This window comes from Nonomuraea sp. NPDC050556, from assembly GCF_044457355.1.
Lineage (GTDB): Bacteria > Actinomycetota > Actinomycetes > Streptosporangiales > Streptosporangiaceae > Nonomuraea.
The window spans coordinates 1129827-1184167 of the sequence record NZ_JBITGU010000002.1; the positions used below are offsets into that span (position 1 = coordinate 1129827).

Below are 54341 nucleotides of genomic sequence, written 5' to 3' on the forward strand. Positions count from 1 at the left end.
GCGTCACCCTGCCCACCCCGTGTTGACGGATCGTCGACGTCGCATAACCACTCGATATTTGACGCCACGTCGAAACCACGTCGATCCCACGTCAAAAGCGCCCTGCTGTAATCCCCTCGACTTTCCATCCGACGAGGGAGCTCCTATACGCACGGAAGCGTCAATAAAGGGATAGCAACGGCACGCCTCTGAACCATTGTCAGAGGCGTGCCATTGCGCATTTCCAAAACAAATCCCCAGACGCACGAGAAGCTAATTCGGTGCCGTGATCTGCGTCACATCAAAAATCGCGACACCTGTAACTACCTGCGCAAACATCACAGCAGACCAAAAACAGCCTCTTGCTGTCAGAAAAATGCTGTGTAAGTTCATGGCCATTCCGTTTCTGACGCATGGGACGCAAATGGCGTTCCACGACAGACCCCAGGGAGTATCGAAGTGAAGCGCATCCTCATCCCGGCCGGCGGCATCATCATGGCCACCGGTCTTCTGGCCGCTGGACTGACCGGCACCGCGAATGCGGCTGGCGACATCGATTCCGATGTGCTCGCCAAGGACGCGGCAGCCGTACAGCGAGTCCTTGAGTTCTGGACCAAGTCCGACTACAAGGCACTCAAGGACGCAGACGCCTACTACTACGACCACAAGGCCAGCACCACCGGCCTGTTCCAGGGCGGCGGCTACAACCCGGACGGCAAGCCGGGCATCGTGGCGCCGATCGGCGAAGAGAAGAAGGTCGCCGCCAAGTCGCAGAACGTCAACCTGCCGAAGACCATCGGCAAGGTCTTCTTCCTGGACGCCAAGGGCGACCCGCGCTGGTGCTCGGCCACGTCGATCCAGTCGAAGTACCGCAACCTGGTCTCCACGGCCGGCCACTGCGTCTACGACGAGGCCGGCAACGACGACGTGCTCGACTACTGGGTCTTCGTCCCGATGTACTACCAGGGCAAGGCTCCGGCCGGCATCTACGTCGGTAAGACCGCTTTCACCCACTACGACTACTCCACCTACGAGGACAGCGACCGCGACTACGCGTTCGTGACGGTCTACAACGGCCTGAAGTTCGTCGATGGCAAGGTCGTGCAGGTCAACGCGGACGAGTACGACAAGTTCGTCGGTGAGAAGTGGGTCGAAGAGAAGGCCATCACCGAGCAGGAGTACAAGGACGGTGTCTCCAAGTACGGCCACAACGGCCCGTACAAGGAGAAGGTCAGCGACCCCAACATCGAGACCGTCGCCCCGCCCAAGGCCACCTTCACCGATGAGGAGATCACCGGTAAGGGCGGTTACGCCGAGGGCAAGGACGGCTACAAGGTCTTCGGCGTCGAGGTCACCAAGGCCGAGTACGACCGCGCCGCCGCCGGCACCACCGCGTGGAAGAACGGCGAGAAGTGCAAGCCGGAGTTCTGCAAGAACGACGGCCAGCGCGTCGCCATCTCCAAGGAGGAGTCCGACCGCCTGATGGCCGAGAAGGCCAAGGGCAACTTCCTCGGCTACCTCGAGGTCGAGAAGGACGCCAACGGCAAGGAAATCGCCTGGTTCAAGACCCAGTACTGGGTCGTGAAGTGGACCAAGGGCACCGTCAAGGTCTCCTGGTACCTGGAGAAGTACTTCGTCCGTGACGGCGGGCTCGTCGACGTCGGCGCGCTCGGCAACAACGTCGGCGGTCAGGGCTTCGCCTACAACCAGCCGACCGGCAAGTACGTGCGCGTGTTCGGCTACCCGTACGAGCCGCACCCCGACGGCAACAAGCCCTACACCGGTGTCACGCCGAAGTGGTGCTACGGCAAGACCGGCGCCAAGGCCGTCAAGGTGCCCGCGTACAAGGTCGAGGAGCAGATCGCGCTCAAGTGCGCCATGACCGGTGGCGCCAACGGCGGACCTTGGCTGCTCAAGTACAGCAACGCCAAGCGCCTCGGTTACGTCAACGGTGTCACGAGCATCTTCCTTGACACCGACGGCAACAAGCGCCTCGACGCGATCACCTCGCCGTACTTCGACGGCGAGACGGCGAGCGTCTACAACGCGGCCGCCAACTCGTGGTCGGGCAACATCCTGCCCGTCGTGAAGAAGTAGCACGCGCGTGGGGAGGGGCCTGACCAGGCCTCTCCCCACTTGCAAGATTCTTCGGAAAGCAGCATGCAACCGCCGATTCAGTCAGCGATCGCACACTCCACTCATACGACAACGATGAGGTGGAAGCGATGCACAGATCACGGCGACGCGTGCTGGCAGCGGCGGCCCTGGCCGCTGCCGCACTCACCGTTTCACAGGCGCCCGCGATGGCCAGTACGCCCAAGGATGTGGCGACCGGCACCAGACTCGCGGCCAGGACGAACCCGGCAGTCCAGCTGATCCAGCAGTTGTACGGTGCCAAAGTCGTCGTGCCGAAGCCCAAGGTCAACAAGGCCTTCAAGGCGCTGATGCTCAAGGCGCAGCAGAACGCCAAGGCGGGGCGCATTCCGGCTGACCACCAGAGCCAGCTCAAGTGGGCGCTCGGCCAGGCCGTACTCGACGCCGACCGCTACCTCGACCCGGCGGCCGGCCAGAAGCGCACCAAGGCCGAGGTCACCAACACCTTGTGCACCGGCTGGTGGATGACGCCCAACGGCTACATGGTGACCGGCGCGCACTGCGTCGAGATGGCCAAGCCGATGATCAGGACGAGCCTCGGCCAGAAGGTGCTGCCCAAGCTCAACGAGGCGGACGCGCTGGCGATGCTCGCGCAGTACGGCAGGAACGCCGAGCCGACGCCCGAGATCGGCCAGCTCGCGATGAAGTTGTTCGGCGCCTTCAACACCAAGCACATGCAGCTCGTCGGGCTCAAGCACGGGATGTTCGTCATCAGCGTCAAGAACACCGCCACCCCGCTGACGCTGGTGGCCAAGGGCGCCGCGTGGCCGGGTGAGGACTTCGCGCTGCTCAAGATGAAGGGCGCCAAGAACCTGCCGACCGTGTCGCTCGGCCTGGACACCGACGTGCGGGTGGGCGACTCGCTCTACATCAACGGCTTCCCCGGGCCGATCACCTTCGACGAGAACCTCGACCTGCGCTCGCGGTTGTACCCGACGCTGACCGAGGGCGCGTACAACGCCAAGCGGCTCAGCGTGAAGGGCGTGCCGTACATCCAGTCACAGGCGCCGTCGTATCACGGCAACTCGGGCGGGCCGGTGTTCAGCAAGGACGGCAAGGTCATCGGCATCCTGATCGCGGGCACGGTGGATCAGGACGGCACGCAGCCGGAAAACCACAGTTTCATCCTTCCGGTGAGCATCGTGCAGAAGCACCTCGCCAAGGCCGGGGTCAAGCCGGTGGAGTCGGCGACGACGCGGGTGTACAACTCGGCGCTGGACGACTTCTTCGCCGGTCGTTACCGCGCGGCGCTGCCGAAGTTCCGCCAGGTCAAGGCGCTCTACCCGCAGCACCCTTACGTCGGCGCGTTCATCACCGACACCCAGAAGGCGATCGCGGCGGGCAAGTCGCGCTAGCGGGCAGGACGGACCAGGCCGGAGTCGTAGGCGTGGACTACGGCCTGGGCTCGGCTGGAGAGGCCGAGCTTGGCGAGCAGGTGGTTGAGGTGGGTCTTCACCGTAGCCTCGGCCACCGACAGTTCCGCGGCGATCTCCCTGTTGGACAAACCCCGCCCGACCAGGCGCAATACGTCGGTCTCGCGGCTGGTGAGGTCGCCGACGTCCGCTACGGGCGGAAGGGTGAACGCCTCGACCAGGCGGCGGGTCGCGGACGGGGCCAGCAGGATGTCACCGGACGCCACCGTACGGATGGCGGCGAGCAGCCGCTCGGGCGGCGTGTCCTTCAGCAGGAACCCGGACGCTCCCAGACGTAACGCCCGGTAGACGTACTCGTCGACGTCGAAGGTCGTCAGGATCAGCACCTTGGACGCGCCGCGGGCCAGGATGCGTTCCGTGGCCGTGATCCCATCCATTCCGGGCATCCTGACGTCCATGAGGATCACGTCCGGCGCGAACTGTTCGGCCAGCCGTACCGCCTCGGAGCCGTCGGCGGCCTCGCCGACCACGTCGAGGTCGGGGGCGGTACGCACCAGAGCGGCCAGCCCGGCCCGGATCAGGACCTGGTCGTCGACCACCAGCACCGTGATCACTCAGCCACCTCCCGAGGGAAGGTCACGACCACCTCGAAGCCGCCCTGCGGCCGCCGCCCGGTGGTGATCGTTCCGCGGAAGAGTCTGACGCGTTCCGCCATCCCCATCAACCCGTGCCCGCCAGGCTGCGGTACGGCGGTGCCGTCGTCGGTCACCCGGATGACGAGTTCGGCCGTGCCGTACAGCAGCGAGATGTCGGCTTTCGCATGACCCGCGTGTTTGAGGACGTTGGTGAGCGCCTCCTGGACGATGCGGTAGGCGCACAGGTCCAGCCCGGGCGACAGACGGTACGGCACGCCTTCGACGGAGACGCCGATCGTCAGCCCGGCCATACGCATGCGTTCGGCGAGCGCGTCGAGGGAGCCGAGGCCGACCGCGGCCGAGTAGAGGTCCTCGTCCTCGTCGTCGGGGTTGATCCGGAGCACCGACAACAATCGCCGCATCTCGGTCAGCGCCTCGCTGCTGGTGTCGGCGATGATCTGCAACGTCTTGTGCGCGGTCAGGGAGTCGGTGAGCACGACGTACCGCCCCAGTCCCGCCTGGACGGAGATGACGGACATGTGGTGAGCGACGATGTCGTGCAACTCCCGGGCGATGCGCACCCGTTCCTGGATGATCGCGCGTTGTGCCCGTTCTTCCTGCTCCTCGTGGAGCTGCGCGGCCAGCTCGGCCAGCTGCGCCGTACGCTCGCCAAGGAGCCGTACGCTCGCGCCCGTGCCGATCGCACACGCGGACACCATCACCGCCGCCCCGGCCGCCGACCACAGCGCGATGCCCGGAATGAGGTCGGACGCGTGCGTCCACTCCCCCACGACCAGCACCGCACCGACCGCCACCTGCGCCGCGCCCCGATGCGCGGCCACCGTGTAGAGCGCGAGCAGCGGCGCCATGTTGTTCAGCCCGTAGTGATATCCGAGGGCGTGGAAGGCGAACGCGGCAGCGCACGAGGCCACAAGTACGGCGAGTGGCGCCCTTCTGCGTAAAGCGAAAGGCAGGTTCACCGCGGCGGTCAGCAGGAGGGCGCGCGCGTCGACCGGATATGAGCCGCGGTCGGGCTCCTGGACCAGCCACAGCAGGCTGCCGACGCACAACACCACGGCCGACGCGCTGTCGACCAGGTAGGGGTTGAGCCCGAACAACCACCGCCGCATCAGCGCATGTTAGGGCGAACCGCCTGGAATCGCTTGCAACTGGGGGTGGAGATCCGGATCGACCCCTCGGTTGACGACACCCTTCGGGTGCCCTTCTTAGGGTTCGACTCGTTCGCCTACTTCGCCTAGTTCGAGGAGAAGATCATGCTCCATCTGATCACCGCGGTCACGATGGCCGTGAGCTCGCTCACCATGCCGTCGTCGGCCCGCATCGTGTACCTCGTCAACGCGGAGACCCAGATGTGCCTGGCCATCGGGAAGGGCGAGGCGCGGCGCGGCAAGAACGCCATCCAGTGGCCGTGCATCGGCACTCCGGCGCAGCGGTGGCTGAGGGAAGGTCCGCTGCTGGTCAACGAGGCGACCGGCATGTGCCTCGCGGTCGGCAGCGGGGAGGTGCGCAAGGGCAAGCGGCTCATCCAGTGGCCCTGCAACGGCTACGACGACCAGAAGTGGGACAGCGAAGGACAGAACCCGACACGCTTCAAGAACTACGCGACGGGGATGTGCATGGCGATCGGCAGCGGAGCGAGGGTGAAGGGCAAGGCCGCGATCCAGTGGCCCTGCAACAACGGCAAGGAACAGTTCTGGGACCAGCAGTCGTGACGCGTTTCCTTTTGGAACATTGATGTTCCATAATGGATTTATGACGATTCTCATCACCGGCGCGACCGGAAACGTCGGCAGGCATGTGGTCGCGCGGCTGGCCGAAGGCGGCCACGCCGTCCGCACCCTCGCCCGCAGGGGCGCCGACGTCACGGGCGACCTGCTCCAGCCGGAGACGCTCGCCGGCGTTTTCGACGGGGTCGAGCGGATGATGCTCTTCCCGATCCCGTACACGGCTCGGGAGGTCGTCGGGCGTGCCGTACAGGCTGGGGTTCGTCACATCGTGGTGCTCTCCTCCTCGGGGGTGGCGGACGGCGAAGGCCTCGGATACGACTTCCACCGTCCTGTCGAGCAGGCCGTCGAGGAGTCCGGCGCCTCCTGGACCCATGTCCGTGCCGGCGAGTTCATGACCAACCGGCTGGACTTCTGGCCCGACAGCATCCGGCGCGACTCCCTCGTCCGCGACGTCGGCGGCGACCAGGCGACCGCGCCCGTCCACCCGGCCGACGTTGCGGACATCATCGCGGCGGCACTGACGGAGGACGGGCGCACCAAGCGCATCCACGTGGTCCACGGCCCGGAGGCACTGACGAAACGGGAGCAGGTACGCATCATCGCCGAGGCTATTGGGCGATCTGTGAACTATGTCGAGCTGGCCCGCGCCGAGGCACGCGCGATCTGGGCAGCCCAGGGCATGCCGGAGGAGGTGGCCGACTACATGCTCACGCCGTGGGAGGGGTCGCCCGAGACGATGTCGCCGGAGATCAAGCAGATCCTCGGCCACGGGGGGCGGACGTTCGCGCAGTGGGCCGCACAGGAGGACTGGTCCTGAGCAGAACCCGATCCAACCACAGGGGCAGGATCGGGTTCGCGCAGGTCAAGGGCTACTTGAGGAGCTGCCTGGCCATCACCATGCGCTGGATCTGGTTGGTGCCCTCGTAGATTTGGGTGATCTTGGCGTCGCGCATCATGCGTTCCACCGGGAAGTCCTGCGTGTAGCCGTATCCACCCAGCAGCTGCACCGCGTCCGTGGTGATCTCCATGGCCGCGTCCGAGGCGGCGCACTTCGCGGCACTAGAGAGGAAGGTGAGGTCCTTCTGGGGCTGACCGTGCATGGCCAGTTCCGACTTCGCCGCCGCATGGTAAGTCAGCTGCCGCGCCGCCTCCAGCTTCATCGCCATGTCGGCGATCATGAACTGCACGCCCTGGAAGTCGCCGATCGCCTTGCCGAACTGCTTGCGTTCCTTTACATAACCGATCGCGTAGTCCAGCGCCCCCTGGGCGATACCCAACGCCTGGGCGGCGATGGTGATGCGGGTGTGGTCCAGCGTCGCCAGGGCGGTCTTGAAGCCGGTTCCCGGGTCGCCGATCATGCGGGAGGCCGGGATGCGGACGTTCTCCATGATGACCTGCCGGGTCGGGCTGCCCTTGATGCCTAGCTTGCGTTCCTTGGGGCCGAAGGAGACGCCCTCGTCGGCTTTTTCTACGACGAAGGCGGAGATGCCGCGTGCGCCTTCACCCGGTGACGTCACGGCCATGACGGTGTAGTACTCGGACACGCCGGCGTTGGTGATCCACATTTTGGTGCCGTTGAGCACATAGTGGTCGCCGTCGAGGACGGCGCGGGTCTTCATGGCGGCCGCGTCCGAGCCAGCCTCGGCTTCCGACAGGGCGTAGGAGAACATGGCCTCACCACGCGCCACCGGGGCCAGGTACTGGGCCTTCAACTCGGACGACGCCGACAACAGCAGGGGTACGGTGCCCAGCTTGTTGACGGCGGGGATCAACGAGGAGGACGCGCAGGCGCGCGCCACCTCCTCGATCACGATCACCGTGGCGAGCGCGTCGGCTCCGGCGCCGCCGTACTCCTCAGGAATGTGAACGGCGTGCAGGTCGGCGGAGACGAGAGCCTTGTAGGAGTCCTCAGGGAACTCCCCCTTCTCGTCAGCCTCGGCGGCGCGCGGGGCGATCTTCTCGTCGGCGATGGCGCGGACCGTCTCGCGGAGCATGTCGTGCTCCTCGGCTGGCGCGTAGAGAGGGAAGCTCATACAGAGATAGTAGGACGTCCATGCATCTTGTTACCAGCCGGTACGGTTTGCAGGAGTTTGCAGGTGGCACAGAGGCGGTAGCGAGGGCCGGTAGCATGCCTGGGCGATCGAAAGGAGCTCACTCGTGCCATATCGCCTGACGGTGATCGGGACCGGATACCTAGGGATCACCCACGCGGCATGCATGGCTGACCTCGGATACGACGTTCTCGGGCTGGACATCGACGCAGACAAGATCAACCGTCTGCGCGACGGCGAGCTGCCGATCCACGAGCCGGGCCTCGAACCCGTCCTGCGCCGCGGGCTGGAATCGGGACGCCTGCGCTTCACGACCTCCTACGAGGAGGCGGCCGCCTTCGGCGACGTGCACTTCCTGTGCCTGGGCACCCCGCAGAAGGCGGGCGAGTTCGCCGCAGACGTGTCGTATCTGGACTCCGCCGTCGAATCGCTGGCCCCCCACCTGACGCGCGAATGCCTCATCGTGGGCAAGTCGACCGTGCCGGTCGGCACCGCCTCTCGCCTCGCCGACAAGCTTGCCAGACTCGCCCCCGTCGGCGACGAGGCTGAGCTGGCCTGGAACCCCGAGTTCCTTCGCGAGGGCTTCGCCGTACAGGACACGATGAACCCCGATCGCATCGTCGTCGGCGTGCGCTCCGAGCAGGCGGAGAAGATCCTCAGGGAGATCTACCAGCCGCTGGGCGACATCCCGATGGTCGTGACCGACTTCGCGACGTCCGAGCTGGTCAAGACGGCTGCCAACGCCTTCCTCGCCACCAAGATCTCGTTCATCAACGCGATGGCCGAGGTCTGCGAGGCGGCGCACGCGGACGTGAACCAGCTGTCCAAGGCGCTGTCGTACGACGACCGCATCGGCGGCAAGTTCCTCAACGCCGGGCTCGGGTTCGGCGGCGGCTGCCTGCCCAAGGACATCCGCGCGTTCATGGCGCGCGCGGGCGAGCTGGGCGCCGACCAGGCGCTGACGTTCCTGCGTGAGGTCGACGCGATCAACCTGCGGCGGCGGGCGCGCATGGTGGACCTGGCGCGCGAGCTGGCCGGCGGGTCGTTCCACGGGTGCACGGTGGGCGTGCTGGGCGCGGCGTTCAAGCCGAACTCCGATGACATCCGCGACTCGCCCGCCTTGGATGTGGCGGTGCAGATCGGGCAGCAGGGCGGGCTCGTGTCGGTGTATGACCCGATCGCGCTGGACAACGCGCGCAAGGCGCACCCGGAGCTGAACTACGCGACGTCGGCGATCGAGGCGGCGCGCGGCGCGCACGTGGTGTTGCTGCTGACGGAGTGGCAGGAGTTCGTCGACCTGGACCCGGAGGAGCTGGGCTCGGTCGTCGCCACCCGCAAGATCGTCGACGGCCGTAATGCCCTCGACGTCCCCGCCTGGCGCGCGGCGGGCTGGCACTACAAGGCGCTGGGAAGACCATAAGGTACGGCAGAGCCGTGGAACGGCCACCCGCCGACGTGGGCGGGCGGCCTCTCCCATTGGCACTCGCCGTAGACGGTTGCCCGCCGTTACATCGGGGCGAGATGCCTTCCCCACTGCGTGTAAACCGGGCGATACCCCTGCCGAGCCCAGAACGGCGACGACAGGGGATTCGGGATCGAATGGTGCAGCAGGGTAAGCGCCACACCCGCCGCATCCAGGTGCTTGTGCGCCGTAGCGGCCAGTGCCGCGCCGACGCCCCTGCCCCTGATGGACGGATCCGCGTACATCACGCCCAGATAGGCCACCGGTGCCGCGTTGACCAGGGGTGAGATCCATCGCGTCTGGGCGGGCGGCTCGACGGTCAGGATGCCGACCACCTCGCCGGACAGCTCCGCGACCCAGCACCAGCTGTCGCGGTACCCCAGCAGCTCGGCCAGATGCTCGCGCGTCCTGACCGGCGTGTTGGGACGCGCCGTGAGCCAGGTGAACTGCCCGTCGTAGGCGATCAACCCCTGGTAGAGCTCGTTCATGGCATCGAGGTCGGACGGCTTGGCCCGCCTGATGCGGCAGCCGCCAGGATCGTGCGGCGGGATCGGCGTGCCCGCCCTGCGCGCGGCGATCGCGACGACCGGGGTGTAGGCGTGCCGGATCAACGCACCCACCGCGGCGGTGTCGCGGCTCGGCCAGGTCACCGAGAGCGCCTTGTCCTTGCCGCGCTCGGTGACCGTCTCCTCCCAGCGATCGAGCAACGCACCCAGCGCCCCTGCGGGATCGTCGCCACACACGCGGGCGCGCAGCGTGTGGGTGACGAGCGGCCCCCAGGTCGCGGCGAGCGAATCGGGGGCGTTGCGGGTCACCGAGGCCAGCCCGACGCTGCGCCAGGCCTCCACCAGCCGCTCGTTGCCGTTGGGCTCGGGCAGCCAGCTCTGCCCGGCGACCAGCGGATCGGCGGCGGCCACCCGCGTCCCATGCTCCTCAACCACCGCATTAAGGTCCATAGGCACCTATTCTGCGAGTTTGGCCGCCTCCGCGCGCAGCTTCTCGCCCTTGGCGTACGCCTGCTCCTTCAGCTCCTCCTGGAACCGCTCCATGAGCGCGCGCAGCTCGGGGTCGGACGCGGCCAGGATGCGTACGGCCAGCAGCCCCGCGTTGCGCGCGCCGCCGATCGCGACCGTCGCCACCGGCACGCCGGCCGGCATCTGGACGATCGACATCAGCGAGTCCATGCCGTCGAGGTATTTCAGCGGCACCGGGACGCCGATGACCGGCAGCGGCGTGACCGAGGCGAGCATGCCGGGAAGGTGCGCGGCGCCGCCGGCCCCCGCGATGATCACTTTGAGCCCGCGCGAGGCGGCCTGCCTGCCGTACTCGATCATCTCGGTCGGCATGCGGTGCGCGGACACCACGTCGGCCTCGAACTCCACGCCGAACTCCGCCAGCGCCTCGGCCGCCAGCCGCATCACCGGCCAGTCGGAGTCGCTCCCCATCACGATGCCTACGTCAGTCATGTGTACTCCCCCGTGGTCAGGTAGACGGCCGCGTGCTTGGCGCGGGCGCGGACGGTGTCGAGGTCGGCGCCGGTCGCGGTCACGTGGCCGATCTTGCGGCCAGGCCGTACGTCCTTGCCGTAGAAGTGCACCTTGACGCCGGGATCGTGCGCCATCACGTGCTCGTAGCGCTTGAAGATGTCGGGGTCGTCACCGCCGAGCAGGTTGGCCATCACGACGTAGGGAGCGGTCATCGCGGGCGAGCCCAGCGGCAGGTCGAGCACCGCGCGCAGGTGCTGCTCGAACTGCGAGGTGGTCGCGCCCTCGATCGTCCAGTGGCCGCTGTTGTGCGGGCGCATGGCCAGCTCGTTGACGACCAGCCCGTCGGCGGTCTCGAACATCTCCACCGCCAGCAGCCCGGTCACCCCGAGATCCTCGGCGATCTTCAGCGCGATGCGCTGTGCCTGAGCGGCATCCTCAGGGTCGAGCCCCGGCGCGGGCGCGAGCACCTCGACGCAGATGCCGTCCTCCTGAACCGTTTCCACGACCGGGTAGCTGACGCCCTGCCCGTGCGGCGAGCGGGCGACCAGCACGGCCAGCTCGCGCTGGAACGGCACGAACGCCTCGGCCAGCAGCTCGCCGCCGGGGAACTCCTCCGGCGTACGGACCACCCACACCCCGCGCCCGTCGTAACCGCCGCGGATCGCCTTGAGCACCACCGGCCAGCCGTGTTCCTCGGCGAACGCCGACACCTCGTCGGCCGACGACACGACCCGCCACGCCGGGCAAGGCGCGCCGATCGCGGTGAGCCGCTCGCGCATGACCGCTTTGTCCTGGGCGTGCACCAGGGCGTCGGCCCCGGGGTGTACGGCGACGCCGTCGGCTGCCAGCGCCCAGATGTGCTCGGTCGGGACGTGCTCGTGGTCGAAGGTCACCGCATCGCAACCCCGGGCGAACTCCCGCAGGTCGGCCAGGTCGCGATAGTCGCCTATCCGCGTGTCGACGATCACCCGCGCGGCGCTCTCGTCAGGGGAGTTGGCCAGCACGCGCAGCTCGACGCCCAGCGCGATGGCCGGTTGCTGCGTCATCCTGGCCAGCTGGCCTGCGCCGACCATGCCGACGACGGGCCCGATGGGGCTTGGGGAAGAGTGACCGCTCACGGCGAGTGAGCCTACCGAATCCCTCCGACGATATCGGCGAGCGCCCTACGCAGGCCGACGGTCTGGAGCTTGTTCCCCGCGCTGACCTTCGTCGCGAGGATGACGAGCTCGGTCACCGTGACGGTCGTCGTGCCGTCCTGTACGCCGAAGGACTTGAGCACGGCCTTCGGGTAGAGCGAGCTCTTCTGCGTGGAGGTGATGCGCAACGCGTGGAAGACGAGCATCGACCCGTCCGCCATGGCCAGGGCGTGCACGGGGTCGCCGAGCAGCTCCACGTCGGCCTTGGCCTTGCGCGTGGTGAGCTCGCGCATGAGCTTGGCGACCGGGTCGTTCGCCGGGAACGTGACGCCCGCGACCCCTGCCGGGTCGGTGAGGAAGGTCAGGTGCCGCTGGGGCACCAACCTGGCCCGTACGGCTGCAGCCGGTGCGGGCGACGCCGTCCCCTCGGTCGGGGGCGCCGCGCCGACCAGCGGGATGGGACCCGCGGCGAGCCGCCAGCGGCCGCCGTCCTGGGCGAACACGTAATAGGCCTTGTCCGCCAGGGCAGCGAACCAGCCGCCCTCCGAGGGCAGCAGGAGCTCCGGGTCGCCGGTGGGGGCTGGGCGGCCGTTCCGGGTCGCCTCGCAGGCACGACCGCCCAGCGCGTGCTCCGCCCCTGCCGTGAGCTCGCCGACGGTCGCGCAGTCCTGCTTCTTCCAGGCCTGGTCGAGCTGGGTGAGCAGGTCGAACGCCTGCTGCGCTGTCGCGGGGTCGACGGGGTGGGCGGATGCGGGTGAGGCCGGTTCTTCTTCGGGCAACGCGGAACCGCCACTGGCCGTGCCACCACAGCCGGCCGCCATGATGGACAGGCCGACTAACAGAGCGAACAGTCGACGCGGCAAGGGTTGACCCCCGGGGTCATGGCCGACACTGCGCGTCAGCGTAGTGGTCGTCTATCGGATTTGCCGCTCATAAGACGATATTTCGTAGCAGCATCTTTGTCCTAGGCTTCGCACAGAGCTCGGGCTGCGCCCGGTAGCCTAGGTGGGTATGGCCTGATCGTGGCCATGCTGTGGACCCTGGAAAGGACCGTGCAGGAGACGTGCAGTTCCTTAGACGCGCCTACCAGCAGTTCGCCCATCTGGTTCACGAGCTGGCGAAGTTCGGCACCATCGGGGCTTTTGCCTTTGTGATCGACTTCGGGTTTCTCAACCTGTTCAAGGGCGCTGTTGGTCTGGGGCCGCTGACGTCCAAGGTGTTCGCCACGATCATCTCGGCGACGTTCGCCTATCTGGGCAACCGTTACTGGACGTTCCGGGATCGCGAGCAGAGCGGGCTGGGGCGGGAGTACTTCCTGTTCTTCCTGCTGAACGGCATCGGGCTGCTGATCGGGCTGCTGGTCATCGGGTTCACGACGTACACGCTGGGGTTGCACGACCTGGTCAGCTACAACATCGCGAACGTGATCGGCGTGGGGCTGGGCACGTTGTTCCGCTACTGGTCGTACAAGCGGTGGGTCTTCCTCGCGGCCACGGAACCCATCCCCCGCGAACTCCCCGACCAGGAAATCAACGCCTCCTCCCGCCCCCACCAGTAACAACCCGGCGAACCTCCGACGAGAGTAAAACCCTCAAAGAGGGGAACCGCTCGGGGCAAGACCCCCTCACGAGGCAAGACCCCCTCACGGGGTGAACTGCCAGCCTGGAGGGAGGGGGCTCCTGGGGGTACGGCTGGGCTTACGGGTTAGGCGGGGCCGCTTACTACGCGGTTTCTGCCGTTGTCATCAGCTGGGCGTAGGAACAGGGCGAAAGCCGCCGGGCGCCGCCGTACCAGCTCAAGTCTTCCACCGTCCGCAGCGGCCAGGGCGCGGGCCAGCGTCAGGCCCAGACCTGTGCCGCCACCACCGCTGACGTTGCGCTCGAAGACCTTCGGCGCGATGTCGTCGGCGATGCCGGGCCCCTGGTCCTCGACCTCTATGACGATGTAGTTGTCACTACTGCTGGTGGTGACGGTCACCGGCCCGCCGCCGTGCTGCAGTGAGTTCTCCAGCAACGACGCGATCACCTGGCCGAAGCCGCCGGTCGTGGCCAGCGCCTTGAGTCCGCGCGTGCCGTCCCGGACGATCGTCCTGCCATGACTGCGGAAGACAGGCTCCCACTCGGTGATCTGCTGGATGAGGATCTCGTCCACCGACATCGGCTCGGCCTGCGCGTGCCGCTGACGACGAGCGGCGGCGAGCAGTTCGTCGATCACCGCGGTCAGCCGCTCCGCCTGCACGATCGCCGCCTCGCCCTCCTCGCGGACGATGGCGGGCTGGTCGGAGGCCGCGACGATCTCCTCCAGCCGCATCGTGAGCCCGGTGAGGGGGGTACGCAACTGGTGCGAGGCGTCGGTGGCGAACTCGCGTTCGCGGGTCAGCAGGTCGGAGATGCGGGTCGCGCTGCGGTCGAGCACCTCTGCCACGCGGTCGAGCTCGGGGATGCCGTACCGGTGCTTGGACGGCCTGGCGTCACCGGAGCCGAGCCGTTCAGCGATCTTGGCGAGATCCTGGAGGGGCAGGGTCAGCCGCCGGGACTGGACGAGCGCGAGCCCCACAGCCACCGAGAGAGCCGCGACGGCCAGGGCCACAATGAGTAGCAGGCGGGCGCGAACGTCCTGCTCAACCTGGTCCTTGTCACGGCTCACCCGGACATAGATGCCGCTGTCCGACGTAGCCGGCTCGGTCATCGAATGGCCCGACGGCGGAGGGGTGCCGACGATCGTGGCCTTGGGTGGGGTGCCGTTCTCGTAGATCTGGATGTACCTGTCGGGGTACTTCTGCTCCAGCTGCTGCGGGTCGAGCGGCACCTCCTGGATGCGGGAGTATTCCACCTCCTGAACCAGGCGGCTTGCCTCCCCTTGCAGCTCCTGGGCCGCCTCGTCGACGATCAGGCGGCTGACCACGATGCCCAGAGGCACCCCGAGCAGCAACACCGCGATGACCGCGACGACCAGGGTGGAGGAGAGTAGGCGGCGGCGCACTGCCTACTCTCGCTCGAACCGGAAGCCGACTCCCCGGACCGTAGTGATGTAGCGCGGCTTGGCGGCGTCGTCACCGAGCTTGCGGCGCAGCCACGAGATGTGCATGTCGAGGGTCTTGGTCGAACCCCACCAGTTGGTGTCCCACACCTCGCGCATGATCTGCTCGCGGGTGACGACCTTGCCGGCGTCGCGCACGAGCACGCGCAGCAGGTCGAACTCCTTGGTGGTCAGGTGCAGCTCCTTCTCGCCCATCCAGGCGCGGCGGGAGTCGGCGTCGATGCGCACGCCCTGGACGACGGGCGTCTCCGACGTACCCCTCCTGAGCAGTGCGCGCACGCGGGCGAGCAGTTCAGCGAGGCGGAACGGCTTGGTGACGTAGTCGTCGGCGCCGGCGTCGAGGCCGACGACGGTGTCGACCTCGTCGACGCGGGCGGTCAGGATCAGCACCGGGGTGCCGTGGCCTTCGGCCCTGATGCGACGGGCGACCTCGAGGCCGTCCATCTCAGGTAGGCCCAGGTCGAGAACGATGAGGTCGATGCCACCCGACAGAGCCCGTTCGAGGGCCTGCGGGCCGTCGGGGCTCACCTCAACCTGGTAGCCCTCGCGGCGCAGGGCGCGCGCGAGTGGCTCGGAAATCGAGGTGTCATCCTCGGCGAGAAGTACGCAGGTCATGGAGCGATCGTAGGACCTTAGGCGATCGTTTCCCGGGTGCAGCGCGCAGTTTGACTCGTCGTTGACCTATCCATTGACCTGGGCAAACGCTGATAAATGTCGGTTAGTCGGGGTTAAATAACCGCCCTGCCCGGCCAACACGGGGAAACTCTTTCGAGAGTAAATCCGACACCGCCGCGAGAAAGTCATCCTGCAGGCGTGTCGCCTGACCATCGCTTCCTGAGGGGTTTGCCCAGACACCAACCCATCGATGCCGACGGGTGGCCGTCGGGACCCCGGTCGCCCCCTTAGAGGGCCCCATGTACGGACGGGCACTGCCAGAGGTGGCCGGCCCGAGCGGGGCCAAGGGCGGGTGGGCGGGCGGAGGGTGGGCGGGTCACGGTGTGCGGAAGGAAGTAGGAGGCGAATGTGGAAGGGAGGTGCGTGGGGGTGGGATGCGCGACGCCCGCCGCGACACGGAGTCGGGCGGGCGTCCAAAGCTGAAAAACGCTAGTCCGCCGAAGGTGGCTCGGCGTAGCGGGCGAGGTAGAGCTGCTCCCCCAAGCTCTCGATCAACGAGAGCTCCGTCTCCAGGTAGTCGATGTGGTGCTCCTCGTCCTCCAGGATGTCCTCGAAGAGCCGCGCCGACGTCGTGTCGCCCTTCTCCCGCATCAGCTGGATGCCCGGCTTGAGCCGCTGCACCACGCTCAGCTCGACCTCCAGGTCGGCCTTGAGCTGCTCCTCCACCGTCTGCCCGATGTGCAGCGTGCCAAGCCGCTGGTAGTTGGGCAGCCCCTCCAGGAAAAGGATCCGGTCGGTCAGCTTCTCGGCGTGCCGCATCTCGTCGATCGACTCGTCGCGAGTGTGCTTGGCCAGCCTCGTGTAGCCCCAGTTCTCCTGCATCTTGGCGTGGAGGAAGTACTGGTTGATCGCGGTGAGCTCCGCGGTCAACTGCTCGTTGAGCAGCTCGATGATCTGCTTGTCGCCCTGCATATGGACGGGCCCCTCGTGCTATGCGGTCGGAATCAGGTCCTCAGACCGCTTCAGGATCGCACAGATCTTCCGCACGCAAGAGGCACAGTCGCCACCGGCACCGGTGGTGTCGCGGATCTGCCGCGCGCTCTTGGCGCCCGCCGCGATGCAGTCGTGGACCTCGTTCTCGGTCACAGCACGACAGACACACACGTACATCCGGGGGAAGCCTCTCGCGCAGAAGTAGGTTAGGCACACCTAAGATAACCCACTTTGGTAAGGCTTGCCTATGTTAGATAGGCCACAAGAAGCTTCCCCGCATAAAACCAGGTCAGAAGGCCTCCGCGCCAATGGTGGTGGAGTCTCCGTGTCCGGTGTGCACCACCGTCTCCGGCGGCAGGACGAGCAACCGCCCCTTGATGGACTCGACGATCGTGTCGTAGGAGGAGTACGAGCGCCCGGTCGCGCCGGGCCCGCCCTTGAAGAGCGTGTCCCCGGTGAACACCACGCCGAGGTCGGGCGCGTAGAGGCACACCGCGCCGGGCGAATGTCCCGGCGTGTGTAGAACCTCCAGAGTGATCCCGCCGACCTCGATCTTCTCGCCGTCGCTCAACGGCTCGTACGGCACGGCGTCGCCGTACTGCTGCTCCCAGAGAACCTGGTCGGCAGGGTGCAGCCGGATCGGCGCGTCCAGCGAGGAGGCGGCGTTGATGTGATCGTTGTGCGCGTGCGTGCACACCACGGCCTTGATCGTGCGCCCGTGCACGCGGTCGAGGATCGCCGAGGCGGAGTGCGCCGCGTCGATGACGACGACCTCGCGCGCGTCGCCGACGATCCAGACGTTGTTGTCGACCTCCCAGGTGCCGCCGTCGAGGGAGAAGGTGCCGGAAGTAACGACGCGATCGATCACAGGAGCACCACCGAACGCAGCACCTCGCCGCGGTGCATCTTGGCGAAGGCCTCCTCGACCTGGTCGAGCGCGATCGTCTCTGACACGAACTTGTCCAGCGGCAGCCGGTTCTGCAGGAACAGGTCGATGAGCATGGGGAAGTCGCGCGACGGCAGGCAGTCGCCGTACCAGGAGGACTTCAGCGACCCGCCGCGCCCGAACACGTCCAGCAGCGGCAGCTCCAGCTGCATCTCCGGCGTCGGCACGCCGACCAGCACCACGGTCCCGGCCAGGTCACGGGCGTAGAAGGCCTGCTTGTAGGTCTCGGGACGGCCGACCGCCTCGATCACGACATCTGCCCCGTTGCCGCCTGTCAGGCCACGAATGGCCTCGACAGCATCTTCTTCGCGAGAATTCACGACGTGGGTGGCGCCAAACTCCTGGGCCCAGGAGAGCTTCCGCGCGTCCACGTCGACGGCGATGATCCGAGAGGCCCCGGCGAGCGAGGCGCCCAGGATCGCCGCGTTGCCGACCCCGCCGCACCCGATGACCGCGACGGTGTCCCCCCGCGTCACCCCGCCGGTGTTGATCGCCGCGCCCAGCCCGGCCATCACGCCGCACCCGAGCAGCCCGGCCACCTGCGCCGGCGCCTCAGCCGAGACCTTCGTGCACTGCCCGGCCGCGACCAGCGTCTTCTCGATGAACGCGCCGATCCCCAGCGCGGGAGACAGCTCGGTGCCGTCCTTGAGCGTCATCTTCTGCTTGGCGTTGTGCGTGGCGAAGCAGTACTGCGGCCGCCCGCGCAGGCAGGAGCGGCACTGCCCGCACACCGCCCGCCAGTTGAGGATCACGTAGTCGCCGGGCTCCAGCCCGGTCACCCCGGACCCCACCGCCTCGACCACCCCGGCCGCCTCGTGGCCCAGCAGGAAGGGGAAGTCGTCGTTGATCCCGCCCTCCCGATAGTGGAGGTCGGTGTGGCAGACCCCGCAGGCCTGCACGTTCACCACCGCCTCGCCGGGACCCGGGTCGGGCACGAGCACGGTCTCGACGGACACTTCCTGGCCCTTACCGCGGGCGATGACACCTTGGACTTCGTACGGCATGCAGGTCATCTTGCTTTCAAGACGAAGATCTCCGCAAGACGTACGGCTGGACCATCCCGAGGCCGCGCACCGGCCGCCGCCTGATGCGTACGACCTCGAAGGCGTCCAGAGCCTCGGCCAGAGCGGCGTCCACGACGATCGTGCCCGGCCTGGCGAGCGCGGTGAGCCTGGCGGCCAGGTTGACCGTGGTGCCGAAGACGTCGCCCATCATCGGCAGCACGGGACCGTACGCCATGCCGACCCGCATCTCCTCCCCCACCAGCTCCAGCGCGATCGCGGCCGCCTGCTCCGGCGTCGGCGCGGTGAACAGCACCTCGTCGCCGAGCGTCTTGACCAGCCTGGCCCCGTGCGCGGCCACGACGTCGGCGGCGCGCGACTCGAACCCCTCGACCAGGTCGGCGAGCTCGCGCTCGTCGAGCTCCCTGGCCCGCCTGGTGAAGGAGACCAGGTCGGCGAAGCCGACGGCCATCGTGGCGCGGGTCGGCGCGACCTCCTCGTTGATGTCGGCGATCGTCAGCAGCCTGGTGCCCGCTGCGGCGAGCTGGGAGCGCCAGACGTGGACGAGCACCTGCTCGAACCCGGGCAGCAGCCGCTCGGACACCTCGAGGACCTTGCCGATCTGCTCGTCCGTCGGCGACCCGTCCGGCGGCAGCATGGCGCCGATCATGATCTCCGCCTGCCACTGCGCCAGCCTGGCCGTGGTCTGCCCGAGCGCCCTGGCCATGCGGATCGCGGTGTCGTCGTCGATGAGGCCGGTGCCGAGCATCGTGGACACCTGGCGCATGGCGGCGACGTCCGCGTCGGTGAAGGCCACGGCGTCGTCGGCGAGGGTGGCGAAGCCGAGCGCCCGCCACAGGCGTTCGGCCAGCTCGGGCGACACGCCGGAGTGGGCCGCGACCTCGGCCCGGGTGTAGCGCGCGCCCGGCCCGACGAAGAGCCGCTCGATGTCCTCAGCGGTCGGCCTGGTCATGGTCTGAGGCTATCGGCCGTCGACGTCGCCGTCCGAGGCGTCCTCGACGAGCCTGAACAGCTCGGCCCTGACCTCCTGGATCTTGGGGATGTCCTTCTCGACGATCTGCCCCTTCTCACCGGCGGACTCGACGGTGAGCGTGCCGCAGCCGAGCATGCGCTCGACGAAGGTCTGGTCGGAGCTGACCGTGTTGACCTTGGTCATCGGGATCTCGTCCGTCGACTTGTTGAGCACGCCGGTGCTGATCGTGAAGCGGTGCGTGGTCAGCACGTAGCCGGTGTTCTTCCACTTCAGGTAGGGGACGAACGACCAGATCGTCAGCAGGATCACCGTGATCACGAGTACGGCGACGCGGCCCCAGAACGCGTACTGCCAGTCACCCGGGATGAAGAAGAGCGCCGCGCCACACGCGACGACGAGCAGCACGAGGGCGAAGAACGGCCCGATGAGCCGTTTCCAGTGCGGGTGGAACGAGCGGATGCGCCGTTCGCCCTGCGTGAGATGGTGGTCGGGGAGAGTCATGTCGCAAATCGTGCCACTTCGGATGCTGGTCGGCTATGCCGTTGGACGAACGTGCACCACGTCTCCCGCACTGAGCGAGTGATCTCCGTCCTGCGCTCTCACCTGCAGCTGGCCGGACTGGTCGATTCCGGTCGCCAGCCCGGTCATGACCCGCTCCCCCGGCAGCTCGATCCGCACCTCGCTGCCGATGGTCGCGCTGATCGCCTGGTAGGCGGCGCGCAGCCCGCAGGCGTCCGCGTCGCCACGCGCCTCGACCCAGTCGCGGTAGTGCGTGTCGATCTCCCGCAGGATCGCCCTGAGCAGCGGGTCGCGGTCCGTGGAGTGCGCCTTCTCGACGGCCAGGGACGTGGCGGTGTCGACGGGGAGCTCGTCCTCGCGCAGGGAGACGTTGAGGCCCATCCCGACCACGACGGCGGCGCCGTCGACCCGTTCTGCCAGCACCCCGGCCAGCTTGCGCTCGCCGACCAGCAGGTCGTTGGGCCACTTCAGAACCGCGTCCACCTCGGCCACGTTGCGCACCGCCGACGCGGCCGCGACGCCGACCAGCAGCGGCAGCCAGCCCTGCTTCATCACCGGCACGTCGGGGCGCAGCAGTACGGAGAACGTCAGGCCGGAGCGCGGCGGCGCGTTCCACACCCGGCCCAGCCGTCCGCGCCCGGCGAACTGGGCCTCCGCGATCAGCACCTCACCCTCCGGCGCTCCGGCCTTGGCGGACTGGGCCAGGTCGGCGTTGGTGGAGCCGGTCCTGTCGACGACGGTGACCGACGTCCACAGCGCGCCGGGGCGGACGAGGGCGCGCTGGAGGGCCGCCTGGCTGAGCGGCGGCCTGGACAGATCGGTGTAGGGCGAGTCGGGCATCTCTCCATCTTTCCAGTACTTCTATGGTCCGTATCGAGGAACGTCGCGGTGACTCGGGGAGCCGTCGGGGGGAAGATGGGGGGATGAGCAAGCGACTTGACCCGCGCAACTGGGCTTCGTGGCGACCGTTCGGCCTCGGGCTCCGCAAGCCGAACAACTACCTGGAGTTGTGGAAGGCGTTCAAGTCGGTCAAGGGAAACAGGCGTTTCGCATGGCGGATCCTGAACCAAGGGACCTGCGACGGGTGCGCTCTGGGCACCCAGGGGATGCGCGACTGGACGATGCCGGAGATCCACCTGTGCAACATCAGGCTCCGGCTGCTGCCGTTGAACACGATGCCCGCCCTCGACATCGCGCTTCTCGAAGATGTCGAGGGGCTCAGCGGCAAGAAGTCCGCCGAGCTGCGCGATCTCGGCCGCCTGCCGTACCCCATGCTGCGCAGGAACGGCGAGCCCGGCTTCACCCGCATCTCCTGGGACGAGGCGCTCGACCTCGCGGCCGAGCAGGTGCGCGAGGCCCGGGTCGGCGCCTATCTGACCAGCCGCGGCGTGCCCAACGAGAACTACTTCGCCGCCCAGAAGGCCATGCGCGCGCTCGGCACCAACAACGTCGACAACGCGGCGCGCATCTGCCACTCGCCCTCGACCGTCGCGCTCAAGCAGACGATCGGCGCGGCGGCGACGACCTGCTCCTACACCGACTGGATCGGCTCCGACCTGATCGTCTTCATCGGGTCCAACCCGTCGAACAACCAGCCGGTCGCGATGAAATACCTCTATCACGCGAAGAAGGCGGGCACCCGGATCGCGATGGTGAACGCCTACCGCGAGCCCGGCATGGACAAGTACTGGGTGCCGTCGAACGCGGAGTCCGCGCTGTTCGGCACGAAGATCACCGACGAGTTCTTCGGCGTCAACGTCGGCGGCGACATCGGCTTCCTCAACGGCGTGCTCAAGCACCTGATCGAGAACGACTGGATCGACAAATCATTCATCGATTCGGCCACGAAGGACTTCGAGGCCGCGCGTCAGGTCGTGGCCGCGCAGTCGTGGGAGTCGCTGGAGGCGCTGTCCGGTTCCACCCGGCAGGAGATGCTCAAGCTCGCCCAGCTTCTCGGCGAGGCGAAGTCGGCGGTGCTCGTCTGGTCGATGGGCATCACGCAGCACACCTACGGCGAGGAGAACGTCAGGGCGATCGTGAACCTGGCGCTGGCGCGCGGGTTCCTGGGGCGCGACCACTGCGGGTTGATGCCGATCCGCGGGCACAGCGGCGTGCAGGGCGGGGCCGAGATGGGCGCTTATGCGACTGGCCTGCCCGGTGGCCTGCCGATCACGCCAGAGAATGCCGCGAAATTTACGGACATGTGGGGCTTCGAGGTCCCGGCGACGCCCGGCCTCACCGCGACCGACATGATCGACGCGGCTCACCGGCGTGAGCTGGACGTGCTCATCTCGAGTGGCGGCAACTTCCTCGAAGTGCTCCCCGACCCCGCCTACTGCCGCGAAGCGCTCGAACGGCTCAAGCTGCGCGTGCACATCGACATCGTGCTGTCCTCGCAGATGCTCGTGCCGTCCGCAGGCGACGTGCTGCTGCTGCCCGCCCAGACGCGCTACGAGATGGTCGGCGGCGTCACCGAGACCTCCACGGAGCGGCGCATCATCTTCTCCCCCGAGGTCGAGGGGCGCAGGATCGGCGAGGCGTGGCCGGAGTGGAAGATCTTCACCGAGCTGGTGTCGCGCGCGACGTCCATCGACGTGCGTTACACCGGCACCCCGGCCATTCGCGAGGATATCGAGCGAGCCGTGCCGTTCTACGAGGGCATCGCGGGTCTCCGGAAGTTCGGGGACAACGTGCAGTACGGCGGGCGCCACCTGTTCGCCGACGGCCGCTTCCAGACCCCGGACGGGCTCGCCAGGTTCTCCGCGGTCGAGCTGCCCCGGCTGGAGCGGCCCGACGGGTCGTTCATGGTCGCGACCAGGCGCGGCAAGCAGTTCAACAGCATGGTCCACGAGCGGCGGGACGGCTTCAACGGCGCGATGCGCGAGGCGGTGCTGATGAGCGCCTACGACGCCGACCGCCTGGGGCTGGCCGACGGGGCCGCGGTACGGCTCAGCTCCGGCGAGCGCACCTACACCGGCAAGGTGCTGCGCGCCCCGGTGATGCCGGGCAACCTGCAGATCCACTGGCCGGAGGGCAACGTGTTGCTGGACGAGTCGCGTCGCTCTCCGGACGCCAGGATCCCCGACTACAACGCCGTCGTCACCCTCCAGCCGCTGTGACCGTGACCCGACCGGGCCCGACCACCCGCGCCCGAATCCATCAAATTTCCGGAAATGTCGCCCGGGACCGTCGTGACGACCTCGCCACCGAGGAGCCCCTGGAGATCAGGCTCTCGGACGGCGAGACCCGCAGGACGGTCGCCATCACCATGCGCACCCCCGGGCACGACTTCGAGCTCGCCGCCGGATTCCTGCACGCGGAGGGTCTCGCCGACGGCATCGCCACGATCGCGTACTGCACCGATGACGACGTCCCACCCGAGGCGCGCTACAACACGGTGACCGTACGGCTGCGCGGCCCGATCCCCGACCTGCCGTCGCTGGACCGGCATTTCCTGACGTCCAGCGCCTGCGGCGTCTGCGGCTCGGCAAGCCTCGACGCGTTGCACGACCGCTGCTCACCGGTCCGTTCGACGTTCACCGTCGAGCCCGCCACCCTCTACGCCCTGCCCGACCGCCTGAGGGCGGCCCAGGGCGTCTTCGGAAAGACCGGCGGCCTCCACGCCGCCGGCCTCTTCACAGCCGAGGGCGACCTGGTCATCGCCAGGGAGGACGTCGGCAGGCACAACGCGGTGGACAAGCTCGTCGGCTGGTCAAGCATGCAGGGCCTCCTCCCGCTGACCGACCACGTCCTCATGGTCAGCGGCAGGACCAGCTACGAGATCATGCAGAAGGCCCTGGCCGCCGGCCTTTCCATGGTCTGCGCCGTCTCCGCCCCCTCCTCCCTGGCCGTCGACCTGGCCAGGGAGTTCGGCATGACCCTGGTCGGTTTCCTCCGCGACGAGCGCTGCAACGTCTACGCGGGAGAGGAGCGCATCGTCACCGCACGTTGACGTAGTCGCCGGCGGAGACGGCGGAGGCGTACGCGGACGTGCCCGTGTAGACCGCCCGCCACCGGCCGTCGTCCTTCGCCTTGAGCACGCGATCGAACCCGCCGAGAGCCGTCATGGTGACGGTCGCCATTGTGCGGTACGTGGAGGAGCCGCTCCTCGCGAACTGGATCTTGACCTGCCGCCCGGCCAGGTCCACGTAGCCCGCCCTGAGGGTGCCACGGGCGTGGAGCTTCCCGCCCTTGCGCACGGGCTCCGGGCTCGCGTCGAAGGTCAGCTTGGTCGCCAGCTGCACTTCCAGCCGTCGGGGATCCGTGGTCGCCACGCGCCCGTCCACGTCCCTGGCCTCGATGACGGCCTTCATGGTCTGCCTGGCCACGAACTCGCCCCGGTAGAGGCCGTTTCTGGCGTCGCCCGCCACGCGGCGCATCGGGATGCCCAGCTGCGTGCCCCCGCCCAGGACCCTGACGGACTCCACGCCCTTGAACGCGGTGGCGCGCGCCTCGACGACCACCTTCTGCCCCTGCTTGACCCACGTGGGGAGCTTGACGCCGGAGATCACGGGCTGGTGGTCCGGGTCCACGACGACGACGCCGTTGACCGAGGCGGTCCCGCCATTGCGGTCGGTCGCCGTGACCGTCAGCGGCTCAGTGCCTGGGCGGGTCCCGTGCGGCACCGCTCGCCCTCGGTCACGGTGGCCGGTGCGACCGTGGCGCTCTGGTCTTGCTGGTCCACCACCGTCACGTGCCCCGCCAGGGCGAGCGAGCCGGTGCGCGGCGCGGTCGTGCGCACACCCGCTTTGCTCTTCACCGTGATCGTGCCCCCCCCACCGGCGAGGCGGTCGTGCTCGTGATGACGGGCTGTTTGAAGTGCGCTTTGAATGCGGAAAGAAGTCTTCCGCATGCCGTTCTAGCGTGAGCACATGACCGAGATCCGACCGTTTCACATCGACATCCCGCAGGCCGAGCTGGACGATCTCCACGAGCGGCTGGGCCGTACGCGCTGGCCTGGGGAGATTCCCGGGCAAGGCTGGGCGCGTGGCGTGCCGCTCGACTATCTCCAGGGGCTCGCCGGCTACTGGGTCGACGGGTTCGACTGGCGGGCGCAGGAGGCCTGGCTCAACACCTACCCGCAGTTCACCACCGAGGTCGACGGGCAGCGGATCCACTTCTTCCACGTGCGCTCCGCCAACCCCGACGCCCTGCCGCTGATCCTCACGCACGGCTGGCCCAGTTCCAACGTCGAGTTCGTCAAGCTCATCGACCCGCTCAAGGACGATTTCCACCTCGTCATCCCGTCCCTGCCTGGCTACGGGTTCTCCAACCCGGTCACCCAGGAGGGCTGGGGCAACATCTTCCGTGTCGCGCAGGCCTGGGCGGCGCTCATGGACGGGCTCGGTTACGACCGCTTCGCCGTACAGGGGACCGATGTCGGCTCCGGGGTGTCCGGGCTGCTGCCGATGGTGGCGCCGGGCCGGGTGGTCGGGGTGCACATCAACGGGCCCGTCCCGTTCGTCTTCGGGCCGCCGGTGGAGCTCGACGGGCTCTCGGACGCGGACAAGGTGCGGGCCGAGCGGTTCAACGACTTCCAGTCCGACGGGATCGGCTACCTGCAGCTCCAGTCGACCAGGCCGCAGACGCTGGGCTACCTGCTCAACGACTCGCCGGTCGGCCAGCTCGCCTGGGTGGCGGAGAAGTTCAAGGAGTGGACGGACCCGGCGGCCGAGACGCCGGACGCGGCCGTCGGCCGCGATCTGCTGCTCACGCACGTCAGCGTCACGTGGTTCACCGGCTCAGGCGCGGCGTCGGCCAACTGCGTCTACGAGGGCATGCGGGCCTGGCGGGCCTTCGCCGGGCAGGAGCCCCCGGCCGTGCAGGGGCCGCCGATGGGGGTGGCGGTGTTCGCGGGTGACAACTCGATCAGGTCCGAGGTCGGCCCGGCGGGCGCGGCCGAGCACTGGCGGGAGTACGACCGGGGCGGCCACTTCCCCGCGATGGAGGTGCCCGAGCTGCTGGCCGAGGACATCAGAGCGTTCTTCCTCCCCAAAAGATCTTGACGAAACTATGGAATGAACCATTCCGTTCTGTTAAAGTTGGAACAGAACAAGCCGTTCCGATATATGGAGGCAACGATGACCGCCCTCGACACCCGCCCCGTGGAGGCCGCAGTGGAGACCCCCACAGCCTACAAGTGGCGCTGGCCCGCCCTGGGAGTGATCCTCGCCGGCTCCGTGATGGAGCTGCTCGACGCGACCGTCACCAACATCGCAGGCCCGACGATGCGCACCGACCTCGGCGGCGGCACCTCGCTCATCCAGTGGCTCGGCGCGGCCTACACCCTGGCCATGACCGCGGGCCTCCTGACCGGCGGCCGCCTCGGTGACATCGTGGGACGCAAGCGGATGTTCCTCATCGGCGTCGCCGGCTTCACGATCGGCTCGCTGCTCTGCGCGATCTCCACCGGGCCCGAGGCCATCATCGCCGCCCGGGTCATCCAGGGCCTGTTCGGCGCGGCGATGATCCCGCAGGGAATGGGGCTGATGAAGGAGATGTTCCCGCCCAAGGAGCTGCAGGCGGCGTTCGGCATGTTCGGCCCGGTCATGGGCATCTCGGCCATCGGCGGCCCGATCCTGGCCGGCTGGCTGGTCGACGCGGACCTGTTCGGCACCGGCTGGAGGATGATCTTCCTGGTCAACCTGCCGCTGGGCATCGGCGCGGTGCTCGCCGCGCTGCGCTTCCTGCCCGCCACCCGGCCCACCGGAGGCGTCAAGCTGGACATCCCGGGCGCGCTGCTGGCCTCGCTGGGGACCGTACTCATCGTCTTCCCGCTGGTCCAGGGCGGCGAGCACGGCTGGCCGTGGTGGGCGTTCGCGATGATGGCCGCCTCGGTCGTGACGTTCGCGGTCTTCGTCGCCTACGAGCGGCGCAAGGGTGAGGCGGCGCTGGTGGTCCCGTCGCTCCTCAGGAAGCCAGCCTTCGTCTCGGGTCTCGCGGTCGGCGCCATCTACTTCGCGGCCTTCGGCGGGGTGTTCCTGGTCCTCGGTCTCTACACGCAGCTCGGCCTGGGCTACTCCCCGCTCAAGGCGGCTCTGACCAGCGTTCCCTCGTCGGTCGGCATGATCGTCGGAATGGGCATCGCCTCGGCGACCGTCAGGTTCGGCCGCAAGGTGCTGCTCGGCGGGGCCGTGGTCATGTTCTTCGCGGTGATCGCGCTGGCGCTGATCGCGGGTCCCGGGGTCACGCCGTGGCAGCTCGCTCCGGCGCTGGTCTTCGTGGGGCTGGGCAGCGGCCTGATCATGGGCCCCTACTTCAACATCGTCATGGCGGCGGTCGACCCCAAGGAGACGGGTTCCGCCTCGGGTTCGCTGACGGCGATCCAGCAGGTGGGCGGGGCGCTGGGGCTGGCGATCCTGGGCACGGTCTTCTTCGGCACCGGCAGCGCGATCATCACCTTCGGGGTGGCGGCGGGCATGATCGCCCTCACCTTCGTCATCGGCCTGATGCTCCCCAAGGCTGAATAGGACCATCTGGTACGGCCAAGCAGCCCCGAGCGCCACCCGGCGTTCGGGGCTGGCGGCATTCCAGGGCAACGCTCACCGGCCGCGCAGACGAGCCGCCGCGACGGACGGCGGGAAGCCTCAGACGTGGGCTGCGCCGTACCTCTCCAGGTCTGCCCCCTCGGCGGACCTCACGTCGTAGGCGGTGCGGGCGGTGGCGATCTCCCGCTGGTGTTCCTCCGTCCACGTGACCAGCGCCTTGATGGTCGCGTGCAGGCTCCTCCCGAGCGGCGTCAGCTCGTAGTCCACCCTCGGCGGCACCGTCGGGTAGACGGTCCGCGCCACCAGCCCGTCGCGTTCGAGCTGGCGCAGGGTGCGGGTGAGCATCCGCTGGCTGACCCCGTCGATCGTGCGGCGCAGCTCGCTGAACCGCAGCGTCCGCTGGTCCAGCAGCGCGATCACCAGGAGCGACCACTTGTCGGCCACGCGGTCGAGGATCTGCCTGACCTCGCAGTCCTCGCGCGTGTCCCAGTGGAGAACGTCGAAGTCAGCGCCGGTATCCGCGCAGTAACCGGGGGACAGAGAAGTGCCGTCTTCCATGGTTCCCAAAAGTAACGCATGATTCCCCTGGTTACAAAAGGGAACTAAGGAGCTAGCTGTGAATACACGGACGTGGGGTGTGTTGTTCGTCCTCTGCGGCGCGATCTTCCTGGAGGGCATCGACGTCGCCATGCTGAACGTGGCGTTGCCGTCCATCAGGGCGGATCTGGGGCTGTCGACCGGAATGCTGAGCGGGGTGGTGTCGGCCTACGTCCTGGGATACGGCGGTTTCATGCTGCTCGGCGGCCGGGCCGCCGACCTGCTGGGCCGCCGCCGGATGTTCCTGCTCTGGCTGGCGGTCTTCCTCGCCTTCTCCGGCCTGGGCGGGATCGCCACGGAAGGGTGGATGTTGCTGCTGGCCCGGTTCGTGACCGGGGTGGCCGCGGCCTTCATGGCGCCGGCCGGACTGTCGCTGATCACCACGAACTTCCCCGACGGGCCGCAGCGCAACAGGGCGCTGCTGGTCTACGCGGGGACGGCGGCGGGCGGCTTCTCGCTCGGCCTGGTCGCGGGCGGGTTGCTGACCGCGCTCGGCTGGCGCTGGGTGTTCTTCGCGCCGGTGATCCTGTCCGCGGTCATCCTGGGCGCCGCGCTCGTCCTGCTCAAGGACACCGCTCCGCAGGAACGTTCCAAGGAGGGCTTCGACCTGCTCGGCACGTTCAGCGTGACCGGTTCGATGTTGCTGCTGGTCTACGGGGTGGTACGGCTGGAGCACCCGTCGGACGGGCCGCTGCTGACGGCCGCTGTCTTCGTGGCGGGGCTGGCGCTGCTCGGGTTGTTCGTCGCCGTGGAGCGGCGCGCGGCCAGCCCGCTGGTACGGCTCGGCATCCTGCGGTCCGGAGCGCTGGTGCGGACCAACCTGGCGGCGCTGCTGTTCATCGGCTCGTTCGCCGGGTTCCAGTTCCTGGCCACGCTCTACCTGCAGGAGTTGCGCGGGTGGAGCACGATCCAGACCGGGCTGGCCATGCTGCTGGTCGGCGTGGACACCGTCCTCGCGCCCACGCTGACGCCGCGCCTGGTCGCGCGGTACGGCAACGTCAAGGTCATCGCGGGCGGGCTGGTGCTGGCCGCCGCCGGGTACGCGCTGTTCCTCCAGGCGGGCACCGACTGGTCGTACGCGCTGATGGTCCCGACGATGCTCCTGCTCGGCCTGGCCTTCGCCCTGGTGTACGGCCCGCTCACGATCGCGGGCACCGAGGGCATTGAGGAGAAGGAGCACGGGCTCGCCGGTGGCCTCCTCTACACGGCCATCCAGTTCGGCACGGCGCTCGGCATCTCCATCGTCACCGCGGTGAACGTCGGTGCGGGTTCCGGGATCGACGGCCTGCGCACCGCGCTGATGGTGCCGCTGGCGGCAGCCGTACTCGCCCTGCTCGTCACCCTTCCCGGACTGCGCACCCGCCGGTCCGCCGACCCCGTATTGGCAGGTTGATCATGACGCACGACTTCTCCGACATCCAGCAGCAGTTCGAGTCCTACGTGAACGACATCGTCTACGCGACCATGACCACGGTCGACGCCAAGGGCCGCCCGCGCGCCCGGGTGCTGATCCCGGTCTGGGAGATCGTGGGCGGCGCCCCGCTGGGCTGGCTGGTCACCTACAAGACGCCGGTCAAAGCCGCACACCTGGCGGGAAACCCGCACACCACCTTCTCCTACTGGGACCGGCGGCAGAACGCGGTGGCCGTCGACACCGTCGCCCGCTGGGTCGACGACCCGGCGGAGAAGGCACGGATCTGGGACCTCTACCGCAGGGACAGCTACGACCCTGGGCGCTTCTGGACCGGGCCGGACGACCCGAAGTACCACCTGCTGCGCCTGGAGCCCTGGCGCATCCAGGTCATCAGGGGCAGCGACCTGAAGAGCACGATCTGGCGCGCGACTTTGGTCGGTGCGGACAGCGCCTGAGGTTCGATGTGGGCGACGCCCCCTGATCCCTAGCGTCGACGGCATGACACGCATCCACGAGGTCGACGCCGTCAGGGGGTTCGCGCTCGCCGGGATCCTGGTGGCCAACATCGGCTTCTTCGCCGACCCCCGATACGCGGTGTCCCTGGGCACGATGCCCATCTCGGAGGGCCCGGTCGCCCTCCTCGTCAGCACCCTCGTGCTGTCGAAGTTCTACGTCATCTTCTCCTTCCTGTTCGGCTACTCCTTCACCCTCCAGATGCGCTCGGACACCTGGAAACCCGCGCAGACGATACGCAGGTGCCTGGGCCTGTTCGTGCTGGGCGTCGCGCAGGGCCTCCTGCTCTGGATCGGCGACATCCTCACCCTCTACGCGGCCCTCGGCCTGATCCTGCTGGCCCTGCGCAACATCAGGCCGAGGACCGCGGTGATCATCGGGTGCTCGATCATCGGTGTCTGGACGCTGCTGTGGCTGGGCCTGGCCGCGCTGACGCTCCTCGAACCGGCCGCTGCCGCCCCCGCGGCCGACGTGGCCGCCGGGCTCAGGGCCGAGCAGCTGTTCACCGACGGGCCGCTGGGCGTCCTGAGGTTCCAGGCGGAGACGTACCCAATGCTGGCCGCGTTCGTCTGGATAGGCCAGGGGCCGATGGCGCTGGCGCTGTTCCTGTTCGGCCTGGCGGCGGGCAAGTCGGGGCTGTTCGAGCGGCCCCTGCCGTCCTGGATCATGTGGGCCGGCTACGGCGTCGGCCTCCCGGCCGCCGTCTTCGTCACCTGGTCGTCACAGCAGGGAGAGGCGCTGGAGCTGGTCGGCGCTGCGGTGAACAACGTGACCTCGCTGCCGCTGGCCGCCGCCTACGTGGTCACGCTGCTGCGGCTCCGCTCGATCCACGGGGTGCTCGCCCCGGCCGGACGGATGGCCGCCTCCAACTACATCGGCCAGTCCGTGCTGGCCTGTCTGGTCTTCAGCGGGTACGGCCTGGCCCTGGCGGGCAAGCTCGCACCCGTCGCGGTCATGGGCGTGGCCGCGCTGATCTACACGGTCCTGCTGGTGTTCAGCGCCTGGTGGATGCGCGGCCACGCCAACGGCCCGATCGAGGCGGGCCTGCGCGCCTTCACCCGGTATTCTGCAGCCCCGCTGCAACGCCGTTGACCGACAGCAGCAGCAACGTCGACAGCCGCTCGCGCTCCTCCTCGCTCACGTCCGAGGTGCGCAGCTTGGTCAGGGCGCGCAGCTGCAGGTGCGACAGCGCGTCCACGTAGGGGTCGCGGAGCTGGACGGCGCGCGAGAGCACCCGCCGGTTCTCCAGCAGCCTGGTGTGCCCGGTGACCAGCAGCACCAGCGTGCGCGTCCTGTCGTACTCCTCCAGCACCTGCTCGGCGAAGTCGGCCCGGCCGCCGAGCGCCAGGTAGCGCTGGGCGATCGAGCGGTCGGTCTTGGCCAGCGACATCTCGGCGTTGTCGAGCATCGCGTTGAACAGCGGCCACTGCGCGTAGGCCGCCTTGAGGTCGTCGAGGCCGACGGAGGCCAGACCGGTGCCCAGGCCGTACCAGCCGGGGAGGTTGACCCTGGTCTGCGCCCAGGCGAACACCCACGGGATGGCGCGCAGGTCGTCGAGCGAGCGCGGCGCGCCCAGCCCGCGCCTGGAGGGGCGCGAGCCCAGGCGCAGCGTGCCGATCTCCTCCAGCGGGCTGACCAGCGCGAACCACTCGGGGAACCCGGGCGCCTCGGTCAGCGCGCGGTAGGCCTTCTCGGAGGAGGCGGCCACCCGCTCCGCCACGCCGCGGAACCGCGCGGCGGCGGCAGCCGTACTGGCTCCGACGGTCGGGGAGGACGCCATGAGCACCGCGTTGGCGACCTGCTCCATGTGGCGCCTGGCGATGGCCATGTGGCCGTAGCGGGCGAAGATGACCTCGCCCTGCTCGGTCACCTTGAACCGGCCGGCCACCGACCCCGGCGCCTGGGCGAGCACGGCACGGTTGGCCGGGCCGCCGCCGCGGCCGAGCGCGCCGCCGCGGCCGTGGAACATGCGCAGCTTGACGTCGTGCTCGGCGGCCCAGGAGGTCAGCCGCTCCTGGGTCTCGTAGAGCTTGAGCGTCGCGGCGGCCGGGCCGAGCTCCTTGGCTGAGTCGGAGTAGCCGAGCATGACCTCCATGCGGCGGTCGTTGTCCCTGAGCCGCTTCTGCACCTGCGGCAGCTCCAGCATGCCGGTCAGCACGTCGCCGGAGTTGTCGAGGTCCTGGCCCGACTCGAAGAGCGGCACCACGTCGAGCACCGGGGCCCGGTCGCCGAGCGCGTGCGCGGCCAGCTCGTAGACGGCGGCGATGTCGGCCGCGCCGCGGGTGAAGGAGACGACGTAGCGGGAGCAGGCGGTGACGCCGAACCGCTCCTGGATGCCGGCGATGGCCCTGATCGTGGCCAGCACCTCCTCCGTGCGCTCCGACAGCTCGCCGCCCGCGCGTACCTCCTCCAGCGCTGCCGCGTGCACCTGCGAGTGCTGGCGCACCTCCAGCTCGGCCAGGTGGAAGCCGAACGTCTCGACCTGCCAGATGAGGTGCTGCACCTCGCCGTACGCCTGGCGGGAGGCGCCGCCGCGGGCCAGCGAGTCCTGGGCCAGGCGCAGGTCGGCCAGCAGGTCGCCGGGCGAGCGGTAGGCGAGGTCCATGTCGCGGCGGCGGGTCGCGGCCAGCTTCGCCGCGACGAACATCAGCCACTGCCGGTGCGGCTCCTGCGGCGAGCGGGTCGCCATCTCGGAGACCAGGTCGGGGTTGTCGTCCTCGGCCAGCTCCAGCGCCGCCTTCAGCGCGGCGGAGGGCGGCGTGTACTGGGCGGCCACGGTGAGCGTGCGCGCGATGCGGGTGGCGGCCGTCTCCAGCGCGGCCAGCACGTGCTCGGCCTGGATCTGGATCGCCTCGCGGGTGACGCGGGCGGTGACGTTGGGGTTGCCGTCGCGGTCGCCGCCGATCCAGCTTCCGTAGCGGATGAACGGCCTGGCCAGCGGGACGCGGGTGCCGGTGCCCTCGGCGAGCGCGGCGTCGAGCGAGCGGTAGACCTGGGGCACGACGCGGAACAACGTCTCGTCGAAGGCGGCCATGGCCGTGCGCACCTCGTCGAGCGGGTCGAGCTTGGTGTCGCGCAGCTGGGCCGTACGCCAGAGCAGGTCGATCTCCTCCAGGAGGCGACGCCTGCTCTCCTCGCGCTCGGTCGCGCCGCGGCCCGGGGTGCTGTACTCGGTCAGCTGGTTGCTGACCCGCTGGATCGCGGTGACGACCGCGCGCCTGCGCGCCTCCGTCGGGTGCGCGGTCAGCACGGGGTGCAGCTCCAGGTCCTGGACCAGCTCGGTCACCCGGTCGGCGCCGAGCTCCTGCACGGCCTGCGCCAGCGACTCCGGCGTGACGGTCTCGCCGGTGTCGCGCTCGCGCAGGGTGCGGATGCGGTAGTGCTCCTCGGCCAGGTTGGCCAGGTGGAAGTAGCAGGTGAACGCGCGGGCGATCTGCACCGCCCGGTCGATCTCCCACTCGGCGACCATGGCCGCGATCTCGTCGCCGGCCACCTCGCCCCTGCGCGCGGCGATGACCGCCTTGCGCAGCCGTTCGACATCCTCGAGGAGGTCGGCGCCGCCCTGTTCGGCGATCACCTCGCCCAGCAGCTTGCCCAGCAGCCGCACGTCGTGCCGGAGCTCTTCTGGCATGCCGGTGACGGCATCGTGGCGCGCACTCATGTCTCGAAGAGTATCGAGTCCGTCTTAACAGGCGGAGACCGGTCTCATCAGGTGGGCTTCGAGACCGCCACCAGCAGCTCGGGAAGGCGCGGGTAGCCGATGACCCCACCCAGGCGGCGGCCCAGCGCGGAGATCAGCAGGCCGTACGGCACAGCCAGGAAGGCCACCCACGTGACGCCGAACAGCACGGGAACGAGCGGCAGCACCAGGAAACCGGTGCCGAGCATCGAGCCGAACGAGCCGAGGAAGGCCAGCCCGCCCTGCCCCGGCGCGGCGCCGCTGAAGGCGTTGAGCCGGTCGGGCGTCGTGTAGGGGACGATCACGCTGGTGACGGCGCCGACGCCGAGCCCCACGCCGAGCACGCCCCACGCGGTCAGCATCGCGGGAACCACCCCGGACAGCTCCCCGGTGAACAGCCCGACGGCCAGGGCCAGGATGGCCAGCAGCGGCGTGGCGAGCAGCCCGACGGCGATGTGCCGCCCGGCCAGGTCGGTGCGCAGGTCGCGGGGCGAGCTGTAGACCATGGAGTTCATCCACAGCGAGCGGCCGTCGATGCCGAAGACGTTGGCCGTCTGCATACCCAGCATCAGCGCACCCAGGCAGGCCGGGCCGACCACCATGATCGCCCCGGACGGTCCCGACTTCCCGCTCAGGGAGAAGGCGATGATCGCGGTGACCACCACGGAGGAGAACCAGCCGACGCGGAACCTCGGGTCGCGCCTGATGTAACGCAGCTCCTTGTCCACCACCGCGGCGAGCTGGCCGTCCGGCAGGAACCTGTCGACGAACCCGCTCGACCTGCGTACGGACGCCCCCTGCGTGGACGCATCCGTGGTCACCAGCGCCCGGCCGAGCGACCTGATCCACAGCCAGCCGATCAACCCGGCCAGCAGCGCGACCACGACCAGCTCGCCGATCCCGAGCAATCCGCCGTCGGCGATCGCGTGCGCCGCCATGCCGGACGGCACCCAGCGCAGCGCGTTGGCCAGGCCGTGCACCATCGCGCCCATGTCGCCGCCGAGGCCGCGGTTGATGATCAGGTTGGGCAGCTGGGCCAGCACCACGACGAAGATCGCCGCGACGGCCAGGACGTCGCGCCCGCGCCTGGTGCGCAGCGCGCCGGACAGCGCCGTGGTGATGAGCCTGGAGGTGACCAGGCAGAGCGCGAACTCCAGGAGTACGGCCAGCACGCCGATGAGCGCGCCGCCGACGCTGCGCGACAGGCCGACCACCCCGCCCGCGAGCACGATCAGGCTGGCCGCCGGCCAGACGCCGGTCGCCGAGGCGGAGAACATGCCGACCGCCAGGTCCTGGGTGCGCAGCGGGAACAGCGTCAGCCTGGACGGGTCGAGGGTGTCGTCGAGGCCGAAGGCCAGAAGCGGCACGATCGCCCAGCCGATGAGGAAGACGGTGAAGGCGACGACGCCGATGTCGGTGGCCAGGTCCGCGTCGGCGAACCTGATGGCCGACATGCCGAGGAACCCGAAACCGGCCACGCAGAGCGCGCCGATGAGGGTGAAGACGAAGCCGATCTTGCGGGTGGCGTCACCGCGCAGGTTGCCCGAGATCAGGCGGAGCTTGAGCTGGACGAAGAGCTTGACCGTCGGCCAGAACCCGAGCGTCAGTGCGAGCCTAGCCACGACAGGCCCTCCTCTCCGTTCTCCCGCGAACCGCCAACGAGCTGGAGGAAGGTGTCGTTGAGGCTGCGCTCGCCGCGCACCTCGGCCAGCGGACCCTGCGCGACGATGTAGCCGCCGTTCATGACCGACACCCAGTCGCAGAGCCGCTCGACCAGGTCCATGACGTGGCTGGAGAAGATGACGGTGGAGCCTGAGGCGGTGTAGCGCTGCAGCACCTCGGTCAGGGTGTTGGCGCTGACCGGGTCGACGCCCTCGAACGGCTCGTCGAGGAAGAGCACCGACGGGTTGTGCAGCAGCGCGGCGGCCAGGCCGATCTTCTTGCGCATGCCGGTGGAGTAGTCGACGACCAGCTTGTCGGCGGAGTCCGTCAGGTCCATGACCCGCAGGAGCTCCTCTGCGCGCTTCTCGACCTCGGCCTTGGGGATGTTGCGCAGCCGTCCGTTGTACATGAGCAGCTCGCGGCCGGACAGGCGCTCGAACAGCCGCAGCCCCTCGGGCAGCACGCCGATGCGCGCCTTGACCTCGGCGGGGTCGCGCCAGACGTTGAACCCGCCGATCTCGGCGAGCCCGCCGTCCGGCCTGAGCAGGCCGGTGACCATGCTGAGGGTGGTGGTCTTTCCCGCGCCGTTGGGTCCGACGAGCCCGGCGAAGCTGCCTGCGGGCACGACGAGATCGACCCCTGCAACTGCCACCTGCTGGCCGAACCTCTTGAAGAGCGCCTGCGTGCGTACCGCTTCCGTCATGTTTGCAGCCTAGTGACTACTCTTACGCCATGACCGCCGCGGATATTCACACTACGGCAGGCAAGATCGCCGACCTGGAGCGAAGGCTCGACGAAGCCGCGCACGCAGGATCGGCTGCGGCCGTGGAGAAGCAGCACGCCAGGGGCAAGATGACGGCGCGCGAGCGGGTGCTCGCGCTGCTCGACAAGGACTCGTTCGTGGAGTTCGACGAGTTCGCCAGGCACCGCTCCACGATGTTCGGCCTGTCCGAGAGGCGCCCCTATTCGGACGGCGTCATCACCGGTTATGGGACCGTCGACGGCCGCCAGGTGTGCGTCTTCTCACAGGACGTGACCATCTTCGGCGGCTCGCTCGGCGAGGTGTACGGCGAGAAGATCGTGAAGATCCTCGACATGGCGGTGAAGACCGGCTGCCCGATCATCGGGATCAACGAGGGCGGCGGGGCGCGCATCCAGGAGGGCGTGGTGGCGCTCGGCCTCTACGCGGAGATCTTCAAGCGCAACGTGCACGCGTCCGGGGTGATCCCGCAGATCTCGCTGATCATGGGTGCCGCGGCGGGCGGTCACGTGTACTCCCCCGCGCTGACGGACTTCGTGGTGATGGTCGACCAGACCTCGCACATGTTCATCACCGGGCCGGACGTCATCAAGACGGTCACCGGCGAGGAGGTGACGTTCGAGGAGCTCGGCGGGGCGCACACGCACAACACCAAGTCGGGCGTCGCGCACTACCTGGCCTCGGACGAGGCGGACGCGCTGGAGTACGTCAAGACGCTGCTGTCGTACCTGCCGTCCAACAACCTGGACGAGGCCCCCTCCTTCGCGACATCCGAGGATTTTTCCCCCGATCTCGACCTGGACACCCTCATCCCCGACTCGGCCAACCAGCCCTACGACATGCACACGGTCATCGAGCACGTGCTCGACGACGGGGAGTTCTGCGAGGTCCAGGCGTTGTTCGCGCCGAATATCGTGGTCGGCTTCGGCCGGATCGACGGGCACTCGGTGGGCGTGGTGGCCAACCAGCCGATGCATTTCGCAGGTTGCTTGGATATTAACGCCTCAGAGAAGGCCGCCCGCTTTATCCGAACATGTGATGCTTTCAATATTCCGGTCGTTACATTTGTCGATGTTCCGGGTTTCCTTCCCGGGACCGACCAGGAATGGAACGGAATCATCCGGCGCGGCGCCAAGCTCCTCTACGCCTACGCCGAGGCCACCGTCCCGCTGGTCACCGTCATCACCCGCAAGGCGTACGGCGGGGCCTACGACGTCATGGGGTCCAAGCACCTCGGCGCCGACATCAACCTGGCCTGGCCCACTGCGCAGATCGCGGTCATGGGCGCGCAGGGCGCGGTCAACATCCTCTACCGGCGCGAACTGGCCGCCTCGGACGACCAGGACGCCGAGCGGGCCAGGCTCGTCACCGAGTACGAGGACACGCTCGCCAATCCCTACATCGCGGCCGAGCGGGGCTACGTGGACGCGGTGATCAAGCCGTCGGAGACCCGGGCGCAGATCGTCAGGGCGCTGCGGGCGCTGCGCAACAAGAGAGCCAGCCTGCCGCCGAAGAAACATGGGAACATCCCACTATGAGCGGCTTTTTGCGAATTGTTCGCGGCAACGCCACGGCTGAGGAGATCGCCGCCCTGGTAGCGGTCCTGACCGCACGCCCTCAGGCGACTCCCGCCCCTCCAGCCCCGCAAACATGGCGAAACCCGGCCCGAGCGATGCGTAAGCCGCTCGTACCTGGGAAGTCGGCTTGGCGTAACAGCGCTCTACCGTAGAGAGATCCCAAGAAACGGGTGTCAACTTCCCCGGGAGTTGGGACTATCTAGAAAAGTAGGCGTATATAGTCAGCCGATCAACTAACGCCGCGGCCTGGAGGACGACATGGCCATCCCAGACCTCACGCCGCATCCTGTGGCAGCGAAGTACGCCGTCCTGGTGGACGTCGGTTATCTCTATGCTGCCGCAGGTGAAGTGCTCCTTGGCGCGAAGGAACGCAAGGAATATCGAGTGGCCGCCGATGAGCTCATCCAGGGGCTCCAGAAACATGCAGAAGCACGTATTTCTGGGGAACTCCTGCGGATCTATTGGTATGACGCAGCTCGTGACCGTGTGCCGACCGTCGACCAGCGGGTCATCGCCCAGCTGCCCTGGGTCAAGGTCCGTCTTGGCAACTTGAACGCGCGCGGCCAGCAGAAGGGCGTCGACGCCCAGATCAGGAGCGACCTGGAGGCGCTGGCCAGGCATCACGCGGTGACCGACACCATCCTGCTGGCCGGGGACGAGGACATGGTGCCCGCCGTCGAGGCCGCGCAGGCCTACGGCGTCCGGATCCACCTTTGGGGGGTCGAACCGCCCTACGGCACCAACCAGGCGGAACGCCTCGTTTGGGAGTCGGACACTGTTGAGGTCATCTCCGCTGATTTCCTGAGGCCCTATTTCAGCCGCGCACCGCAACCCGTGACCGTCGTGCCGCCCGCTGCCGCGGCCACCGCGCCGTCGCCTGCGCAGGTCTTCGCCGGCCGTACGGCTGCGCCCAAGCCCCACGCCAAGCCCGGCCAGGTCGCCAAGCTCGGGCCGTCGCGGCCTCGGGTGGAGGACGTCGGGGAGCACGTGGCGCAGAAGTGGATCCTGACGCGCGGACGGGACAACATCCGCGACCTGCTGCCTGGGCCGATCCTGCCGACGGTCATCGACACGGAGCTGCTGATCGAGGCGGAGAAGGAGCTGGGCCATTCGCTGCGGCCGTACCCGGAGGCGAGGGTGTGGTTGCGTGACGGCTTCTGGGCCCGCGTCTACCGCGAGTTCGACCTCGGCGTCGGCGTCTCCTCCAAGTAGCCCCGCCAGGGCCTCACCTTTCGCGGTCTCGCCGTAAGGCCTTTCGCGTTGCGTTGTGGGGGTCAGAGGGCGTGCAGGTCGTCGGGGTGCGTGGGCTGGGCTTGGGGGTCAGATCATGCTCGAAGGAAGCGACCCCCGAGATCACGAAGGTAGGCGCGGAACTCCTCCGGCTGCAGCACCTCGAAGTCGGCCCCCACAGCGGCCAGGACCAGCGTGGGCCAGTCGAAGTCGTCCACATCCAGGTGCAGGTCACAGGTCTCCGCGTCGACCGGGGCCACCCGCCCGCCGGTCACCGCGACCACCCGCTCCACGGAGGGAGCCGGTGCCCGCATGCGGAGAATGATGGACCATCGCGTGGCGCGGGACCCGAAGCGCGACTCCACGAAGGCCGCGGCGTCGGGCAGGTCGCGGGGCCGGAAGCGGGTTCCGGTCGTGGACGGCCCGGTGAGGCGGTCGAGGCGGAAGATGCGCCAGTCTGCCCGGTCCAGATCCCAGCCGACCAGGTACCAGCGCCGCTTCAGCGAGACCAGCCGATGCGGTTCGACGGTCCGGGGCCGCTCCGAGTAGGTGAAGGTGAGGCGCTCCGCGTCCCGGCACGCCTGGGCGATCGTGGTCAGCGTGCTCGCGTCGACCGATGCGGTCTGAGGGGCGGACGTCGAGGTGGCGAGGCGCAACGCGTCCACCCGCCGGCGCAGGCGGGGCGGCATCACCTGGACGACCTTGGTCAGCGCTCCCAGCGACGTCTCCTCGACCGTGCTCAGCAGGCTCGCCGCGATCGCCACCGCCTCGTCGTCGTCCAGCAGCAGGGGCGGCATCGCCGTACCCGATCGGAGCTGGTACCCACCGGCGACGCCGCGATGGGCGTCGACCGGGTAGCCGAGCTCGCGCAGCCGGTCGATGTCGCGGCGGAGCGTGCGCTCGCTGACGCCGAGCCGTTCGCACAGCTCGGCGCCCGGCCAGTGCCGGTGGTTCTGCAGCAGGGACAGCAGCCGCAGCATCCGCCCGCTCGTGTTCGCCATGACCCAAGGCTATTCCGGCCGGAAAGTGACCGGAATCGCTCCTAGCGTGGACGGCATGAAGATTCTGGTGACAGGAGCGACGGGGATCGTCGGACGCCACGTGGTGGACCAGCTCGTCCGGGCGGGGGTGAGCGTGCGGGCGCTGACCCGAGACCCCGGCGCGGCGCGGCTGCCCGAGGGCGTGGAGGTGGTCAGGGGCGACCTCACCGACGTGGCGAGCGTGGCGTCCGCGATGGAGGGGATCGACCGGATGTACCTCTTCCCGGTCGACGAGACCGCCGCAGCCGTGGTCGAGGCGGCGGAGAAGGCAGGTGTACGGCGGGCCGTGGTCCTTTCCGCCGCCTCGGTGACGGTCGGGCTGCACGCCAGCGCCACCGAGCAGGCGGTCGAGGCGTCGGGCCTGGAGTGGACGCACGTCCGGCCGTGCGGGTTCATGACGAACCTCCTCCAGGTCTGGGCCCCGGGCATCAGGTCGGAGCGCGTGGTGCGGTACCCGTTCGCCGACGAGCCGATGAACCTGATCCACGAGGCGGACATCGCCGCGGTCGCCGTGGCCGCGCTGCTGGAGGACGGGCATCACGGCAGGGCGTACACGCTGACGGGTCCCGGGCTGGTGACCGTACGCGAGCAGGTCGCGGCCATCGAGGCGGCGCTCGGCGAGGAGGTCCGCTACGAGGAGGTCAGCAGGGAGCGGGCGCGCGAGCTGATGAAGGCCCAGGGCGGGTTCGCCGCCGCCTCGGCCGACCTGCTGCTCGGCTTCGTCGAGTACGGCGGAGCCGAGGCACAGGGCGGTTACGCCGACCAGGACTGGTCGGCGTTGATGCGCGTCTGGCCCGACGTGGAGCTGGTCACCGGGCGGCCGCCGCACAGTTACGCCACCTGGGCACGCGACCACGTCGCCGACTTCCGGTAGACGCTGGCGCTCCAGGTTCAGCGGGGTAGTGCCAAGCCGTGCACAAGAGGATAGAACTTGTTCTAATTCCATCCGAGAGTGAGGTAACTCACATGCACACAGGCGTATCACGCCGCGGATTCATCGCAGGAACAGGTTCCATCTTCGGGCTCGCCATGCTCCCCGGAAGAGCGCAGGCGAGCCCACCGGCCCACGTCCAGGCCCTCGTCGTCGGCACCGGTTACGGCGGAGCCGTGGCCGCGCTGCGTCTCGCCCAGGCGGGCGTGGACGTGCACATGGTGGAGATGGGCATGGCCTGGGACATCCCGGGCCCCGACGGCAAGATCTTCTGCAACACCCTCCAGCCCGACCACCGCTCCTACTGGCTGCGGACCAGGACCAAGGCGCCGCTCAACTACTTCCTCGGCTTCCCCATCGACAGGGACATCTCCCGCTACACCGGCGTCCTCGACGCGGAGGACTTCGGCGGCATCACGGTCTACCAGGGCCGCGGCGTCGGCGGCGGCTCGCTGGTCAACGGCGGCATGGCCGTCACCCCCAAGCGCGAGAACTTCAGCGCCGTGCTCCCGACGGTGAACGCCGACGAGATGTACAACGTCTACTACCCGCGCGCCAACGCCGGGCTCGGCGTGGGCCTCATCGACCCCGCCTGGTTCGACACGACCGCCTGCTACCAGTTCGCCAGGGTGGGGCGGAAACACGCCCAGCGCTCCGGCTTCCCGTGGACGTTCGTGCCCGACGTCTACGACTGGGACTACATGAAGCAGGAGGCAGCGGGCACCGTACCCAAGTCCGCCCTGGCCGGAGAGATCCTCTACGGCAACAACGCGGGCAAGAAGTCGCTGCAGAAGACCTACCTCGCGCAGGCCAAGGCCACGGGCAGGGTCACCATCTCGGCCCTGCACAAGGTCACCTCGGTCAGCCCGGCAGGAGGCGGCGGCTACGCGGTCGTCATCGACCAGCTCAACACCAGCGGCGACACCACCGGCACCATCACCGTCACCGCCGACCGCGTCTTCTTCGCCGCGGGCAGCGTCGGGACGAGCAAGCTGCTGGTCAAGCTCAAGGCCACCGGCGCGCTGCCCAACCTCAACGGCGAGGTCGGCAGGGGCTGGGGCGACAACGGCAACGTCATGTGCGGCCGCGCCAACCACCTGTGGGACCCGACGGGCAAGCTGCAGTCGACCATCCCCTGCTCGGGCATCGACAACTGGGCGGCGGGCGGCGCGTTCGCCGAGGTCGCGCCGCTGCCGACGGGGATCGAGACGTACGCGTCGTTCTACCTGTCGATCACCAAGAACCCGAACCGCGCCCAGTTCACCTACAACCCCTCGACCGGGCAGGTGGAGCTGAACTGGCAGACGGCGTGGAAGCAGCCCTCGATCGACATGGCGAAGACCATCTTCGACAAGATCAACTCCAAGGAGGGGACGATCTACCGGACCGACCTCTTCGGCGTCTACAAGATCTGGGGCGACCACCTCACCTACCACCCGCTCGGCGGCGCCGTCCTCGGCAAGGCCACCGACAACTACGGCCGCCTGGCCGGATACCCGGGGCTGTACGTCATCGACGGCTCCCTCATCCCGGGCAACACCAGCGTGAATCCGTTCGTCACCATCACGGCGCTCGCCGAACGGAACATCGAGAAGATCATCTCCACTGATCTGTGACTCGAGGTCGGCCACGGGCGCGTGTGGCCGACATAGTTTGATGCCTAATAGTTTGACTGCTTACTATCTTGCGGTATGCGCACTCTCATCACCGGTGTCCGCGTCTTCGACGGCGAGCGGACCGTGCCCAGCGCCGACGTCCTCATCGATGGCCGCTTCATCGCAGAGCCCGATGACTCCCCCGTGGACGTACGGGTCGACGGCACAGGAAAGACCCTTCTCCCCGGGCTGATCGACGCCCACACGCACGTCTTCGACGGCGACCTGGCTCGTGCCCTGACGTTCGGGGTGACGACCGAGCTGGACATGTTCTGCCTGCCCGGGAACCTGGCCAGGCAGCGGCGACTGGCCATCGGTGACGACGTCGCCGATCTGCGGAGTGCGGGGGTGCTCGCCACTGCGCCTGGGGGGCATCCGAGCCAGTTGATGGCGTCGGCGGGCTCGTACGGCGACGCGGCCGGGCCGTTCGACACCATCGACGATCCGGCCAGGGCTGAGGCCTTCGTGCAGGCGCGGCTTTCTGAGGGCGCCGACTATCTCAAGATCGTCGTGGACAGTAGCCATGGGTTGCCCGTGCTTGCCCCTGCGGTGGTCGTGGCGCTCGTGGAGGCGGGGCACGCGGCGGGGCTGCGGGTGGTCGCGCACGCGGTGACGGTCGGGGACGCTCAGGTCGTGCTCGACGCGGGGGTGGACGGGCTGGCGCATGTGGTTCCTGGGATGGGGGCTTCGCTCGCCTCCAGGGTCGCGTCACAGGGCGTCTTCGTGGTCACCACGCTGGCCTACTTCGAGTCCAGCGCCGTCCCCGGCCTTGACCGGGCGGCGGAGCGGTCGGTGGACGCTGCTCGGGCGTTGCTGGAGGCGGGGGTCCCGCTGCTCGCTGGGACGGACGCCAACCCGTGGGCACCGCGACACGGCTCCAGCCTGCACAGGGAGCTCTTTCTGCTCACCTCAGCGGGCCTCACCCCGTCGCAGGCACTGACCTCAGCCACCAGCGTCACGGCACACCACTTCGGCCTGACCGACAGAGGCAGGATCGCGCCGGGCCTGCGTGCCGACCTTCTGCTCGTGGACGGCGATCCGACCACCGACATCGACGCCACCACCGCCATCACCACCCTCTGGCGCAACGGCATCTACAAAGACGTATGACTAACCACTAAGGATCTTTGAGACCCAAAGGGGGTCTTGGGGTTACCCCAGGGAGGTGAGCATGGTGCGGGTGATGCGGTCGAGGGTGGCTGCGTCGTCGGCGCTCAGATGCTTGGCCAGCCGTTCCAGGTTCGCCGCGTGGTCGGTGACCGTCGCGTCGATGACCCTGCGCCCCTCGTGCGTGAGGGTGACCCGGAAGCTGCGCCGGTCCGTCGCGTCCAGCGTCCGGGAGACCAGCCCCGCCGACTCCAGCCGGTCGATCCGGTTCGTCATCCCCGCGCGCGACATCATCAGCACCGCCGCCAGCTCAGAAGGGATCAGCATGTACGGCGGGCCAGACCGCCGCAGCGCCGCCAGCACGTCGAACTCCCCCGGCCGCAGCCCGTGCCGCGCGAACACCGCCTCGACCTCGTCCTCGATCCGCCGCGTGAGCCGCGCCAGCCGTCCCAGCACCCCCATGGCCGACAGATCAAGATCGGGCCGCTCCCGCCGCCACTCCTCCAGGACCCCGTCGATCGCATCCATGCGAGCAGTTAACCACCAGAGAGCAGCGCTTCCGCGACAGCCGTACGCGCGTAGAGCACGTACCTCCCTGTCCGGTGCGCGGTGCACAACCCGGCCCGGCGCAGCGCGGTGAGGTGCTGGTTGGCGCCCGGCTCGGTGATCCCGGCCCGCTGCGCGAGGGCGCGGGTCGAAGCGGGCTGGTCGAGCGCGGCGAGCAACCCCGCGCGGGTACGGCCCAGCACGGCGGCCAGCGCCTCGGGGGCGGCGAGCTCGCGCCGCTCCCACAACGTGGCGATCCCGCGCGGCGCGTAGCGGAGCGTCGGCTGGTAGGGCGGCGTGGACACGGAGAACACCCGCGGCCAGACGAAGACGGACGGCACCAGCAACAGCCCGAGCCCGCGCAAAGGCCGCACCCCGGATACGAAGCGGTGCTTGACGCGCAACCGGTCGCCGGTCCAGGTCACGGTGTCGTCGAGATCGCTGAGCATCCGCTGCGCGCCGCCCTCGGCGAGCAGCCGGGCGCGATACAGGATCTCCCCTTCGAGCAGTGCCCGGATGCGCGGCCAGTAAGGGGCGATCGCCGCCTCCCAGTAGTCCCCGACCTCCCGCGCCAGCCGTTCGAGCCCCTTGTCCGGATCCGCGTAGAGCGCGTCGAGCCGCTTGGTGCGCGGGCCGCCGACCACGTCCATCTCCCGCCGTACGGTGTCCGCGACGGACCGCATCGTGGCCAGTTCGAGCTCCAGGTCGGGCAGCGACGTCGACGGCGGCGTGCAGGTGAACCCGGCGATCGCGACCGTCGGCACCGGCACCAGATCCGACAGCAGCCGCCAGTCGACGTCCGCCAGCCGCCTGGCCACCTCGTCCGCCCAGGGCCGCAGCAGCGGGTGGGCCGCCGGATCCTTGACCACCCTGGCGCTCGCGACGACCTCGCCGAGCGGGGAGATCGCGAACCTGGTGTTCGCGATGTCCTGTGCGGTGAAGGTCAATTCAAGCATGCCTTAATTGATACCGCCCTCCGGGTGCCGTCTCCAAGCTGGGCCCATGACTTCTTTGCTGCAGGATGTGAGCTTTCGCAACCTCTACCTCGCCTCTGCGGGCAGTGCCTTCGGTGCGCAGGTCGGCTACGTGGCGCTGCCACTGCTGGCGGTGACCGCCCTGCACGCGGGGCCGGGCGAGGTGGGGCTGCTCAGCGGGCTGGGGACCATCGCGGTGCTGCTCGTGGGCCTGCCCGCCGGGGCCTGGGTGGACCGCGTGCGCCGGCGGCCGGTCATGATCGTGGCCGACCTGCTGCGCGCCGCGCTCCTTTTCTCGCTGCCGGTGGCCGCCTGGTTCGGCGGGTTGAGCATGCCGCAGCTCTACGCGGTCGCCGTGTGCACCGGGGTCGGCACGCTCTTCTTCGACGTCGCCTCCATGAGCGTGACGCCGCAGCTCGTCGGCAGGGACCGGCTGACGGCGGCCAACTCGATGCTGGTCGGCACCAATGCGGCCATGGACATCTCGGGGCGCAGCTTCGCCGGGGTCCTGGTCGGCGCGGCCGGTGCGCCGGTGGCGCTGCTGCTGAACGCGGTCACGTACCTGTGGTCCGCGGCGTTCGTGTGGCGGGTCGCGGTGCCCGAGCTGCCCGCTCCCCCGGCGCGCGAGGGCATCGCCGCGCAGATCTCCGAAGGGGTCCGCTTCGTGTTCGGCCACCAGGTCCTGCGGCCGATCCTGCTCATGGGCACGATGACGAACCTGGGCTTCCCGCTCATGTCCGTGCTGCTGCCCATCCTGATCGTCCAGCAGCTCGGCTACCCCGAATGGGTGCTCGGCCTCTTCCTCGCCGTCGGCGGGCTCGGCGTGCTCGCCGGGTCGTCGACCGCGCACGTGGTCGGCAAGAGGCTGGGCAGGGGGCGCGCCGCGTGGCTGCTCAGCCTCGTCACCACCCCGGCCGGGCTGCTCGTGCCGGTCCTGGACGGCGGGGTGTGGATCTGGGTGGCCGCCGCCGCGTGGTTCGTGCTGACGTACCGGACCGGGCTGAACAACGTCCTGCTCGTCAGCTTCCGCCAGGAAGTGACGCCCGACGAGATGCTGGGACGGATGACGGCTACGATGCGACTGCTACTCATGGGCGCGGTCGGCATCGGCGGGCTGCTCGCCGGGATCATCGGCGAGGTGTGGGGGGTGCACGCCGCGATGTGGGCCGGAGCGGCCTTCATGAGCCTCAGCTGGGTGCCGCTCCACTTCTCCTCTCTGCGTGACTCACGTTGAGGTCCGATTTCCGCCAGTCGACCCTCTTTTTCAGCGCGTAGAGTCGTACGCATGTCCCCTGTAGAGCTCGATTTCGACTCCTGTTACCGGGCGGCCTCCGCGCGGGACGCCCGGTTCGACGGGCGCTTCTACACGGCGGTCACGACGACACGCATCTACTGCCGCCCGATCTGCCCGGCGCGTACGCCGGCGTCGCGCAACGTGCGTTTCTACCGGCACGCGGCCTCGGCCGAGGCGGCCGGGTTCCGCCCGTGCAAGCGGTGCCGTCCCGAGCTGTCGCCCGGCGACCCGGGCTGGGACGTGCGCGGCGACCTCGTCGGGCGGGCGCTGCGGCTCATCGACGACGGCGCTGCCGACGACTCCGGCGTGGGCGGGCTGGCCAGGCGGCTGCACATCACCGAGCGGCACCTGCACCGGCTGTTCGTGGCCGAGCTCGGGGTGGGGCCGCTGGCCGTGGCGCGGACGAAGCGGTTGCTGCTGGCCAAGCAGTTGCTGACGGAGACGGCTTTGCCGGTCACGGATGTGGCGTTCGCTGCGGGGTTCGGGAGCGTGCGGCAGTTCAACGCGACGATGCGGGAGACGTACGGGTTCACGCCCAGCGAGCTGCGGGCCACCGCTCGGGGGGCTCGTGAGGTGGGAGGTACGGCGGGCATGCGGCTGCGGCTGCACCGGCGGGAGCCGTACGACGTGGGGTCGATCTTCTCGTTCCTGGCTTCTCGGGCTATTCCCGGGTTGGAGGTGGCTTCCCCCGCCTCCTACAGCCGGTCGGTTCCCGGTGGGACGATCACGTTGACGCCTGTGGACGGGTATATCGCGCTGGACGTGTTGGTGGATGACACTCGGCAGTTGGCGCGGATCGTGGCTCGGGCTCGGCGGTTGCTGGATCTGGACGCTGACCCTGAGGCGATTTCCGAGGCGTTGTCGTTGACGTCTCTTGCGCCGCTGGTCGCCGCTCGGCCTGGGCTCAGGGTGCCTGGGACGTTTGACGGGTTCGAGATCGCTGTTCGTGCTGTTGTGGGGCAGCAGATCTCCGTCGCGGGGGCTCGGACGTTGCTCGGGCGGATCGTGGCAAGGGTTGGGCACCGTTCGGAGACGCCGAGCCCCGCCGTACCCCTTCTCGCCGACGCGGCGTCTGAAGAAGCCCCGCACAAGAGAGAGCTACCGGTGGTCAACCTGCTGGAGCCGACCGGGCCTCAGCCGGACGGCGGGCTGATCTACCTCTTCCCCACGGCCGCCGAGCTGGCCGAGGCGGATCTCAGCGGGATCGGGCTGACGAACCGGCGGGTGGCGACGCTCAGGGAACTCGCCCAGCGGGTCGCCGACGGGGAGATCGACCTCGACGGTGGCCAGGAGCCGGGGCACGCCGTCGCCGAGCTGCTCAAAGTGCCCGGCATCGGCCCCTGGACCGCCAGCTACGTCGCCCTCCGCGCGCTCAGGGATCCAGACGCCTGGCCGCACGGCGATCTCGTGCTCAAGCAACGCATGGCCGCACTAGGCATTCCCGACGACCACATCGAGCGGTGGCGCCCCTGGCGGGCCTACGCCGCCCTGCATCTCTGGAGTTCATGATGATCACCGCACAGATCGAGCCCACCCCCATCGGCCCGCTGTCCCTGCTGGTCCGCGACGGCGTGCTGGTGGCGGCCGGGTTCACCGCCGACCCCACGGCCATGTTCGTACGGCTGCCGCAGGACCTCCAGCGCGAGGGCCTCGAGGTCGTCGACGACCTGGGCGAGGTCACCCGGTCGGTACGCGCGTACCTCGCCGGAGACCTGGACGCGCTCGACACCGTCCCGGTGGAGCAGCCGGGCACGCCCACGAGGAAGAAGCTGCACGAGGCGCTGCGCGAGGTCAAGGCGGGCACCACGGTGTCCTACGCCGAGCTGGCCGAGCGCGCCGGGATGCCGAAGACGGCGGCGCGGGCGGCGGGGTCGGCGTGCGCGCAGAACCTCATCGCGCCGTTCGTCCCGTGCCACCGGGTGCTGCCCGCCTCGGGCGGATTCGGCGGCTACTACTACGGCACCCACGTCAAGGAGTGGCTGCTCGCCCACGAGGCGGGCCGGTAGAAAAGCGCAGGGGCCCGGGAAGTACCGGGCCCCTGAGGTTCATGCCGTGACCAGTGCGTGGCGGCGGGCCTGGAGGCCTGCGATGCCCGCCACCCCGAGCCCCACGACCCCCAGCACGGCGGCCGTCCAAGCGGGAGCCACGTACCCGAGCCCCGCGTCGATCGTCAGCCCGGCCACGAACGACCCCAGCGCGTTGCCCACGTTGAAGGCCCCGATGTTCGCAGCGGACGCCAGCAGCGGCGCCCCGGCAGCGGCATCCAGCACCCGCGTCTGCAGCGGCGAAGCAGTGGCGAACCCGGCAGCGCCGAACAGCATGATCGCCACCACGAACGCGATCTGGTTGCCCGCCACCAGCGCCACCACGACCGACAGCCCGGCCAGCAGAGCGACGGACCCGTAGATCGCGGGCATGACCGCCCGGTCGGCGAGCTTCCCCCCGACCAGGTTCCCCACCACGAGCCCCACGCCGAAGAGCGCCATCACGACAGGCACCGCACCGGGCGAGAACCCACCGACCCCGGTCATGATCGGCGCGATGAAGGTGATGATCGCGAAGACGGGCGCGAATCCGAACACGGTCATCGCCAGGGCCAGCCAGACGCTGCCCTTCTTGAACGTCGCCAGCTCACCCCTGATCCCGGCGCCCTCGGGCCGCGGCTGCCTGGGCACCAGCGCGATCACCCCGATCAGCGCCACGATGCCGATCCCCACGACCACCCAGAACGTGGAGCGCCAGCCGAACGCCTGCCCGATCCACGTCCCCAAAGGCACCCCGACCACGTTGGCCAGCGTCAACCCGGTGAACATCAACGCGATCGCGCTCGCCCGCTTCTGCGGTGCGACAAGGTCGGCGGCGACCACCGAGCCGACCCCGAAGTACGCGCCGTGCGCGAAGGCGGCCAGGAAACGCCCGACCATCAGCACGCCGTACGAGGGAGCGAGGGCGGACAGCAGGTTGCCCGCTATGAACAACCCCATCAGAGCGATCAACATGGTCTTGCGCGGCAACCGGGCGCCCAGCATGGTCAACGGCGGTCCGCCGATCGCCACACCGATCGCGTATCCGGACACGAGCAACCCAGCGGCAGGGATCGTCATTCCGAAGTCGTCGGCCAGCTCGGGCAGCAGGCCGTTGATGATGAACTCCGTCGTGCCGATGCCGAAGGCGCTGATCGCCAGGGCGAACAGGGCGAGAGGCATAGAATACTCCTAGAAGCCGTTAGTCAGCGTGTGCATTAGTTGCACACGCCGACTATATGCCCGAACAAGGAGGAGGCGTCAAATGTCCCTGCCCGACGACGCCGTCGAGGCGCGCGCCCAAGGCTGGCGCACGCTCGCCGCACTGCACGGCCGCATCGAGGAGCGCCTGGAGAAGGCGCTGCAGAAGGACCACGACCTGAGCGTCAGCGAGTACACCGTGCTCGACGTGCTGGCCAGGCAGGACGGCTGGTACATGCGCATGCAGCAGCTCGCCAGGGCCGTGGCGCTCAGCCAGAGCGCGACGACCAGGCTCGTGACGCGGCTGGAGGCGCGCGGGCTGCTCTCGCGCTACCTGTGCCCGGACGACCGCAGGGGCATCTACACCGAGGTGACGCAGGCGGGCGGCGAGTTGCTCGCCCTGGCCAGGCCGACCCACGACGAGGTGCTCAAGCTGGTCCTCGCCGAGTCCGCCGAGATCCCGGAGCTCGCGCCCCTGGTGGCGGTCATCGCCTAGGGCCCCGGTAGGAGAGCGGCTGGCTGTAGACGATGCTGGTCGCCGTGCTGCCGAACGCGGCCAGCTCGTTGACGACCTGCTCCAGGTGCGGCATCGAGGTGGCCGCGATCTTGAGCTGGTAGCAGTCGTCGCCCGTGGTGCGCAGGCACTCCAGGATCTCGGTGCGCTCGGCGAGCAGGCGGTGCAGCGGCTCGTGCTTGCTGCCCGGATACTTCAGCCGCACCACCGCCAGGATGGGCAGGCCGACGGCCGCGAGGTCGATCTCGGCGCGGTAGGCGGTGATGACGCCGAGCGACTCCAGGCGCCTGACCCGTTCCGTCGTGGCCGAGGCGCTGAGGTTGATCCGCTTGCCGAGCTCGGTGAGCGGCAGGCGGCCGTCGTTCTGCAGCTCGGCGAGGATCGTCCAGTCGGTCGCGTCGAGATTCTCGGCCATGCGGCGAATCTACCGGGAAAATCCCTTCAAACAGCCATAAAGGCCGTTAGGTCTGTCTTCTGGGCTTCACGCGGGCCTGGATAGCCTGGTCCGCATGGAACTGGGAGTGAACGTGCCGAACTTCGGGCCGGGCACCGACCCCGGCCGCCTGCGCGCGTGGGCGCAGACGGTCGAGGGGCTGGGCTTCGACCTGCTGATGGTGTCCGACCACGTGGTCATCACGCCGGACGTGGCCGAGCAGTACCCGGCTCCGTTCTACGAGCCGTTCACGACGCTGTCGTGGCTGGCGGGGATCACCCAGCGGGTACGGCTGGGCACGACCGTGCTGATCGTGCCCTACCGCCACCCCCTGCTGGTGGCGCGCATGGCGGCCAACCTGAACCAGCTCTCCGGCGGCCGGTTGGTCCTGGGCGTCGGCGTGGGCTGGGCGCGTCAGGAGTTCGAGGCGCTGGGCCAGCGCGTCGAGCGGCGCGGGCGGCAGACCGACGAGTCGCTGGACACGATCAGGGCCGCGCTGGCCAACACCGAGGACTACGGGAAGGGCGACATCCCTATCTGGGTGGGCGGCAACAGCGACGTCGCCGTACGGCGGGCCGTACGCGTGGGCGACGCCTGGCACCCGCTGCGCTTCCGCCTCAGCCGGGTGCGGGAGGTGCTGGAGCGGGAGACGGCGCTGCCCGGTTTCGCCCCGCGCATCGCCCTGCGGTTCACCGACGCCCCGATCACCGATCCCGACCGCCTGGCCGGGCACGGAACGACCGAACAGGTCGCCGCCGACCTGGAGGAACTGCGCCGGCTCGGCGCCCAGTCCATCGTGTTCGACCCGTTCAACGACGACCCGGACGAGACGCTCCACCCGGAAACGGCCTGGCGCGCGCTCGCGACCGTGAAGGAACTGCTCTCATGAACTTCCTGCGCCGCGCCATCGAACTGTCCGCCCTCGCCAGGAAGAACGGCAACCCGCCGTTCGGCTCGCTGCTCGTCGGGCCGGACGGCGAGATCCTGGCCGAGGCCCAGAACACCACGATCACCGACAACGACATCAGCGCCCACCCGGAGCTGAAGCTGGCCAGGTGGGCGGCGGCGGAGCTGGACCCGGAGACCGCGGCCGGCACCACGATGTACACGAGCTGCCAGCCCTGCGGCATGTGCACCGGCGCGCTCGCGCGCTCCGGGCTCGGCCACGTCGTCTACGCGATGTCGGGCGACCAGCTCAACGGGCTGAAGCCGAGTGGAGGTTTTCCCGAGGTGCCGCAGACGGGCCCTGAGCTGTTCGACGAGGCCCGGATCCCCGTCGAGGGCTATTACCACTGAGCTGCCCGACGACCAGCGCGCCGAGCGCCACGGCGAACCCGACGATCTGCCACGGGGTGAGCGTCTGCCCCAGGATGAGCAGCCCGGCCAGCGTGGCGACCAGCGGGTTGGTCAGGCCGAGCAGCGAGACCGAGGCGGGCGCGAGCCGGTCGATGCCACGGAACCACAGCGTGTACGCCAGGGCGGTGCCGATCACGCCGAGGTAGGCGAAGCCGAGGACGTTCGTCATCGTCACCGAGGCGGGCAGGCCCTCGACGCCGAGCGTGATCGGCGCCAGGACCAGCCCGCCGATGGTGAGCTGCCAGCCGGTCATCGCCAGCGGCTCGCGCGGCGGGCCCCACTTCTTGGCCAGCACGATCGCCAGCCCCATGAGCGTGGTGGCGACCAGCATGGCGGCGATGCCGAGCGGATCGATCCGCGCCGCGGCGGTCAGCGTGAGCAACGCGACGCCGGCCGTACCCACCAGGGCGGCGCCGAGGACGGCGCGCGAGGTCCGCACGCGCAGGACGACCAGCGAGAGCGCGGTCACGATCAGCGGCTGCACCGAGCCGATCGTCGCGGCGACCCCGCCGGGCAGTCGGTAGGCGGCGAAGAAGATCAACGGGAAGAACGCGCCGAAGTTCAGCAGGCCGAGCACGACGGTCTTCCACCACCAGGAGCCCTGCGGGAGCTTCCTCGTCATGGCCAGCAATACCAGTCCCGCGGGCAGCGCGCGCATCGCGGCCGCGAGCATGGGCCGGTCCGGCGGCAGCAACGTCGTCGTGACCACGTAGGTGGTGCCCCAGCTCGCGGGGGCCAACGCGGTGAGCAAAAGATCACGCCGGATGGTGGCCATGATGATCGCCTCTCATTGATAATCTCAACATTGAGAGATAAGTATCTTAGCGTTGAGACTATTTCCGTTGAGAGGTCACAGATGAGTGACGCCGTTGACGCGGTGATGGAGCAGTGGCGCAAGGAGCGCCCCGAGCTCGACGTCTGGCCGATGGGCGTCGTCGGCCGTCTCTCGCGGCTGTCGCGGCTGCTGGAGCGGGAGCTGAAGGAGTTCTTCGCCGGGCACGGGCTGGAGAACTGGGAGTTCGACGTGCTGGCCACGCTGCGCAGGTCGGGCTCGCCGTACGAGCTGACGGCCGGGGCGCTGCTCAGGTCGGCGATGGTCACCTCGGGGGCCATCACCAACCGCATCGACAGGCTGGAGGCCAAGGGACTGGTCGAGCGGGTGCGCACCGGTCACGACCGGCGCTCGGTCTCCGTCAGGCTCACCCCGCGCGGGCTGGAGATCGTCGACGAGGTCGTCGCGCTGCACGTCGCCAACGAGGCCCGCCTGCTGGCCGCCCTCGACCCGGGCGAGCGTGACCAGCTCGCCGGGTCGATGCGCAAGCTCCTCGAATCGCTGGGAGACGCCCCGCCTACGGCTTGACGTTGCTCTGCACCTCGCCGACCGGCACGTCGCGGGTGGCGCCCACCTGCACCGGGTCGTAGATGAACGGCACGACGTCGTCCTCCACCTCCACCGGCCAGACCGTGGTGACCGTCAGCACGTAGACCTCGCGCGGCTGGTCGACAGACGCGCGCAGGTAGCGCACCCCGCAGGTGAAGTCGGCCCCCTTGGCGTACGGCTTGCCGGACGTGCCGCACTGCTGGCGCACCTCGGCGCGGTCGGCCGTGGTGCCCGCGTCGATCTTGATGTCCTCCAGCGTGGCCGTGACGGTCGCGCTCATGATGCCGGGCAGCGACGCGGTGACCGAGCGGCGCGGCTGCCCGATGCCGTCGAGCCAGACCCACGTCGCCAGGTTCACGTAGCTCTTGGCGTCGGGGTTCAGCTTGATCTTGGGCTCGGGCACGGTCAGCGCGGCGCGGGCGATGTCGGCCAGTTCGGCCAGCGTGATCCCGGCCGGTGGCGTGGTGCCCGGCGGCACCCAGACGAACTGGTCGAGCCCGCCCCAGCAGGCCCTGCCCTTGGCGTCCGCCTCGTTGTAGGCGGGGGTCCACCAGCGGCCCGGCTTGCCGATCTTGTCCTTGAACTGCGCCAGGAACTTCTGGAACTCCGCCTCGGAGCCGTTCGGATGCATCCTGAACCAGTAGGCGCGCACGTCCTCCTGCGTCTTCAGCATGTTCGTCGCGTCCGGCCCAGGTTCGTACCAGCAGGGGCGCTTGAGCTCGTAGCCGTCGCTCCTGCCGCCCTTCACGCCGTTGCCGGTGATGACGATCTTGGAGTTGGAGAGGTTGACGCCTGCCGTACGGCCGTCCTGGAAACCTTCACCGCGCGGGCCCCC

General features: G+C 68.9%; 55 protein-coding genes (1 of these 55 only partly in view). 26 read left to right on the forward strand and 29 right to left on the reverse strand.

Annotated elements, in window-relative coordinates:
* Positions 1 to 438: 438 nt before the first annotated feature.
* Together ACIBG8_RS23330 and ACIBG8_RS23335 are read left to right on the forward strand one after the other, a co-directional pair.
* Positions 439 to 2076: a hypothetical protein gene (locus ACIBG8_RS23330; protein ID WP_397345013.1), complete on the forward strand. Its 1638-nt coding sequence runs from the start codon at positions 439 to 441 to the stop codon at positions 2074 to 2076.
* Between the two features lie 128 nt (positions 2077 to 2204).
* Positions 2205 to 3488, forward strand: a complete 1284-nt coding sequence (locus ACIBG8_RS23335; RefSeq protein ID WP_397345014.1) for a trypsin-like peptidase domain-containing protein — start codon at positions 2205 to 2207, stop codon at positions 3486 to 3488.
* Here the strand turns inward: ACIBG8_RS23335 and ACIBG8_RS23340 are convergent.
* On the reverse strand, positions 3485 to 4120 hold the full coding sequence (locus ACIBG8_RS23340; protein ID WP_397345015.1) for a response regulator: 636 nt from the start codon (positions 4118 to 4120) through the stop codon (positions 3485 to 3487). The genes ACIBG8_RS23335 and ACIBG8_RS23340 overlap by 4 nt on opposite strands.
* Positions 4117 to 5271, reverse strand: coding sequence for a sensor histidine kinase (locus ACIBG8_RS23345; protein ID WP_397345016.1), 1155 nt, complete (start codon positions 5269 to 5271; stop codon positions 4117 to 4119). Before ACIBG8_RS23345 ends, ACIBG8_RS23340 begins: the two co-directional genes overlap by 4 nt.
* A gap of 144 nt (positions 5272 to 5415) precedes the next feature.
* On the opposite strand from ACIBG8_RS23345, the gene ACIBG8_RS23350 reads away from it, so the two are divergent.
* The gene (locus tag ACIBG8_RS23350) at positions 5416 to 5874 is read left to right on the forward strand and encodes an RICIN domain-containing protein (protein WP_397345017.1); all 459 of its coding nucleotides are present in this window, start codon (positions 5416 to 5418) and stop codon (positions 5872 to 5874) included.
* A 40-nt stretch (positions 5875 to 5914) separates the two neighbouring features.
* Positions 5915 to 6706 carry an NmrA family NAD(P)-binding protein gene (locus ACIBG8_RS23355; RefSeq protein ID WP_397345018.1) on the forward strand — a complete coding sequence of 264 codons (792 nt, stop codon included), beginning with the start codon at positions 5915 to 5917 and terminating at the stop codon, positions 6704 to 6706.
* Positions 6707 to 6758: 52 nt separating this feature from the next.
* Here the strand turns inward: ACIBG8_RS23355 and ACIBG8_RS23360 are convergent, their stop codons facing one another.
* Entirely contained in the window at positions 6759 to 7922 is a 1164-nt protein-coding gene (locus ACIBG8_RS23360) for an acyl-CoA dehydrogenase family protein (RefSeq protein ID WP_397345019.1), read from the reverse strand.
* 124 nt (positions 7923 to 8046) lie between these two features.
* Between ACIBG8_RS23360 and ACIBG8_RS23365 the strand changes: the two genes are divergently transcribed.
* Entirely contained in the window at positions 8047 to 9360 is a 1314-nt protein-coding gene (locus ACIBG8_RS23365; RefSeq protein WP_397345020.1) for a UDP-glucose dehydrogenase family protein, read from the forward strand.
* A gap of 86 nt (positions 9361 to 9446) precedes the next feature.
* Here ACIBG8_RS23365 and ACIBG8_RS23370 read toward each other — a convergent pair whose 3' ends face one another.
* The 4 genes from ACIBG8_RS23370 to ACIBG8_RS23385 are packed head-to-tail and all read right to left on the reverse strand — an operon-like array spanning position 9447 to position 12888.
* Positions 9447 to 10343 (reverse strand): GNAT family N-acetyltransferase, encoded by an 897-nt coding sequence (locus tag ACIBG8_RS23370; protein ID WP_397345021.1) that lies wholly within the window; start codon positions 10341 to 10343, stop codon positions 9447 to 9449.
* A gap of 21 nt (positions 10344 to 10364) precedes the next feature.
* Positions 10365 to 10868 (reverse strand): 5-(carboxyamino)imidazole ribonucleotide mutase, encoded by a 504-nt coding sequence (purE, locus tag ACIBG8_RS23375; RefSeq protein ID WP_397345022.1) that lies wholly within the window; start codon positions 10866 to 10868, stop codon positions 10365 to 10367.
* Positions 10865 to 11962: a 5-(carboxyamino)imidazole ribonucleotide synthase gene (locus ACIBG8_RS23380; RefSeq protein WP_397346166.1), complete on the reverse strand. Its 1098-nt coding sequence runs from the start codon at positions 11960 to 11962 to the stop codon at positions 10865 to 10867. The genes purE and ACIBG8_RS23380 overlap by 4 nt, the downstream gene beginning before the upstream one ends.
* 56 nt (positions 11963 to 12018) lie before the next feature.
* Positions 12019 to 12888, reverse strand: a complete 870-nt coding sequence (locus ACIBG8_RS23385) for a hypothetical protein (protein ID WP_397345023.1) — start codon at positions 12886 to 12888, stop codon at positions 12019 to 12021.
* A gap of 200 nt (positions 12889 to 13088) precedes the next feature.
* On the opposite strand from ACIBG8_RS23385, the gene ACIBG8_RS23390 reads away from it, so the two are divergent.
* On the forward strand, positions 13089 to 13583 hold the full coding sequence (locus tag ACIBG8_RS23390; protein WP_397345024.1) for a GtrA family protein: 495 nt from the start codon (positions 13089 to 13091) through the stop codon (positions 13581 to 13583).
* 146 nt (positions 13584 to 13729) lie between these two features.
* Here ACIBG8_RS23390 and ACIBG8_RS23395 read toward each other — a convergent pair whose 3' ends face one another.
* From ACIBG8_RS23395 to ACIBG8_RS23435, 9 genes are all read right to left on the reverse strand, one after another.
* Positions 13730 to 15007 (reverse strand): ATP-binding protein, encoded by a 1278-nt coding sequence (locus tag ACIBG8_RS23395; RefSeq protein WP_397345025.1) that lies wholly within the window; start codon positions 15005 to 15007, stop codon positions 13730 to 13732.
* 3 nt (positions 15008 to 15010) lie between these two features.
* A complete protein-coding gene (locus tag ACIBG8_RS23400; RefSeq protein ID WP_043620820.1) occupies positions 15011 to 15679 on the reverse strand; it encodes a response regulator transcription factor in 669 nt (222 codons plus the stop codon).
* A gap of 489 nt (positions 15680 to 16168) precedes the next feature.
* Positions 16169 to 16651 (reverse strand): bacterioferritin, encoded by a 483-nt coding sequence (gene bfr / locus ACIBG8_RS23405; RefSeq protein WP_397345026.1) that lies wholly within the window; start codon positions 16649 to 16651, stop codon positions 16169 to 16171.
* Positions 16652 to 16669: 18 nt separating this feature from the next.
* Complete coding sequence (locus tag ACIBG8_RS23410; protein WP_397345027.1) at positions 16670 to 16849, reverse strand: bacterioferritin-associated ferredoxin; 180 nt, start codon at positions 16847 to 16849, stop codon at positions 16670 to 16672.
* Between the two features lie 112 nt (positions 16850 to 16961).
* The gene (locus ACIBG8_RS23415; protein ID WP_397345028.1) at positions 16962 to 17540 is read right to left on the reverse strand and encodes an MBL fold metallo-hydrolase; all 579 of its coding nucleotides are present in this window, start codon (positions 17538 to 17540) and stop codon (positions 16962 to 16964) included.
* Positions 17537 to 18622, reverse strand: coding sequence for an S-(hydroxymethyl)mycothiol dehydrogenase (locus ACIBG8_RS23420; protein WP_397345029.1), 1086 nt, complete (start codon positions 18620 to 18622; stop codon positions 17537 to 17539). Before ACIBG8_RS23420 ends, ACIBG8_RS23415 begins: the two co-directional genes overlap by 4 nt.
* A gap of 16 nt (positions 18623 to 18638) precedes the next feature.
* Positions 18639 to 19592, reverse strand: a complete 954-nt coding sequence (locus ACIBG8_RS23425; RefSeq protein ID WP_397345030.1) for an adenylate/guanylate cyclase domain-containing protein — start codon at positions 19590 to 19592, stop codon at positions 18639 to 18641.
* A gap of 9 nt (positions 19593 to 19601) precedes the next feature.
* Positions 19602 to 20114 carry a PH domain-containing protein gene (locus ACIBG8_RS23430; RefSeq protein WP_397345031.1) on the reverse strand — a complete coding sequence of 171 codons (513 nt, stop codon included), beginning with the start codon at positions 20112 to 20114 and terminating at the stop codon, positions 19602 to 19604.
* Positions 20115 to 20147: 33 nt separating this feature from the next.
* Complete coding sequence (locus ACIBG8_RS23435; protein ID WP_397345032.1) at positions 20148 to 20972, reverse strand: biotin--[acetyl-CoA-carboxylase] ligase; 825 nt, start codon at positions 20970 to 20972, stop codon at positions 20148 to 20150.
* 83 nt (positions 20973 to 21055) lie between these two features.
* Between ACIBG8_RS23435 and ACIBG8_RS23440 the strand changes: the two genes are divergently transcribed.
* Both ACIBG8_RS23440 and fdhD read left to right on the forward strand, forming a co-directional pair.
* Complete coding sequence (locus tag ACIBG8_RS23440) at positions 21056 to 23251, forward strand: FdhF/YdeP family oxidoreductase (protein ID WP_397345033.1); 2196 nt, start codon at positions 21056 to 21058, stop codon at positions 23249 to 23251.
* Positions 23248 to 24084, forward strand: a complete 837-nt coding sequence (gene fdhD, locus ACIBG8_RS23445; RefSeq protein ID WP_397345034.1) for a formate dehydrogenase accessory sulfurtransferase FdhD — start codon at positions 23248 to 23250, stop codon at positions 24082 to 24084. The genes ACIBG8_RS23440 and fdhD overlap by 4 nt, the downstream gene beginning before the upstream one ends.
* On the opposite strand, the gene ACIBG8_RS23450 is transcribed toward fdhD, so the two are convergent.
* Entirely contained in the window at positions 24071 to 24757 is a 687-nt protein-coding gene (locus ACIBG8_RS23450) for a hypothetical protein (RefSeq protein WP_397345035.1), read from the reverse strand. The genes fdhD and ACIBG8_RS23450 overlap by 14 nt on opposite strands.
* Positions 24721 to 24891 (reverse strand): hypothetical protein, encoded by a 171-nt coding sequence (locus ACIBG8_RS23455; RefSeq protein ID WP_397345036.1) that lies wholly within the window; start codon positions 24889 to 24891, stop codon positions 24721 to 24723. The genes ACIBG8_RS23450 and ACIBG8_RS23455 overlap by 37 nt, the downstream gene beginning before the upstream one ends.
* A 112-nt stretch (positions 24892 to 25003) precedes the next feature.
* On the opposite strand from ACIBG8_RS23455, the gene ACIBG8_RS23460 reads away from it, so the two are divergent.
* Together ACIBG8_RS23460 and ACIBG8_RS23465 are read left to right on the forward strand one after the other, a co-directional pair.
* On the forward strand, positions 25004 to 26137 hold the full coding sequence (locus ACIBG8_RS23460; RefSeq protein ID WP_397345037.1) for an epoxide hydrolase family protein: 1134 nt from the start codon (positions 25004 to 25006) through the stop codon (positions 26135 to 26137).
* Positions 26138 to 26212: 75 nt separating this feature from the next.
* Complete coding sequence (locus ACIBG8_RS23465; RefSeq protein ID WP_397345038.1) at positions 26213 to 27601, forward strand: MFS transporter; 1389 nt, start codon at positions 26213 to 26215, stop codon at positions 27599 to 27601.
* Between the two features lie 117 nt (positions 27602 to 27718).
* Here ACIBG8_RS23465 and ACIBG8_RS23470 read toward each other — a convergent pair whose 3' ends face one another.
* A complete protein-coding gene (locus tag ACIBG8_RS23470; protein ID WP_397345039.1) occupies positions 27719 to 28177 on the reverse strand; it encodes a winged helix-turn-helix transcriptional regulator in 459 nt (152 codons plus the stop codon).
* Between the two features lie 58 nt (positions 28178 to 28235).
* On the opposite strand from ACIBG8_RS23470, the gene ACIBG8_RS23475 reads away from it, so the two are divergent.
* From ACIBG8_RS23475 to ACIBG8_RS23485, 3 genes are read left to right on the forward strand one after another with little or no spacing between them, the layout of a single operon-like run.
* The gene (locus tag ACIBG8_RS23475) at positions 28236 to 29609 is read left to right on the forward strand and encodes an MFS transporter (protein ID WP_397345040.1); all 1374 of its coding nucleotides are present in this window, start codon (positions 28236 to 28238) and stop codon (positions 29607 to 29609) included.
* A 2-nt stretch (positions 29610 to 29611) separates the two neighbouring features.
* A complete protein-coding gene (locus tag ACIBG8_RS23480; RefSeq protein ID WP_397345041.1) occupies positions 29612 to 30085 on the forward strand; it encodes a pyridoxamine 5'-phosphate oxidase family protein in 474 nt (157 codons plus the stop codon).
* A 43-nt stretch (positions 30086 to 30128) separates the two neighbouring features.
* Complete coding sequence (locus ACIBG8_RS23485) at positions 30129 to 31235, forward strand: DUF418 domain-containing protein (RefSeq protein WP_397345042.1); 1107 nt, start codon at positions 30129 to 30131, stop codon at positions 31233 to 31235.
* On the opposite strand, the gene ACIBG8_RS23490 is transcribed toward ACIBG8_RS23485, so the two are convergent.
* The 3 genes from ACIBG8_RS23490 to ACIBG8_RS23500 are packed head-to-tail and all read right to left on the reverse strand — an operon-like array spanning position 31198 to position 36187.
* Positions 31198 to 33804, reverse strand: a complete 2607-nt coding sequence (locus ACIBG8_RS23490) for a phosphoenolpyruvate carboxylase (protein ID WP_397345044.1) — start codon at positions 33802 to 33804, stop codon at positions 31198 to 31200. The two genes, ACIBG8_RS23485 and ACIBG8_RS23490, sit on opposite strands and share 38 nt — an antisense overlap.
* A gap of 47 nt (positions 33805 to 33851) precedes the next feature.
* Positions 33852 to 35444: a hypothetical protein gene (locus ACIBG8_RS23495; RefSeq protein ID WP_397345045.1), complete on the reverse strand. Its 1593-nt coding sequence runs from the start codon at positions 35442 to 35444 to the stop codon at positions 33852 to 33854.
* Complete coding sequence (locus ACIBG8_RS23500) at positions 35426 to 36187, reverse strand: ABC transporter ATP-binding protein (protein WP_397345046.1); 762 nt, start codon at positions 36185 to 36187, stop codon at positions 35426 to 35428. Before ACIBG8_RS23500 ends, ACIBG8_RS23495 begins: the two co-directional genes overlap by 19 nt.
* A 29-nt stretch (positions 36188 to 36216) precedes the next feature.
* On the opposite strand from ACIBG8_RS23500, the gene ACIBG8_RS23505 reads away from it, so the two are divergent.
* The 3 genes from ACIBG8_RS23505 to ACIBG8_RS23515 all read left to right on the forward strand — a co-directional run bounded on the left by ACIBG8_RS23505 (position 36217) and on the right by ACIBG8_RS23515 (position 39033).
* Positions 36217 to 37782, forward strand: coding sequence for an acyl-CoA carboxylase subunit beta (locus tag ACIBG8_RS23505; protein ID WP_397345047.1), 1566 nt, complete (start codon positions 36217 to 36219; stop codon positions 37780 to 37782).
* Positions 37779 to 37973: an acyl-CoA carboxylase subunit epsilon gene (locus ACIBG8_RS23510; RefSeq protein ID WP_397345048.1), complete on the forward strand. Its 195-nt coding sequence runs from the start codon at positions 37779 to 37781 to the stop codon at positions 37971 to 37973. The genes ACIBG8_RS23505 and ACIBG8_RS23510 overlap by 4 nt, the downstream gene beginning before the upstream one ends.
* 106 nt (positions 37974 to 38079) lie before the next feature.
* Entirely contained in the window at positions 38080 to 39033 is a 954-nt protein-coding gene (locus ACIBG8_RS23515; RefSeq protein ID WP_397345049.1) for an NYN domain-containing protein, read from the forward strand.
* Between the two features lie 113 nt (positions 39034 to 39146).
* Here ACIBG8_RS23515 and ACIBG8_RS23520 read toward each other — a convergent pair whose 3' ends face one another.
* Positions 39147 to 40052 carry a helix-turn-helix transcriptional regulator gene (locus ACIBG8_RS23520; RefSeq protein WP_397345050.1) on the reverse strand — a complete coding sequence of 302 codons (906 nt, stop codon included), beginning with the start codon at positions 40050 to 40052 and terminating at the stop codon, positions 39147 to 39149.
* Between the two features lie 55 nt (positions 40053 to 40107).
* On the opposite strand from ACIBG8_RS23520, the gene ACIBG8_RS23525 reads away from it, so the two are divergent.
* The 3 genes from ACIBG8_RS23525 (at position 40108) to ACIBG8_RS23535 (ending at position 43787) form a co-directional block, all read left to right on the forward strand.
* Positions 40108 to 40965, forward strand: a complete 858-nt coding sequence (locus ACIBG8_RS23525; RefSeq protein ID WP_397345051.1) for an NAD(P)H-binding protein — start codon at positions 40108 to 40110, stop codon at positions 40963 to 40965.
* Positions 40966 to 41120: 155 nt separating this feature from the next.
* Positions 41121 to 42638 (forward strand): GMC oxidoreductase, encoded by a 1518-nt coding sequence (locus ACIBG8_RS23530; protein WP_397345052.1) that lies wholly within the window; start codon positions 41121 to 41123, stop codon positions 42636 to 42638.
* Between the two features lie 75 nt (positions 42639 to 42713).
* Complete coding sequence (locus tag ACIBG8_RS23535) at positions 42714 to 43787, forward strand: amidohydrolase family protein (RefSeq protein WP_397345053.1); 1074 nt, start codon at positions 42714 to 42716, stop codon at positions 43785 to 43787.
* A gap of 42 nt (positions 43788 to 43829) precedes the next feature.
* Here the strand turns inward: ACIBG8_RS23535 and ACIBG8_RS23540 are convergent, their stop codons facing one another.
* Both ACIBG8_RS23540 and ACIBG8_RS23545 read right to left on the reverse strand, forming a co-directional pair.
* A complete protein-coding gene (locus tag ACIBG8_RS23540; RefSeq protein WP_397345055.1) occupies positions 43830 to 44312 on the reverse strand; it encodes a MarR family winged helix-turn-helix transcriptional regulator in 483 nt (160 codons plus the stop codon).
* Positions 44313 to 44320: 8 nt separating this feature from the next.
* The gene (locus ACIBG8_RS23545; RefSeq protein WP_397345056.1) at positions 44321 to 45286 is read right to left on the reverse strand and encodes a DUF5937 family protein; all 966 of its coding nucleotides are present in this window, start codon (positions 45284 to 45286) and stop codon (positions 44321 to 44323) included.
* A 46-nt stretch (positions 45287 to 45332) separates the two neighbouring features.
* On the opposite strand from ACIBG8_RS23545, the gene ACIBG8_RS23550 reads away from it, so the two are divergent.
* Genes ACIBG8_RS23550 through ACIBG8_RS23560 form a run of 3 tightly spaced genes read left to right on the forward strand, consistent with a single transcriptional unit; the run spans position 45333 to position 48604 of the window.
* Positions 45333 to 46538, forward strand: coding sequence for an MFS transporter (locus tag ACIBG8_RS23550; protein ID WP_397345057.1), 1206 nt, complete (start codon positions 45333 to 45335; stop codon positions 46536 to 46538).
* A 51-nt stretch (positions 46539 to 46589) separates the two neighbouring features.
* Positions 46590 to 48107, forward strand: a complete 1518-nt coding sequence (locus ACIBG8_RS23555) for a DNA-3-methyladenine glycosylase 2 family protein (RefSeq protein ID WP_397345058.1) — start codon at positions 46590 to 46592, stop codon at positions 48105 to 48107.
* A complete protein-coding gene (locus ACIBG8_RS23560; RefSeq protein WP_397345059.1) occupies positions 48104 to 48604 on the forward strand; it encodes a methylated-DNA--[protein]-cysteine S-methyltransferase in 501 nt (166 codons plus the stop codon). Before ACIBG8_RS23555 ends, ACIBG8_RS23560 begins: the two co-directional genes overlap by 4 nt.
* A gap of 39 nt (positions 48605 to 48643) precedes the next feature.
* Here ACIBG8_RS23560 and ACIBG8_RS23565 read toward each other — a convergent pair whose 3' ends face one another.
* Positions 48644 to 49804 (reverse strand): MFS transporter, encoded by a 1161-nt coding sequence (locus tag ACIBG8_RS23565; RefSeq protein ID WP_397345060.1) that lies wholly within the window; start codon positions 49802 to 49804, stop codon positions 48644 to 48646.
* Between the two features lie 82 nt (positions 49805 to 49886).
* On the opposite strand from ACIBG8_RS23565, the gene ACIBG8_RS23570 reads away from it, so the two are divergent.
* Complete coding sequence (locus ACIBG8_RS23570) at positions 49887 to 50318, forward strand: MarR family winged helix-turn-helix transcriptional regulator (RefSeq protein ID WP_397345061.1); 432 nt, start codon at positions 49887 to 49889, stop codon at positions 50316 to 50318.
* Here ACIBG8_RS23570 and ACIBG8_RS23575 read toward each other — a convergent pair.
* Positions 50308 to 50751 (reverse strand): Lrp/AsnC family transcriptional regulator, encoded by a 444-nt coding sequence (locus ACIBG8_RS23575; RefSeq protein WP_397345062.1) that lies wholly within the window; start codon positions 50749 to 50751, stop codon positions 50308 to 50310. The two genes, ACIBG8_RS23570 and ACIBG8_RS23575, sit on opposite strands and share 11 nt — an antisense overlap.
* Positions 50752 to 50845: 94 nt before the next feature.
* Here ACIBG8_RS23575 and ACIBG8_RS23580 point away from each other — a divergent pair, with 94 nt between their 5' ends.
* Complete coding sequence (locus ACIBG8_RS23580; protein ID WP_397345063.1) at positions 50846 to 51658, forward strand: LLM class flavin-dependent oxidoreductase; 813 nt, start codon at positions 50846 to 50848, stop codon at positions 51656 to 51658.
* Positions 51655 to 52065, forward strand: a complete 411-nt coding sequence (locus tag ACIBG8_RS23585; protein WP_397345064.1) for a nucleoside deaminase — start codon at positions 51655 to 51657, stop codon at positions 52063 to 52065. The genes ACIBG8_RS23580 and ACIBG8_RS23585 overlap by 4 nt, the downstream gene beginning before the upstream one ends.
* On the opposite strand, the gene ACIBG8_RS23590 is transcribed toward ACIBG8_RS23585, so the two are convergent.
* Complete coding sequence (locus ACIBG8_RS23590; protein ID WP_397345065.1) at positions 51965 to 52900, reverse strand: EamA family transporter; 936 nt, start codon at positions 52898 to 52900, stop codon at positions 51965 to 51967. The two genes, ACIBG8_RS23585 and ACIBG8_RS23590, sit on opposite strands and share 101 nt — an antisense overlap.
* Positions 52901 to 52981: 81 nt before the next feature.
* On the opposite strand from ACIBG8_RS23590, the gene ACIBG8_RS23595 reads away from it, so the two are divergent.
* Entirely contained in the window at positions 52982 to 53485 is a 504-nt protein-coding gene (locus ACIBG8_RS23595; RefSeq protein WP_397345066.1) for a MarR family winged helix-turn-helix transcriptional regulator, read from the forward strand.
* On the opposite strand, the gene ACIBG8_RS23600 is transcribed toward ACIBG8_RS23595, so the two are convergent.
* On the reverse strand, positions 53475 to 54341 hold the 3' portion of the coding sequence (locus ACIBG8_RS23600) for a hypothetical protein (protein WP_397345067.1). It continues 51 nt past the right edge of the window; 867 of the gene's 918 nt are visible here — the last part of the coding sequence; its start codon lies beyond the right edge, outside the window; the stop codon is at positions 53475 to 53477. The genes ACIBG8_RS23595 and ACIBG8_RS23600 overlap by 11 nt on opposite strands.

What these genes read in the sequence shown, in the direction of transcription:
- ACIBG8_RS23335 (WP_397345014.1), top strand. Translation starts at nt 2,205, where the DNA reads ATGCACAGATCACGGCGACGCGTGCTGGCAGCGGCGGCCCTGGCCGCT.
- ACIBG8_RS23345 (WP_397345016.1), bottom strand. Translation starts at nt 5,271, where the DNA reads ATGCGGCGGTGGTTGTTCGGGCTCAACCCCTACCTGGTCGACAGCGCG.
- ACIBG8_RS23350 (WP_397345017.1), top strand. Translation starts at nt 5,416, where the DNA reads ATGCTCCATCTGATCACCGCGGTCACGATGGCCGTGAGCTCGCTCACC.
- ACIBG8_RS23355 (WP_397345018.1), top strand. Translation starts at nt 5,915, where the DNA reads ATGACGATTCTCATCACCGGCGCGACCGGAAACGTCGGCAGGCATGTG.
- ACIBG8_RS23360 (WP_397345019.1), bottom strand. Translation starts at nt 7,922, where the DNA reads ATGAGCTTCCCTCTCTACGCGCCAGCCGAGGAGCACGACATGCTCCGC.
- purE (WP_397345022.1), bottom strand. Translation starts at nt 10,868, where the DNA reads ATGACTGACGTAGGCATCGTGATGGGGAGCGACTCCGACTGGCCGGTG.
- ACIBG8_RS23380 (WP_397346166.1), bottom strand. Translation starts at nt 11,962, where the DNA reads ATGGTCGGCGCAGGCCAGCTGGCCAGGATGACGCAGCAACCGGCCATC.
- ACIBG8_RS23400 (WP_043620820.1), bottom strand. Translation starts at nt 15,679, where the DNA reads ATGACCTGCGTACTTCTCGCCGAGGATGACACCTCGATTTCCGAGCCA.
- bfr (WP_397345026.1), bottom strand. Translation starts at nt 16,651, where the DNA reads ATGCAGGGCGACAAGCAGATCATCGAGCTGCTCAACGAGCAGTTGACC.
- ACIBG8_RS23410 (WP_397345027.1), bottom strand. Translation starts at nt 16,849, where the DNA reads ATGTACGTGTGTGTCTGTCGTGCTGTGACCGAGAACGAGGTCCACGAC.
- ACIBG8_RS23420 (WP_397345029.1), bottom strand. Translation starts at nt 18,622, where the DNA reads ATGCCGTACGAAGTCCAAGGTGTCATCGCCCGCGGTAAGGGCCAGGAA.
- ACIBG8_RS23425 (WP_397345030.1), bottom strand. Translation starts at nt 19,592, where the DNA reads ATGACCAGGCCGACCGCTGAGGACATCGAGCGGCTCTTCGTCGGGCCG.
- ACIBG8_RS23430 (WP_397345031.1), bottom strand. Translation starts at nt 20,114, where the DNA reads ATGACTCTCCCCGACCACCATCTCACGCAGGGCGAACGGCGCATCCGC.
- ACIBG8_RS23435 (WP_397345032.1), bottom strand. Translation starts at nt 20,972, where the DNA reads ATGCCCGACTCGCCCTACACCGATCTGTCCAGGCCGCCGCTCAGCCAG.
- ACIBG8_RS23440 (WP_397345033.1), top strand. Translation starts at nt 21,056, where the DNA reads ATGAGCAAGCGACTTGACCCGCGCAACTGGGCTTCGTGGCGACCGTTC.
- ACIBG8_RS23460 (WP_397345037.1), top strand. Translation starts at nt 25,004, where the DNA reads ATGACCGAGATCCGACCGTTTCACATCGACATCCCGCAGGCCGAGCTG.
- ACIBG8_RS23465 (WP_397345038.1), top strand. Translation starts at nt 26,213, where the DNA reads ATGACCGCCCTCGACACCCGCCCCGTGGAGGCCGCAGTGGAGACCCCC.
- ACIBG8_RS23470 (WP_397345039.1), bottom strand. Translation starts at nt 28,177, where the DNA reads ATGGAAGACGGCACTTCTCTGTCCCCCGGTTACTGCGCGGATACCGGC.
- ACIBG8_RS23480 (WP_397345041.1), top strand. Translation starts at nt 29,612, where the DNA reads ATGACGCACGACTTCTCCGACATCCAGCAGCAGTTCGAGTCCTACGTG.
- ACIBG8_RS23485 (WP_397345042.1), top strand. Translation starts at nt 30,129, where the DNA reads ATGACACGCATCCACGAGGTCGACGCCGTCAGGGGGTTCGCGCTCGCC.
- ACIBG8_RS23490 (WP_397345044.1), bottom strand. Translation starts at nt 33,804, where the DNA reads ATGAGTGCGCGCCACGATGCCGTCACCGGCATGCCAGAAGAGCTCCGG.
- ACIBG8_RS23500 (WP_397345046.1), bottom strand. Translation starts at nt 36,187, where the DNA reads ATGACGGAAGCGGTACGCACGCAGGCGCTCTTCAAGAGGTTCGGCCAG.
- ACIBG8_RS23505 (WP_397345047.1), top strand. Translation starts at nt 36,217, where the DNA reads ATGACCGCCGCGGATATTCACACTACGGCAGGCAAGATCGCCGACCTG.
- ACIBG8_RS23510 (WP_397345048.1), top strand. Translation starts at nt 37,779, where the DNA reads ATGAGCGGCTTTTTGCGAATTGTTCGCGGCAACGCCACGGCTGAGGAG.
- ACIBG8_RS23515 (WP_397345049.1), top strand. Translation starts at nt 38,080, where the DNA reads ATGGCCATCCCAGACCTCACGCCGCATCCTGTGGCAGCGAAGTACGCC.
- ACIBG8_RS23520 (WP_397345050.1), bottom strand. Translation starts at nt 40,052, where the DNA reads ATGGCGAACACGAGCGGGCGGATGCTGCGGCTGCTGTCCCTGCTGCAG.
- ACIBG8_RS23525 (WP_397345051.1), top strand. Translation starts at nt 40,108, where the DNA reads ATGAAGATTCTGGTGACAGGAGCGACGGGGATCGTCGGACGCCACGTG.
- ACIBG8_RS23530 (WP_397345052.1), top strand. Translation starts at nt 41,121, where the DNA reads ATGCTCCCCGGAAGAGCGCAGGCGAGCCCACCGGCCCACGTCCAGGCC.
- ACIBG8_RS23535 (WP_397345053.1), top strand. Translation starts at nt 42,714, where the DNA reads ATGCGCACTCTCATCACCGGTGTCCGCGTCTTCGACGGCGAGCGGACC.
- ACIBG8_RS23540 (WP_397345055.1), bottom strand. Translation starts at nt 44,312, where the DNA reads ATGGATGCGATCGACGGGGTCCTGGAGGAGTGGCGGCGGGAGCGGCCC.
- ACIBG8_RS23545 (WP_397345056.1), bottom strand. Translation starts at nt 45,286, where the DNA reads ATGCTTGAATTGACCTTCACCGCACAGGACATCGCGAACACCAGGTTC.
- ACIBG8_RS23550 (WP_397345057.1), top strand. Translation starts at nt 45,333, where the DNA reads ATGACTTCTTTGCTGCAGGATGTGAGCTTTCGCAACCTCTACCTCGCC.
- ACIBG8_RS23555 (WP_397345058.1), top strand. Translation starts at nt 46,590, where the DNA reads ATGTCCCCTGTAGAGCTCGATTTCGACTCCTGTTACCGGGCGGCCTCC.
- ACIBG8_RS23560 (WP_397345059.1), top strand. Translation starts at nt 48,104, where the DNA reads ATGATGATCACCGCACAGATCGAGCCCACCCCCATCGGCCCGCTGTCC.
- ACIBG8_RS23565 (WP_397345060.1), bottom strand. Translation starts at nt 49,804, where the DNA reads ATGCCTCTCGCCCTGTTCGCCCTGGCGATCAGCGCCTTCGGCATCGGC.
- ACIBG8_RS23570 (WP_397345061.1), top strand. Translation starts at nt 49,887, where the DNA reads ATGTCCCTGCCCGACGACGCCGTCGAGGCGCGCGCCCAAGGCTGGCGC.
- ACIBG8_RS23575 (WP_397345062.1), bottom strand. Translation starts at nt 50,751, where the DNA reads ATGGCCGAGAATCTCGACGCGACCGACTGGACGATCCTCGCCGAGCTG.
- ACIBG8_RS23580 (WP_397345063.1), top strand. Translation starts at nt 50,846, where the DNA reads ATGGAACTGGGAGTGAACGTGCCGAACTTCGGGCCGGGCACCGACCCC.
- ACIBG8_RS23585 (WP_397345064.1), top strand. Translation starts at nt 51,655, where the DNA reads ATGAACTTCCTGCGCCGCGCCATCGAACTGTCCGCCCTCGCCAGGAAG.
- ACIBG8_RS23590 (WP_397345065.1), bottom strand. Translation starts at nt 52,900, where the DNA reads ATGGCCACCATCCGGCGTGATCTTTTGCTCACCGCGTTGGCCCCCGCG.
- ACIBG8_RS23595 (WP_397345066.1), top strand. Translation starts at nt 52,982, where the DNA reads ATGAGTGACGCCGTTGACGCGGTGATGGAGCAGTGGCGCAAGGAGCGC.